Origin of the sequence: Mesorhizobium sp. M0496 (assembly GCF_040321205.1) — a bacterium.
In the GTDB taxonomy this organism is placed as follows: Bacteria; Pseudomonadota; Alphaproteobacteria; order Rhizobiales; family Rhizobiaceae; genus Mesorhizobium.
On the sequence record NZ_JAMYRC010000025.1, the window covers coordinates 56,806 to 97,382 of the forward strand.

General features: G+C 62.9%; 34 protein-coding genes and 1 tRNA gene (1 of these 35 running past the window's edge). 13 read left to right on the forward strand and 22 right to left on the reverse strand.

Going from position 1 to position 40,577, the window contains the following annotated elements; genetic code table 11:
* The 6 genes from NKI73_RS20605 to NKI73_RS20630 form a co-directional block, all read left to right on the forward strand.
* Positions 1-285, forward strand: the end of a protein-coding gene (locus tag NKI73_RS20605) for an ABC transporter permease (RefSeq protein WP_502905614.1). The gene continues 630 nt to the left of window position 1, outside the view; the window shows 285 of its 915 coding nt (coding positions 631-915); the start codon falls outside the window, past its left edge; its stop codon occupies positions 283-285.
* Positions 282-1,073: an ABC transporter permease gene (locus tag NKI73_RS20610; protein WP_352632743.1), complete on the forward strand. Its 792-nt coding sequence runs from the start codon at positions 282-284 to the stop codon at positions 1,071-1,073. The genes NKI73_RS20605 and NKI73_RS20610 overlap by 4 nt, the downstream gene beginning before the upstream one ends.
* Positions 1,074-1,084: 11 nt before the next feature.
* Entirely contained in the window at positions 1,085-2,149 is a 1,065-nt protein-coding gene (locus tag NKI73_RS20615; protein ID WP_352632744.1) for an ABC transporter ATP-binding protein, read from the forward strand.
* Positions 2,150-2,435: 286 nt separating this feature from the next.
* The gene (locus tag NKI73_RS20620) at positions 2,436-3,986 is read left to right on the forward strand and encodes a cation:proton antiporter (RefSeq protein ID WP_352632745.1); all 1,551 of its coding nucleotides are present in this window, start codon (positions 2,436-2,438) and stop codon (positions 3,984-3,986) included.
* 192 nt (positions 3,987-4,178) lie between these two features.
* Entirely contained in the window at positions 4,179-5,081 is a 903-nt protein-coding gene (locus tag NKI73_RS20625; RefSeq protein ID WP_352632746.1) for an endonuclease/exonuclease/phosphatase family protein, read from the forward strand.
* Complete coding sequence (locus tag NKI73_RS20630) at positions 5,078-5,923, forward strand: EamA family transporter (protein WP_352632747.1); 846 nt, start codon at positions 5,078-5,080, stop codon at positions 5,921-5,923. Before NKI73_RS20625 ends, NKI73_RS20630 begins: the two co-directional genes overlap by 4 nt.
* Positions 5,924-6,026: 103 nt before the next feature.
* Here NKI73_RS20630 and NKI73_RS20635 read toward each other — a convergent pair whose 3' ends face one another.
* The 13 genes from NKI73_RS20635 to NKI73_RS20695 form a co-directional block, all read right to left on the reverse strand.
* Positions 6,027-6,341, reverse strand: a complete 315-nt coding sequence (locus NKI73_RS20635) for a Dabb family protein (RefSeq protein ID WP_352632748.1) — start codon at positions 6,339-6,341, stop codon at positions 6,027-6,029.
* A 9-nt stretch (positions 6,342-6,350) separates the two neighbouring features.
* On the reverse strand, positions 6,351-7,979 hold the full coding sequence (locus NKI73_RS20640) for a GMC family oxidoreductase (protein ID WP_352632749.1): 1,629 nt from the start codon (positions 7,977-7,979) through the stop codon (positions 6,351-6,353).
* A 12-nt stretch (positions 7,980-7,991) separates the two neighbouring features.
* Positions 7,992-8,753, reverse strand: a complete 762-nt coding sequence (locus NKI73_RS20645) for a 3-ketoacyl-ACP reductase (protein WP_352632750.1) — start codon at positions 8,751-8,753, stop codon at positions 7,992-7,994.
* Entirely contained in the window at positions 8,750-10,252 is a 1,503-nt protein-coding gene (locus NKI73_RS20650) for a GMC oxidoreductase (RefSeq protein ID WP_352632751.1), read from the reverse strand. Before NKI73_RS20650 ends, NKI73_RS20645 begins: the two co-directional genes overlap by 4 nt.
* A 5-nt stretch (positions 10,253-10,257) precedes the next feature.
* On the reverse strand, positions 10,258-11,373 hold the full coding sequence (locus tag NKI73_RS20655) for an ABC transporter ATP-binding protein (RefSeq protein WP_352632752.1): 1,116 nt from the start codon (positions 11,371-11,373) through the stop codon (positions 10,258-10,260).
* A 4-nt stretch (positions 11,374-11,377) separates the two neighbouring features.
* Positions 11,378-12,322: a carbohydrate ABC transporter permease gene (locus tag NKI73_RS20660; RefSeq protein WP_352632753.1), complete on the reverse strand. Its 945-nt coding sequence runs from the start codon at positions 12,320-12,322 to the stop codon at positions 11,378-11,380.
* Entirely contained in the window at positions 12,319-13,275 is a 957-nt protein-coding gene (locus NKI73_RS20665; RefSeq protein ID WP_352632754.1) for a carbohydrate ABC transporter permease, read from the reverse strand. Before NKI73_RS20665 ends, NKI73_RS20660 begins: the two co-directional genes overlap by 4 nt.
* 89 nt (positions 13,276-13,364) lie before the next feature.
* Positions 13,365-14,618, reverse strand: a complete 1,254-nt coding sequence (locus NKI73_RS20670; protein ID WP_352632755.1) for an ABC transporter substrate-binding protein — start codon at positions 14,616-14,618, stop codon at positions 13,365-13,367.
* A 58-nt stretch (positions 14,619-14,676) separates the two neighbouring features.
* Entirely contained in the window at positions 14,677-16,188 is a 1,512-nt protein-coding gene (locus NKI73_RS20675) for an aldehyde dehydrogenase family protein (RefSeq protein ID WP_352632756.1), read from the reverse strand.
* Positions 16,189-16,197: 9 nt separating this feature from the next.
* Positions 16,198-16,974: an enoyl-CoA hydratase/isomerase family protein gene (locus NKI73_RS20680; RefSeq protein WP_352632757.1), complete on the reverse strand. Its 777-nt coding sequence runs from the start codon at positions 16,972-16,974 to the stop codon at positions 16,198-16,200.
* Positions 16,967-18,568, reverse strand: coding sequence for an acyl CoA:acetate/3-ketoacid CoA transferase (locus NKI73_RS20685; RefSeq protein ID WP_352632758.1), 1,602 nt, complete (start codon positions 18,566-18,568; stop codon positions 16,967-16,969). Before NKI73_RS20685 ends, NKI73_RS20680 begins: the two co-directional genes overlap by 8 nt.
* On the reverse strand, positions 18,565-19,581 hold the full coding sequence (locus NKI73_RS20690) for a Gfo/Idh/MocA family protein (protein ID WP_352632759.1): 1,017 nt from the start codon (positions 19,579-19,581) through the stop codon (positions 18,565-18,567). The genes NKI73_RS20685 and NKI73_RS20690 overlap by 4 nt, the downstream gene beginning before the upstream one ends.
* Positions 19,578-20,636 (reverse strand): LacI family DNA-binding transcriptional regulator, encoded by a 1,059-nt coding sequence (locus NKI73_RS20695; RefSeq protein ID WP_352632760.1) that lies wholly within the window; start codon positions 20,634-20,636, stop codon positions 19,578-19,580. Before NKI73_RS20695 ends, NKI73_RS20690 begins: the two co-directional genes overlap by 4 nt.
* A gap of 241 nt (positions 20,637-20,877) precedes the next feature.
* Between NKI73_RS20695 and NKI73_RS20700 the strand changes: the two genes are divergently transcribed.
* Entirely contained in the window at positions 20,878-22,032 is a 1,155-nt protein-coding gene (locus NKI73_RS20700) for a dihydrodipicolinate synthase family protein (RefSeq protein ID WP_352632761.1), read from the forward strand.
* 339 nt (positions 22,033-22,371) lie between these two features.
* On the opposite strand, the gene NKI73_RS20705 is transcribed toward NKI73_RS20700, so the two are convergent.
* A tRNA-Val gene (locus NKI73_RS20705) sits at positions 22,372-22,446 on the reverse strand.
* Between the two features lie 116 nt (positions 22,447-22,562).
* A complete protein-coding gene (cpdR, locus tag NKI73_RS20710) occupies positions 22,563-22,925 on the reverse strand; it encodes a cell cycle two-component system response regulator CpdR (protein WP_006199474.1) in 363 nt (120 codons plus the stop codon).
* 164 nt (positions 22,926-23,089) lie between these two features.
* Between cpdR and NKI73_RS20715 the strand changes: the two genes are divergently transcribed.
* Both NKI73_RS20715 and hisN read left to right on the forward strand, forming a co-directional pair.
* A complete protein-coding gene (locus NKI73_RS20715) occupies positions 23,090-24,031 on the forward strand; it encodes an N-formylglutamate amidohydrolase (RefSeq protein WP_352632762.1) in 942 nt (313 codons plus the stop codon).
* Between the two features lie 394 nt (positions 24,032-24,425).
* A complete protein-coding gene (gene hisN, locus NKI73_RS20720) occupies positions 24,426-25,199 on the forward strand; it encodes a histidinol-phosphatase (protein WP_352632763.1) in 774 nt (257 codons plus the stop codon).
* Between the two features lie 27 nt (positions 25,200-25,226).
* Here hisN and NKI73_RS20725 read toward each other — a convergent pair whose 3' ends face one another.
* The 4 genes from NKI73_RS20725 to NKI73_RS20740 all read right to left on the reverse strand — a co-directional run bounded on the left by NKI73_RS20725 (position 25,227) and on the right by NKI73_RS20740 (position 27,910).
* Complete coding sequence (locus NKI73_RS20725) at positions 25,227-26,060, reverse strand: helix-turn-helix transcriptional regulator (protein ID WP_352632764.1); 834 nt, start codon at positions 26,058-26,060, stop codon at positions 25,227-25,229.
* A gap of 108 nt (positions 26,061-26,168) precedes the next feature.
* Positions 26,169-26,402: a YjiS-like domain-containing protein gene (locus tag NKI73_RS20730; protein ID WP_352632765.1), complete on the reverse strand. Its 234-nt coding sequence runs from the start codon at positions 26,400-26,402 to the stop codon at positions 26,169-26,171.
* A 3-nt stretch (positions 26,403-26,405) separates the two neighbouring features.
* Positions 26,406-26,561, reverse strand: coding sequence for a hypothetical protein (locus NKI73_RS20735; protein ID WP_352632766.1), 156 nt, complete (start codon positions 26,559-26,561; stop codon positions 26,406-26,408).
* A gap of 371 nt (positions 26,562-26,932) precedes the next feature.
* A complete protein-coding gene (locus tag NKI73_RS20740) occupies positions 26,933-27,910 on the reverse strand; it encodes an alpha/beta fold hydrolase (RefSeq protein WP_352632767.1) in 978 nt (325 codons plus the stop codon).
* Between the two features lie 478 nt (positions 27,911-28,388).
* Between NKI73_RS20740 and NKI73_RS20745 the strand changes: the two genes are divergently transcribed.
* A complete protein-coding gene (locus NKI73_RS20745) occupies positions 28,389-28,856 on the forward strand; it encodes an Hsp20 family protein (protein ID WP_109659260.1) in 468 nt (155 codons plus the stop codon).
* Positions 28,857-28,919: 63 nt separating this feature from the next.
* Here NKI73_RS20745 and NKI73_RS20750 read toward each other — a convergent pair whose 3' ends face one another.
* Positions 28,920-29,969: a threonine aldolase family protein gene (locus NKI73_RS20750; RefSeq protein ID WP_352632768.1), complete on the reverse strand. Its 1,050-nt coding sequence runs from the start codon at positions 29,967-29,969 to the stop codon at positions 28,920-28,922.
* Positions 29,970-30,469: 500 nt separating this feature from the next.
* Here NKI73_RS20750 and gltB point away from each other — a divergent pair, with 500 nt between their 5' ends.
* Positions 30,470-35,191: a glutamate synthase large subunit gene (gene gltB, locus NKI73_RS20755; RefSeq protein WP_352632769.1), complete on the forward strand. Its 4,722-nt coding sequence runs from the start codon at positions 30,470-30,472 to the stop codon at positions 35,189-35,191.
* Positions 35,192-35,331: 140 nt separating this feature from the next.
* Positions 35,332-36,786 carry a glutamate synthase subunit beta gene (locus tag NKI73_RS20760; protein ID WP_352632770.1) on the forward strand — a complete coding sequence of 485 codons (1,455 nt, stop codon included), beginning with the start codon at positions 35,332-35,334 and terminating at the stop codon, positions 36,784-36,786.
* 30 nt (positions 36,787-36,816) lie between these two features.
* On the opposite strand, the gene NKI73_RS20765 is transcribed toward NKI73_RS20760, so the two are convergent.
* Positions 36,817-38,031 (reverse strand): SGNH/GDSL hydrolase family protein, encoded by a 1,215-nt coding sequence (locus NKI73_RS20765; protein ID WP_352632771.1) that lies wholly within the window; start codon positions 38,029-38,031, stop codon positions 36,817-36,819.
* A 128-nt stretch (positions 38,032-38,159) separates the two neighbouring features.
* Complete coding sequence (locus NKI73_RS20770) at positions 38,160-39,380, reverse strand: lytic murein transglycosylase (RefSeq protein ID WP_352632772.1); 1,221 nt, start codon at positions 39,378-39,380, stop codon at positions 38,160-38,162.
* A gap of 208 nt (positions 39,381-39,588) precedes the next feature.
* Here NKI73_RS20770 and galU point away from each other — a divergent pair, with 208 nt between their 5' ends.
* Positions 39,589-40,491, forward strand: coding sequence for a UTP--glucose-1-phosphate uridylyltransferase GalU (gene galU, locus NKI73_RS20775; RefSeq protein ID WP_502899241.1), 903 nt, complete (start codon positions 39,589-39,591; stop codon positions 40,489-40,491).
* Positions 40,492-40,577: the final 86 nt, after the last annotated feature.

Sequence of the window (40,577 nt, forward strand, 5' to 3'; positions counted from 1 at the left end):
TCGCAGTACTGGCGCATGGTGGTCATTCCGGTGATCTGGCCGAGTTTCCTCGGCACCGTGATCCTGTTGTTCGCCAATGCCTTCGGCGCTATCGCCACCGCCTATGCATTGACCGGCTCGTCGCTCAACATCGTGCCGATCCTGCTCTATGCCCAGATCCGTGGAGATGTGCTGCACAATGCCCATCTCGGCTACGCCATAGCCTTCGGCATGATCGTCATCACCGGTCTTGCCAATGTTTTCTACATCTGGTTCCGCACCCGTTCCGAGAGGTGGCTCAAATGAAGGCTGGCAGGTTCTGGGCCTGGGTCGTCTTCGCGCTGGGCGCGGCCTATTTCTTCATTCCGCTGATCGCGACGGTGGAGTTCTCCATGCGCATGCGGCGTGGCGAGTACTCCTTCGACGCCTACAAGGTCGTGCTCGGCGATGCCCGCTTCCAGGCGACCTTCGGCTATTCGGTGCTCGCCGCCGTCTTTACCATCATTCTCGGCGTGCTCATCGTGGTGCCGGCTGCATACTGGATCCGGCTGCGCCTGCCGCAATTGCGGCCGATCGTCGAGTTCATCACGCTGCTGCCGCTGGTCATCCCGGCCATCGTCATCGTCTTCGGCTACATCAGAATGTACGGGTCGAATTCGCCGCTGCCGTTCCTGGCGACCGATACAGGCACCAATGCCTTGCTGGTCATCGGCTATGCGACACTGGCGTTGCCTTATATGTATCGCGCCGTCGACACAGGGCTTCGCACCATCGACGTGCGTACCCTCACGGAAGCGGCACAGATCCTTGGTGCCGGTTGGGGGACGATCATCACCCGCGTCATCCTGCCCAATGTGCTGATCGCGGTGCTCTCGGGCGCCTTCCTGACCTTCGCCATCGTCATTGGCGAGTTCACCATGGCGAGCCTGCTCAATCGGCCGGCTTTCGGCCCCTATCTGCAGAATATCGGCGCCAATCGCGCTTATGAGCCGGCAGCGCTCGCCATTATCGCCTTCGCCATTACCTGGGGCTGCATGTCGCTGATCCAAATCCTGTCCCGCTTCGCGCCGAGATCGGCGAGCCGTCCGAACTGAAAGTCAAAGCCATGGCCGACCCGTTCCTGTCCATCCAGCACGTTCGAAAATCCTTCGGCGCCACCACCGTGGTGGAGGATTTCAATCTCGACGTCGAACGCGGCGAATTCGTCTCTTTCCTCGGCCCGTCCGGCTGCGGCAAGACCACGGTGCTGCGGATGGTCGCGGGCTTCGAGGAGCCGAGCGCCGGCAAGATCGTCGTCGGTGGCAAGGACATTACGAGGCTGAAGCCCAACCAGCGCAATGTCGGCATGGTGTTTCAGGCCTATGCGCTGTTTCCGAACCTGACCGTGGCGCAGAATATCGGCTTCGGCCTCAAGGTCGCGGGCATGCCTAGGGCTGACATCGATGCCCGTGTCGCCGAGATGCTCGACATCATCAAGCTGCCGCAGATGGCGGATCGCTATCCCTACCAGCTCTCGGGTGGCCAGCAGCAGCGCATCGCGCTGGCTCGCGCCATCGCGCCGAAGCCGAAGCTGCTGCTGCTCGACGAGCCGCTGTCGGCGCTCGATGCCAAGGTGCGTGTGTCGCTGCGCGAGGAAATCCGCTCGATCCAGAAGAAGCTCGGCATCACCACCATCTTCGTGACGCACGACCAGGAAGAGGCGTTGTCGATCTCGGACCGCATCGCCGTCATGCATGGCGGCAAGGCCGAGCAGGTCGGCACGCCGTTCGAGATCTACAACCGCCCGGCAACCAAGTTCGTCGCCAACTTCGTCGGCACGCTGAACGTGCTGGAAGGCACCGTCACCGATGCCTCGGCAGGCACGGTGCGGGTCAACAGCGAAGAGGTCTCGCTCAAGGGCAAGCTCAACGGTTCCAAATCCGGTGACACGCTGTCGCTGGCGCTCCGCCCGGAAGCGATTTCGCTCGGCCGTCAGCCCGGCCGCGACTCCAGCCTTTCCGGCGAAATCTCCGAGGTGCATTTCCTCGGCTCCGTCATCCGGGTTCGCGTCGGCATCGGCGGCAGCACAGTCTCGCTCGACACGTTCAACAGCCCGGCAACGCCGCCCCCCGCGGTCGGTGAAAAGGCCGAGATCTCGTTCTCGTCGAGCGACATGCTGGTGCTGCACTAGGCCGTGCCGATATTCAGGTGAGGCCGGCCGCAAATGCAGGTTTCCTGCGCTCCCGGTGCCTCACCTATCCCAAATTAATTACGCTCCGGTTCCAGGAACCATCATTTTCGATCCGGTGTGACCTCAACCTCGACACATCCTGGATCCGTCCAAATAGAATGTTCTCGAGCCGGCGCGCTATCCATAGCTGCGACTCGCCTGAAGGCCGGCCGGCTCGCCGATCGAACATCCTGCGCTTGGCCGCTTTGCCACTGCCGCCAATTCCGCTTCACGGATATAACAAGCCATGGCTCTTTTCGAACTCACGCTTGTCCTGCTTTTGATCGCCGTCGCACTGACGGCGCTGTCGCGACGGCTGGAGATTCCTTATCCGTCCCTGCTGGCTTTGGCCGGGGTGGGCATCGCCTTCGTGCCAGGTGCGCCAATGATCGAGATCGATCCGGAACTGGCGCTTGCCCTGTTTATCGCGCCGGTGTTGCTCGATGCCGCCTATGACACGTCTTTGCGCGATCTCAACCGCTACAGGGTGCCGCTTGCGTTGCTGGCGCTCGGTGCCGTCCTTTTCACCACGGCGACCGTGGCTCTGGTCGGCTGGACGATGGCAGGCCTGCCGATCGCGGCGGCCATCGCTCTTGGCGCCATCGTGGCGCCACCCGATGCGGTTGCGGCTTCGGCTGTGCTTGGCCAGTTCAAGGTGCCGCACCGCATCACCGCCATCCTGCAGGGCGAGAGCCTGCTCAACGATGCCACGGCGCTGCTAATTTACCGGATTGCGGTTTCGGCGGCAGCAGGCTCGATTCTGTTGAGCAGCGCCGTTCCGATGATCCTGCTGTCCACCCTTGGCAGCCTGGCGGCCGGCTATCTGCTTGGCCGACTGTCTCTGATGACGCTGGGCCGCATCGAGGACCCGGCGAGTGGCACGGTGGTGCAGTTTGCCGGCACATTCGGGGTCTGGATCCTGGCCGACAGGCTGGGCCTTTCCGCCATCATCACCATCGTGGTCTATGCCATGACCATCGCCCGCACCGCGCCGCGCCGCATGCCGGCCAGAAACCGCATCAGCTCCTATTCAGTTTGGGAAACGGCAGTCTTTGTCCTCAATGTATTGGCTTTCGTGCTGATGGGCCTGCAGGCGCGCACGATTGTTGGCAGGCTTGCCGGCGCGGGGCAGACCGATGCGTTCGTCCTGGCCGGTATCGTGCTTGCCATCGTCATCGTTTCACGTCTGATCTGGGTGCTGGGCTGCGGCGCGATCATCAGGTGGTTTGCCCGTTTCGGCAGCGCGGATCGTCAGCGGGACGCGCCATCGCTTCGCGGCGGCATGCTCATCGGCTGGTGCGGGATGCGCGGTCTGGTGACGCTTGCGGCGGCATTCGCCTTGCCGGCTGAGTTCCCCGCCCGCGACCCGATCGTGCTCGCTGCCTTCACGGTCGTGCTCGGCACGCTGGTGTTGCAAGGCATGAGCCTGAAGCCGCTGCTGCGCCTGCTGAACCTCGACCCGGACGAAACCGTTGATCGCGAGGTTGCGCAGGCACGCGTTGTGGTGATGCAGGCCGCCCTCGACATATTGAGCGGCAAGACATCGGACGCGGCGGCTGCGGTGCGCGAGCAATATGCCGCTCAACGCAAGATCGCCAAAAATCCTGACGATGCCCAGGCGGCCACCGAATATGACCGCTTGCGCCTCTATGCCATCAAGAGCCAGCGCGACGTGCTGGAGGAACTGCGCCGCAACGGCACGATCGGTGACGAAGCCTATCACCGCCTCGAGGAAGAGATCGATTGGACCGAACTGGCGGCGTCGCCACCCGGCCGGTTCCAGCCGCTGACGACATAGAGCCTGCTCCATCCCGATGGAATCAAGATGAAGCAGGCTCTGATTCCTGTTTGAGCATGATCTATTCCGAAAAATCGGGTTCCACTTTTCGAGATCATACTTTGGCCGCTGGCCCAGCCCCGTCGCTCGCCCGGCACATTGCAACCAATCTGCCGAACCGCTACTGCCATTCAACATTGAGCCGGATAAGCAATGAAGCTGGTCAGCTACAACATCCAGTACGGGTTCGGCGGCGACGGGCGCTACGATCTTTCGCGCGCAGCGCGCCTCGTTGCCGGTGCCGACATCATCGCCTTGCAGGAGGTCGAGCGGCACTGGCAGCGCAGCAATTTCGACGACCAGCCGGAACTGCTTTCGCGCCTGCTGCCGGACTATCACTGGGTTTACGGCCCAGCTTTCGACATGGATGCCAGCGAGCGGCGCGACGGCCGTCTGGTCAACCGGCGCCGGCAGTTCGGCACCATGGTGCTGTCGAAGCTGCCGATCGTCTGGTCGCGACTGCATGCGCTGCCGATGCGCCGTACGCTGCGGCCGCTCAACACGCGCAATGCGGCACTCGAGTGCATGATCCGCACGCCAGCGGGCCCGGTGCGGGTGTTATCGCTGCATCTCGCCCACATCGCGGTCGAGGAGCGCTTGGAGCAGATCGACTATCTCATGGCCGAGCACCGGCTGGCACCGTCGGCTGGCGGGCCGTGGAGCGGCGTCGACGACGAGCCCGTACGCAATTGGACTAGCGGCGAAGCTGAGCCAGAAAATCCACTGGCGGCGATCTGGATGGGCGATTTCAACATGGAGCCGGACAGTGCCGAATATCGCCGCATCGTCGGCAGCACGCCCTACCATCGCGGGGCCGCTTACCTTGACGGTTTCGTCGATGCCGCTGCCGTGGCCGGCGAGCCGGCTCAGGATTTCCACACCCATGTAAAGACGATCGACGGCAGGGTGGCAAAGCGGCGGCTCGACCATTGTTTCGTCGGCGGCATGTTTACCGGGCGCGTGCGCTCGGTTGGCGCCGACATCGGCGAAGTTGCGTCGGATCATTTCCCGCTCCGGATCGACATCGACCTGGAAACACCCGGCATCGCCCCATGACACTTTTCGTCTTCTTCGCAGTGCTTGCGGCCGCCGCCATGCATGCGATCTGGAACGCGCTGGTCAAGGTCCATCTCGACCGCTTCCTGTCGATCACGCTGATGACCCTCGGTATGGGCGCCGCGGCCCTCCTGGTGCTGCCCTTCGTCGAAATGCCGAAGGCGCAAGTGTGGCCCTACATCGTCGCCTCCGTGTTTTTCCACATGGGCTACCGGACTTTCCTGATCGGCGCCTACAAGGCCGGCGACTTCGCCCAGACTTATCCGTTGGCGCGCGGCACCGCACCGCTGCTGGCGGCGCTTGGCGGCATGTTCGTCGTCGCCGAGGTTCCGGCCCCGCTTGCCATTCTGGGTATCTTTCTGTTGTCGGCCGGCACGCTGGTGATGTCGTTTCGCGGCGGCGCGCATCTGGAGAGGCTCAACTTGCGCGCGGTCGGCTTTGCGCTGGCCACCTCGATCTTCATTGCCAGCTACACACTGTCGGACGGCAGCGGCGCGAGGCTGGCCGCCACGGCGCAGAGCTATGCCGCCTGGCTGTTCATCTGCGATGCTTTTGGCGCCTTGGTGCTATGCCTCATCTTCCGTGGGCCGAAGGCGCTGCCGGTGCTGGCGCGCGACTGGAAGGCAGGGCTGTTCACCGGAGTGCTCAGCGGTGCGGCCTACTGGATCGTGATGTGGGCGATGACCAAGGCGCCGATCGCCTCGGTGGCGTCGCTGCGCGAAACCTCGATCCTGTTCGCCATGATGATCTCGGTGTTCGCGCTCGGCGAGAAGATGACAGGCTGGCGCGGTGCCGCCGCGCTGAGCATCGTCGCCGGTGTCGTTGCGCTCAGGCTCGGTTAGTCCAGGTGTCGTCTCGCGATCACCCATTTCACCAATGGGGCGACGAAACCAAGCACATCTACAAATGTGCCCCAATTTTTCGATTGAACGTGAGCATCTTGTCCTAAGGAGCAATCCTCAGGTCGAAGACCATCAGTCCGTCGGTGCCGCCTTCGAGCGCCGCGACCAGTCTTGCGCCGGCGCGCTGATGCGCCTCATGCACCAGATAGGCATCGCGCGCGGCCGCATCGCGGAAATCGATGGTGAAGCCGTCGGTGAAGCCGCGCACGAACGGCTCCGGGCTGACATTGGCGCTGAAATTTACCGCGTCCATGCCGTCGATAACCTGTCGCAGCGCCTCGAGGTCGGCATGGATCGCCATGCGCTCGGCGACGGGAACATCGTTGCGGAATCTAGCGAACACACAGTGCCTGATCATTTTTTGTCCCTAAGCCGCTCGATTTCCAGAAAACACGGCCGGCGGCAGCGGCTCGCGGCCGAGGATCAGGTCGGCGCCCTTTTCGCCGACCATGATGGTCGGCGCGTTGGTGTTGGAGGAGGGCACACGCGGCATCACCGAGGCGTCGCAGACGCGCAGGCCTTCGATGCCGCGCAGCCGCAGATCCGGTGTCACCACAGCCATCTCGTCATGGCCCATGCGGCAGGTGCCGACGGGATGATGGTCGGTCTTGGAACTGCGGCAGGCATAATCGAACAGCTCGTCGTCGCTGGCGAGAGACGGGCCGGGGAGCACTTCGCGCATCACATAGGGGGCGAGCGCCTTCTGTCGCATGATCTCACGCGCCAGTCTCAGCCCCTTGATCGACATGGCGCGGTCATAGGGATCGGACCAGTAGTTCGGATCGATCAGCGGGTGGTCGGCGGGATCTGCACTCTTCAGCCGCACCGTGCCGCGCGAGCGCGGGCGCAGGAAGGCCGAGTTCAAAGTGACGCCCGGATTTTTCAGCTTCTCGACGCCGGCCTCGATGCCGGAGCCCAAACCGAGATGGAACTGAATATCGGGCGACGCGGCAGTCGGGTCGGCGTACCAGAAGCCGCCGGTCTCGAACAGGCTGGAGGCCACCGGCCCCTTCTTCAGCAGCAGGTATTGCAGGCCGGCCCAGGCCGTGCGGTGCAGCTTGGCGTAGTTGTCGTAGGTGTGGTCGCCGGTGCATTCGGCGATGACGAACAAATCGAGATGGTCCTGCATGTTGGAGCCGACGCCGGGCAAATCATGAACCGGCGTCACGCCGACCGATTTCAGATGATCGGCCGGACCGATGCCCGACTGCATCAAGAGTTTCGGCGAGCCTATGGCGCCGGACGAGACGATCACCTCGCGCTCGGCGCGCAGGATTTCCTTCTCGCCGCCTGGCTTGTCGACGATTTCGACGCCTATAGCACGGCCCTTCTCGACGACGATGCGGGTCACCAGCACCTCGGTCCTGACGGTCAGGTTCTTGCGGGAGCGGATCGGTCTGAGATAGGCGACAGAAGCGGAGGAGCGGCGGGCATCCTTCTGAGTCAACTGGTAATAGCCGACCCCTTCCTGGCTGGCGCCGTTGAAATCCGGATTGAAGGGGATGCCCATCTCCTGGCCGGCACGGAAATAGGCCTCGCAGATCGGCAGCGGCGAAATCGGGTTCGACACGCCGAGCGGGCCTTGGTCGCCGTGAAAGTCGTTGGCGTAGCGCTGGTTGTTCTCGGCGCGTTTGAAGTAAGGCAGCACATCGCGATAGCCCCAGCCGGCGAGACCCTCTTCCTTCTCCCAAGTATCATAGTCGCGGGCGTTGCCGCGCGTGTAGATCTGGGCGTTGATGGACGAGCCGCCGCCGACGACCTTGGCCTGCGTGTACCAGAAGACGCGATCCTTCATGTGCCTCTGCGGCACCGTCGACCAGCCCCAGGAGGCAATGCCCTTGGTCATCTTGGCAAAGCCCGCCGGCATGTGGATATAGGGATGCCAGTCCTTGCCGCCGGCCTCCAGCAGCAGGACCGAATTTGCCGGATCCTCGCTCAATCGGTTGGCCAGAACACAGCCGGCCGGACCGGCGCCCACGATGATGTAATCGGTCATGACACTGTCCACTTACAGCCGCGGCACGGAGAGCGCGCCGTCGACATTGATGATCGAGCCGGTCGAAAAGCCGAATCTGCCGCCGGCGAGCGCCGCCACCACTGCGCCGATGTCTGAGGCTTCGCCCCAGCGCTTGGCCGGCACCAGCCCGCTATCGATGAGCGCGTCGTATTTGGCGGTCACGCCGGATGTCATGTCGGTGCGGATGATGCCGGGCCGCACCTCGAACACGCCGATGTTTTCGGGCGCAAGCCGAAGCGCCAGGTTCTTCACCCACATCGAAAGCCCGGCCTTGGAGATGCAGTAGTCCGGTCGTTCCGGTGATGCCATTTCGGCGCTGACCGACGTGATGGTGATGATCGATTTTGTGTGGTCGCCCGGTGTAGCCAGCATTGCCTTGGCGACAGCCTGGCTGAGGAACACGGTGCCGCGCAGATTGATGCCCAGCGTGCGGTCGAAATTCTCCGGTTTGAGGTCCAGCAGGTCACCGCGCACGGCAGCGCCGACGCCGGCATTGTTGACCAGGCAGTCGATGCGGCCGAAGGCGCGCGTCGCGGCATCGACAAGCGTGGTGTGGCTGGCGAGATCGGCGATGTCGCAAGGGACATAAGCGAATTTCGCGCCTCGGCCGGCAATATCAGTAGCAAGACCATCCGGCGCTTGTTCGGCCAGATCGGCGACCAGGATGTCGAAGCCGGCATCCGCGAGCGCCTCGGCGCAAGCAAGCCCGATGCCGCGCGCGCCGCCGGTGACGATGGCCGCCGGGCGGGTCATACGGCGAGGTCCATCTTGCGGATATGATCGGCGACGCGCAGCGCTTGTGCCGCGATCGACAGGGCCGGGTTCACGGCGGCCGAGTTGGGCAGGAAACTGGCATCGACGACGAACAGGTTCCGATGGTCGAAGGACCGGCAGAAGGGGTCGAGCGGTGCGGTCGCCGGATCGTCGCCCATCTTCACCGTGCCGCACTGGTGCGAAGGGGTGCGCTTGTCGAAAGGCCGCGACAGAACAATCGGATAGCCGCAAGCGCGGAAGTTTTCGCGCATCACCTTGGTCAACCCGTCAAGTGACTGCATGTTGGAACGCCGCCACTGCATGACGATGTCCTTGCCGTCGACCATGATGCGGCTTTCGGGATCGGGCAGGTCTTCGCACATCAGGTACCAGTCGACGGCGTGGCCGGCCATGAAATCGAGCGCGAATTTCGGCGCGAACTTTACATTGGCCCTCAGCATGTTGCCGTCGATCTTGCCGAGAAGCTGGACATTGCCGAGCGGCTTGCCACCCTTGCCGTCTGACAAATAATAGTCGTTCAGCATCAGCGTCTTCTGGTAGACGGCATCGTTGCGGCGGCGCGGGTCGATCGCCAGCATGGCGCTCGAATTGTGGTTCATGAAATTGCGGCCGACCTGGTCGGAGCGGTTGGCGACGCCTTTGCCGTCTGGCGAGGGCGAGCGAAGCAGGATGACGGCGGAATTGACCGCGCCGGCAGAGAGGATGACCAGCTTCGGTGATACTTTCTTCGCCTCGCCGTCCTGCTGATAGTGGATAGTGGCGATGCTTTTGCCGTCGGGCGACGCTTCCAGGTACTCGACATGGCAGCTGGTCTCAAGCCGGATGTTGCTGTCGTTGAGTGCCGCCGTCAGTGGTCCCGTCTGAGCGTCGACCTTGCCCTGGCCGGTGTTGGGGAAAGCATCCCAGCCGGTCTTGCCCTCTTTCAGCCACGTGTCGATGTCGACGCCGAGCGGCAGCGAGGCCGGATGTAGGCCGAGGCTTTTCAGCTCGGCACGGGCGCGGGCGATGGGGGCCTCGTCGGGCACTGGCTTGTAGGCATACGGGAGCGAATGGAACGGCTCGGTCGGGTCCTCGCCCAGTGCACCGCGCACGCGAAACAGCTGTTCGGCTTTCGAATACCAGGGCTCGAACTCCTCATAGGAAAACGGCCAGGCCGGCGAGACGCCGCCGAAATGCTCCATGGCGGCAAAGTCTTCCTTGCGGTAGCGGATCAGCACAGCGCCATAGAATTTTGAATTGCCGCCGACATAGTAGTAGTTGCCGGGATTGAAGGCAGCCCCTCCCGCTTCGCGCCACATCTCCTTCGGCCGGTAGTGGCCGTTGATGAAAATCGAACGCGTGTCACGCGCGTGCGGCGTCGCCGGCAACGGCACACCGCGTTCCAGCATCAGGATGTTCGCGCCGCTGCCGGCAAGGCCGGAGGCGATCGTTGCGCCGCCGATGCCGGAGCCGATGATGACGATGTCCGGATTTGTCATGGCCGTCAGCGAATGCGGCTCTCGGTCGCCGGATCGAAGAACACAGCCTTTGTCAGGTTGAAGGCGAGCGGCGTGTTGGTGCCCGGCTGGATGTTGGCGTCGGCACGCAGCCGCGCCACCACGCCCTTGCCGCCGAGATTGGTGACGGCGAAGGTGTCGGAGCCTGCAGGTTCGACGACCTCGATATGACAGTCGGCGGTGGCGATGTTCGAGGCGTTGCGTTCGGCGCCTTCCGGGTCGGTCAGCGCTTCAGGACGGACGCCGAAGATGATCGGCTTGCCCTGGAATGCCGATAGGCCGGTCGGTGCATTGGCCATCGGCAGGTTGATCGGCTCGCGCGCCTCGCGCTGGAGCACGACGGACAGCGCGTTGCCATTGGCGCCGATCGTTGCCGGGATCAGGTTCATCGCCGGCGAGCCCATGAAATCGGCGACGAACAGATTGGTCGGGTTGTTGTAGATTTCGGCCGGAGTGCCGAACTGCTGTACCTCGCCGTCGCGCATGACAGCAATCTTGGTCGCCAGCGTCATCGCCTCGATCTGGTCGTGGGTGACGTAGACGATGGTGGTGCCGGTGGTGGCGTGCAGGCGCTTGATCTCGATGCGCATATCGACGCGCAGCTTGGCGTCGAGGTTGGAGAGCGGCTCGTCGAACAGGAACAGTTTGGGGTCGCGCACCAGCGCCCGGCCCATAGCGACGCGCTGTCGTTGACCGCCGGAAAGCTGGCTCGGCTTGCGCTGCAGCAGGTGGCCGATCTGCAAGACCTTCGCCACCTTGTCGATCGCCTTCTGGCGCTCCGCCGCCGGCACGCCGCGCATCTCCATGCCGAAGGAGATGTTTCCGGCCACCGTCATGTTCGGGTAGAGCGCATAGCTTTGGAACACCATGGCGATGTCGCGCTTCGAGGGATGCAGATCATTGATGGTGCGGCCATCGACACGAATTTCGCCCGAAGTGATTGTTTCCAGTCCGGCGATGGTGTTGAGAAGCGTGGACTTGCCGCAGCCGGACGGGCCGACCAGCACTAGGAAGCCGCCTTTCTCAAGCTCGACATCGATCCCCTTGAGGATCTCCACCTGGCCGAAGCGCTTTCTCAGACCATCAATTTCCAGAAAAGCCATCAGATTATCCTTTGACGGCGCCAGCCATGAGACCGCGCACGAAGTAGCGGCCGGCGAGCACATAGACGAGAAGGGTGGGCAGTGCCGCGATCATCGCGGCGGCCATGTTGACGTTGTATTCGACGACGCCGGTCGACGTGTTGACGACGTTGTTGAGCGCCACCGTCATCGGCATCACGTCGCCGGAGCCGGCATAGGCGGAGGCAAACAGGAAGTCGTTCCAGATGTTGGTGAACTGGTAAATCACCGTCACCACGATGATCGGCAGTGAGTTGGGCAGCATGATGCGCCGGAAGATCTGGAAGAAGCTTGCCCCGTCGACCTGCGCCGCCTTGACCAGTTCGGTTGGGAACGCCTCGTAGTAGTTGCGGAAGAACAGCGTGGTGAAGCCGATGCCGTAGACAACGTGGACGAAGACCAGGTTGACTGTCGAATTACCGAGGCCGAAGCTCGTTCCGATCGCATTCTGCAAAGTCACGCCGAAACGGCCGATGCTGCCAAGGATGGTCGCCATCGGCAACAGCACCGACTGGAACGGGATGAAGCAGGCAAACAGCATCAGCCCGAACACCAGCGTCGCCCCGCGAAAGCGCCATTTTGTCAGCACATAGCCGTTGAGCGCGCCGAGCAGGGTCGAGATGATGACTGCCGGAACCACCATCTTGATCGAGTTCCAGAAATAGCCCTTCATGCCGACGCAGGTCAGGCCCGAGCAAACTTCGCTCCACGCCTTTATCCATGGGTCGAAGGTCGGCGCTTGCGGCAGCGCCAGCATGTTGCCGTTCTGGATCTCTTCCATGGTCTTGAAGGAGGTCACCAGCATGACGAACAGCGGCATCAGGTAGAACAGCGCAAACAGCGCCAAGAGCCCGTAGATGACGATGCGGTTGATGAGCTTGACGTTGACGCCGCCTGAGGCCTGACGGGCGGGAGTGGTGACGGCGCTCATCGCGGCTTCTCCCTGAGTTCCGAATAGAGATAGGGCACGATGATGGCGACGATGGTCATCAGCATGATCACGGCGCTGGCCGAGCCGACGGCCATCTCGTTGCGCTTGAAGGTGTACTCGTACATGAAATTAGAGGGCAGCCAGGCCGAGCCGCCGGGGCCGCCGCTGGTCAGCGCCACGACAAGGTCATACGACTTGATGGCGAGGTGCGCGAGCACGATGAAGGCCGACAGGAAGATCGGCCGCAGCAGCGGGATGACGATGCGGCGGTAGAGCTGGAAGGTGGTGGCGCCATCGATCTGCGCCGCCTTCATGATCTCGCCGTCGATGCCGCGCAGACCGGCCAGGAACATCGCCATGATGAAGCCCGAGGCCTGCCAGACACCGGCGATGACCACCGTGTAGATGACGAAATCCTTGTTCTTGATCCAGTCGAAATGGAAGCTCGTCCAACCCCATTGATGCAAGGTCTGCTCGAGGCCGAGGCCGGGATCGAGGAACCATTTCCAGGCAACCCCGGTGACGATGAAGGACAGCGCCATCGGATAGAGATAGATCGGCCGCAGCACGCCTTCGCCGCGGATCTTCTGGTCGAGCAGGATGGCCAGGAACAGGCCGAGCGCCAGGCAGATGAAGATGTAGAGAAAACCGAAAATGCCCACGTTGGTGATCGACGTGTACCAGCTTGATGGCGGGTCGGTGTCGAAGGTCCAGCCCCACAGCCGCTGATAAGCACGCGAGCCGGTGATGGCATAGGACGGGAAGGTCTTGGAATTGGTGAAGGACAGATAGATCGTCCACAGGATGAAACCGTAGACGAAGACGATGGTGATGGCAAAGCTCGGTGCCAGCACGATCTTGGGCAAGGCGTCCTGCAGGCGCGAGCGCACCGAGGCGCCCGGGCGTGCGTGCTCCGGCGTCAGCTTGATCTGGCTTGTCGCTACCGTGCTCATGAGGCTCCTCCCGTCGACGCGCGACCAACCGGCTTCGCGGATCGGAGCCTTCCCCACCGGGGCGGGGAAGGCGTTTTCTTGTGTGGCGCTTACTTGGCGTCGTCGATGGCCTTGACCAGTTCGGTCACGGCCTCGTCCGAGGTCTTGATCTGACCATGGACGAACTTGGAGACGACATCCTTGTAGGCATTGGCGACCGCCGGAGGCGCGCCATAGCCCTGGGCCAGCGAGCCGAACAGCGTGCCGCCTTCGTTGGCTGCCTTCAGGTCGGCGATGCCCTTCTTGCCGCAAGCGTCGAAGTCCGTGTCCGGAACGTCGGTACGGGCGGGAACCGAACCCTTGACGACGTTGAAAGCCGACTGGAAGCTCTTCGACAGGGTGGCGGTGGCCAATGCGACCTGGGCGGCCTTGCGGTCGTCCGGAACGTTGAACATGCCGAACATGTCGGAGTTGTAGACTACCGAACCTTCGGTGCCCGGGAAGCGATAGCACAGGAAGTCCGTGCCAGGCGTTTTCTTAGCGGCGTTAAACTCGCCCTTGGCCCAGTCGCCCATGACCTGCACAAGGGCATCGCCCTTGATGACCATGGCGGTTGCAAGGTTCCAGTCGCGGCCCGAGAAGTTCGGGTCGACATAGGTGACGAGCTTGGCGAGGTTGTCGAACGACTTCTTCATCGTGTCGGACTTGAGAGACTCGTCGTCAAGGTCGTTGAAGGCCTTCTTGTAGAATTCAGGTCCGCCGGTCGACAGCACGACGGAGTCGAACATGGTGGCTTCCTGCCAGTTCTGGCCGCCGAGAGCGAGCGGGATCACGCCTGCCGCCTTGGCCTTGTCGAGCAGGGCAACGAAGTCGTCGAAGGTCTTCGGCTCGGTGCCGCCGATCTTGTCCATGACGGCCTTGTTGATCCACAGCCAGTTGACCGAGTGGACGTTGACCGGAGCCGCGACCCATTTGCCTTCATAGACCGAGAACTTCTGCAGGGCGGCCGGAACGGACTTGTCCCAGCCTTCCTTCTTCGCCGTCTCGGTCAGGTCGCCCATGACGCCGGCAGCGGCATAGTCGAGCACGGTGTAGCCGAGCATCTGCGAGGCGGTCGGGTAATTGCCGGCCGCGACCATTGCCTTCAGCGCCGTCATGGCAGCGTCGCCGCCACCGCCGGCCACCGGCACGTCTTTCCAGGCGTAACCTTCCTTGGCCAGGTCACCCTTGAGGACGTTGAGAGCAGCCGCTTCGCCGCCCGATGTCCACCAATGCAGCATCTGGACTTCCTTGACGTCCTCGGCATGAGCCGCGAAAGCCAGACCGGATGCGAGAGCCGTTCCGATAAGCAGTTTGCGCAACATGTACTTCCTCCCTTGTTGCATTACACGACCGGTGGAAGCCCACCGGGTTCTTCTCAACTCAGCCGACCCACCATCCGGTGCGTTGGCCGCGGTGAAACTGGATTGTCTTTTCTTCGGTATAGTCCTCGACGGCGCGTTTGCCGAGTTCGCGTCCGATACCGGACTGCTTGTAACCCCCAAAGGGAAGCTCGGGATAACCTTCCATGAATGTGTTCACCCAGACGGTCCCCGAACGCACGCCACGCGCCACCAACATGCAAGTGTCGATGCTGGCGCTCCACACGCCCGCCGACAAACCATAGGGCGTGTTGTTGGCGATGTGCAACGCCCTTTCAATCGATTCAAAGGTCAGCACCGAGAGCACCGGGCCGAAAACTTCCTCGCGCGCTATGGCCATCTCTTCGGTGACATCGCGGATGATGGTGGGATCGAGGTATTGGCCGGCATTGGAGGCCAGCTGCTTGCCGCCGCTGTAGACGCTGCTGCCTTCGGTTGCGGCTGCCGCAACGTAACCTGCCACCTTGGCCAGGTGATCGGATGAGATCATCGCGCCGACCTTGGTCTGGTCATCGAGCGGATCGCCGATCGTCACCCTGGCGGTGAGCGCCTTGACGGCATCGAGAAAATCATCGGCGATCGCCTCATGCACGATCAACCTGCTGCCGGCATTGCAGCATTCGCCGGCATTGAAGAAGCCGCCGAACACCGCCGCGTCGGCGGCAGCCTTGAGGTCGGCGTCGGGGAAGACGATCTGGCCGTTCTTGCCACCGAGTTCCATCGAGACTTTCTTCAGCGACTGCGCTGCCGAGGCCATCGTCATCTTGCCGACGCGGGTGGAGCCGGTGAACGACACCATCTCAACCAGGGGATGACTGACCATCGGGGCGCGGCGGGCGGCGCCGAGACCTGCAAGGATGTTGACGACACCGGCGGGCAGCCCGGCCTGCATCAGGATATCGCCGAGCACGAAGGTCGAGGCCGAGGTCATCTCGCTCGGCTTGACCACCGCCGTGCAGCCGGCGGCGAGCGCGAAGGGCAGCTTCTGGCTGACGATCAGGAAGGGAAAATTCCACGGCGTGATGATCGAAACGACGCCGATCGGTTCGCGCAGCACGACGCCCAGCATGTCATCGCCGAGATTGGCGTAGGATTCGCCGTGCAGCGTGCGGGCGAGCGAGGCGGCATAGCGCCAGATGTCGACGGCACCGCCAATCTCGCCGCGCGCCTGGGCGATCGGCTTGCCGGACTCCAGCGCGTCGAGCCGGGCGATCTCCTCCAGCCGCGTCTCGATCAGGTCAGCCGCCTTGAGCAAGATCGCGGCCCGTTCGGCCGCTTTCATGCGCGGCCACGGGCCGGTTTCGAACGCCTTATGAGCAGCCTGCACCGCAGCTTCCACTTCGGCCTCGCCGGCCTGGGCATAGTGCGAGACGGTGAAGCCGTGGCCGGGGCTCTGGCGCGCAATCGTGCGGCCGTCACGGGCATCGACATGCTTGCCGTCGATCAGCAGCTTGTACGCCTTCGGCGCTGCGGACGCCTCGGCCGGCATGGAAATCTTGAGGGGTGCGTTCATGGGTTTCCTCTAGGATCTCGAAAAGGCCGGCTTCTGCTTGGTCTTGAAAGCGCCGACACCGGCCTTGAGGTCGCTCGTCAAGGCGATGAAGCCGCTGGCCAGCGCTTCCGTGGCAGCGGCACTTTCCTCGCCTTCAGCGACCGCGATCATCAATTTGGCGGCTTCCGTCGCCAGTGGTCCGCGCTCAGCGATCTTTTCTCCCCATGCCTTGGCTTCGTCGTGTGCCTTGCCGGTTTCGACCACCCGGTCGACCAAACCCAGGGCCAGTGCTTCGGGCGCGAGAAAGATTTCGCCGCCCAACGCCATGCGACGCACTGTCTGCGCACCGAAGCGGCGCACGGCGCGCTGCGTGCCGGACCAGCCCGGAACGACGCCGATCGAGGTTTCGGGGAAGCCCAATTTCACCTGTGTTTCCGCGACGCGGAAATCGCAAGCCACGGCCAGTTCCAGCCCGCCGCCCAGCGCATGGCCGGACAGTACGGCGATGGTCGGCTGCCGCAGCCGCGCCAGCCGGTCGAAGACACGGTGGCCGTAGCGCACCCATTGCACCTGGAAATCGGCCGCACTCATCTGCGCCCATGCCTCGACATCGCCGCCGGCGCAAAAGCCCTTGCCTTCGCCGCGCAGCAGCACGACACGCACGCCGTCCTCGTCCTCAGCCGCGTCGAGCGCCGTCTCCAGCGCGCGCAGCATCGGGATGTCGAGTGCGTTGAATTTCTCCGGCCGGCGCAGCGTGACGATGCCGATGGCGCCATCCTGCTCGAAGGTGACGAGAGGTTCAGCCATGCGCGCCTCCAAGCGAGGCGCCGCCATCCAGCGACAGGCCGATCGGCTGGTCGCGATAGAGCGCTTCCGGGGTCGTCTTGAGATCCTTGGCGAAGCCCAACGGAATTTCCGATTGCGCCATTACATCGCGCTGTAGATCGATGCCGGGTGCGAGTTCAGTTACCACCAGACCTTCCGGCGTCAGCTTCATCACGCAGCGCTCGGTGACATAGGTGATGTCTTGCCCCTGCGCGACCGCCCGCTTGCCCGAAAACGAGATGTGCTCGACCTCCGCGACCACCTTCTTGACCTTGCCCTCGTGGTCGATGCGGATGCCGCCATCGGCCAATGAGAGCTTGGCGCCGGCGTTGAAGAAGCCGGAGAAGACGATCTTCTTCGCCCGCGCGGTGATGTCGACAAAGCCGCCTGCGCCAGCCGTCACATGCGGCCGCGCCGAAAGCTTCGAGACATTGACTGAGCCATGGCGGTCGATCTGCAGGAAGGACAGCAGTGACGCATCGAAGCCGCCGGCCTGGAAATAGATGAACTGGTGCGGCGAGGGCATGAAGGCGTCGGCATTCGACGAGCAGCCGAACTTGAAGTCGAGCAGCGGCACGCCGCCGACCGCGCCCTGTTCGATGACCCAGGTGACCTTGCCGTGCTGGCCTTCCTCGAGCAGGATGCGCGGCACATTGGCGGAAATGCCGAAGCCGATGTTGACGGCCATGCCGTCGCGCAGTTCCATGGCGACGCGGCGCGCGATCACCTTCTGGACATTCATCTCGGCATTGCGGAAACTCGACAGCGGCCGGAAGATCTCGCCCGAGATTGCCGGATCGTAAGGCGTCAGCGTGGTCTGCAACTGGTCGGGCGCAACGACGACATGGTCGACCAGCACGCCGGGCACGCGTACGTCATGCGGCTTCAGCGTGCCGTTCTCGACGACGCGCTTGACCTGCGCGATGACGACGCCGCCATTGTTGCGGGCAGCCAGCGCCTGTTCGAGGCCGCCGAGATAGGCGCCCTCATGCTCGTATGTGAGGTTGCCGCGCTCGTCCGCCGTGGTGGCGCGGATGATCGAAACATCAGGCACGATCGAGCGGAAATAGAGCCATTCCTCGCCGTCGAACTGCTGCACCGATACGATCGGCTCGCTGGCGGCGGCGTTCATGGCGCAGCCCTGGTGGCGGGGGTCGGCGAAGGTGTCGAGACCGACCTTGGTCAGCACGCCCGGCCGCTTGGCGGCTGCCTCGCGGTGCATGTCGAACAGGATGCCGGATGGCACGTTGTACGCGGCGACCGAATTGTCGCCGATCATCTTCCAGATCTGCGGCGGTTCGGAAGAGGAGGGGCCGGACGGATAGGAGCCGCACAAAGTGCGCTTCAGCAGGCCGGGCTTGGCCAGATGGTCAATGCCCTTGATGCCATACATGTCGCCGGCGGCGATCGGGTGCAGCGTAGTGATGTTCTTCGGATGGCCTTCGCTATCGAAGCGCTCGCCGATGGCTGCCAGCACGGCGTCCGGGCAGCCGAGGCCGCTTGACGAGGACACCGACACGACCATGCCGTCCTTGATCAGGATTGCGGCTTCAGATGCGGAAACGACCTTGTTCAATTCATGCTCCCGAGTTTCGGGTCGATCTTGACGGCCCTGCCGGAGCTGGCCGATTGCAATGCCGCTTCAGCCGAAGCCAGCGACCAGATGCCGTCCTCGCCGGTGGCGGCTGGCTGGCCCTCGCCATGGATCGCAGCATGGAACTGGCGCACGGAGCGCGCATAAAGATCCTCGCGGTCGAAGCTCAATTCCTCTTCGCCTGCTGCCGTGCGCAGCAGCACCAAGCCGATCGGCTTCTGAGTCATCACATTGCTGGCGATCAGCGAGCCTTCCGAGCCGTGCACCTCGAAGCCGGTGCCGGCGAATTTGGTGGTGAAGCCCTCATGCGACTGCGCAATGACACCCGATTTGAAATGCCAGATGCACATGGCGCCATCCTCCAGCCCGCTGCCGGCCATGCCGGCCGACTGCGTGAAGCAGGAAACCTCGACCGGATCGTCGCCGAGCACGAAACGCAGCGTGTCAGCGTCATGCACGGTGATATCGAGCACCACGCCGCCGCCTGCTTCGGGTTTGGCAATGCGCCAGCCCTGCAGATTCTCAGGCAGATAGACGGCATGGAAGACGCGCGCGGCGATCGGCTTGCCGATGCGGCCGGCGGCGATCGCCTCGCGCATGGTGCGGTGCGCGCCGGCATTGCGCAGATGATGGTTGGTGCCGAGCACGATGCCGGCAGCCCTGGCGGCAGCGACCATCGTGCGCGCATCGGCGCTGCTTAGCGCCAGCGGCTTTTCGCACAGTACGTGCTTTCCCGCCTTGATGGCGGCGAGCGCCTGTTCGAGATGCAATTCGTTGGTGGTCGAGATGTAGACGGCGTCGATGTCGGCGCCGAGTAGGGCATCAAGCGTCGAGACAGCAAGCGGAATGTTGTTTTCCCCGGCATAGGCGGTGGCGCGCTCGGGGCTGGAACTCATCACCGCCGCGATCTCACCATCGCCTTGCGCACGGATGGCGTCGATCATGAACTGTCTGGCGATCGTGCTGGCGCCGATCAAGCCCCATTTGACGCTCATGCCGCGTCCCCCGAACCCGCGGGCCTGTTTCGAGCGCGGCGATCCGGGCCGCAGCTTTCCCTGACCACGAGATTGACCGCGCCGATATGGTCTTCGGCGCGGGTGGTGCGCGACTGGATCATTTTCAGCATGACATGGGCGGCGCGTTCGCCGAGGCCCGCCGAGTCCACCGCGACGCTGGTCAGAGCCGGCATATAGTGCTCGGCCTCGGCCACGTCGTCGAAGCCGACGACGGCGAAATCCGCGCCCGGCTCAAGTCCGCGCTTGCGCAGCGCCAGCATGGCGCCAAAGGCGACGGCGTCGTTGAAGCAGAGTGCCGCGGTCGGCGGCTCAGCCATCGCGAGAGCGGTCTCCAGGCACGCGATACCACCTCTGCGGCTGGTCTCGCCTTCGACGACAAGTGCGTCGCGGGCGGCGATGCCCTGCGTCTCACAGGCTTCGCGAAATCCGCCAAGCCGCTCGTGATAGACCACCAGATCGGACGAGCCGCCGAAGAAGACCAGCCGGCGATGTCCCTTGCCGATCAGATGAGCGGTGGCGAGATAAGCCCCGCGATGATTGTCGGGTGCGATCACGGGAATGCGGCTTTCCGGTAGCCGGCGCATGGCGAAGACCACCGGCAGGCCCGCCGTCTCGATCCTGCGGAAGGCGCCCGGCGTCGTGCCGCGGGCCGGCGACACGATGAGGCCGGCGACGCCTTGCTCCATCAGCGATTTCAGAACTTCTTCCTGGCGCACCGGATTTTCCGCCGTGTTGGCGATGAACGGCACGATGCCGGCCGACTGGAAGACGCGCTCCATGCCGACCGCCAGTTCTGCGAAGAAAGGATTGGTGAGATCGTTGATGACCATGCCGATGACGTTGGAGTGAGCCTTGCGCAGATTGGCGGCGCCGCGGTTGTAGACGTAACCGACATCCTCGATCGCCTTGCGCACCTTGCTTGCGGTCTCAGGCCGGATCAGCCCGCTGCCCTGGAGCACGAGCGATACCGTCGATTTGGACACGCCTGCTTCACGGGCGATGTCGAATATCGTCGCCTTGGCCCGGCTGGCCATCGAGATGCACCCTCCCAACTTTGTGATCAAGTTTTATTGGAACGTTCTAATCATCGGTTCGATCCCGAGTCAATCCAGATTTCTTCTCAGCCGAAAAAATCAATTGTGCGTACTCAAATGGCATAGCCTGCAAGGCTTTCCGTGCTGCGATGCAGCATTTGCCTGTGAATGAACTCTGAATTTTAAAGGTTCTTGATTTATTGGAACGTTCCATTTATAGGCGCGGCAAAGGGAGAGCTCGATGGACATTTCCTTGCCTGGTGAGAATGGCCGCAGCGCCCGCTATACGCTTGCCGGCCAGCCGGTGCAGCCGGTGATCGGCGCGCGGTTTTCGCGCATTGCCTATGCCGCCGCGCACGTCGTTGCCGATCCGCTTGCGATGACCGATCCGTGGTCCGGGCCGGTGGTCGACTGGGACAGGACGATGGCGTTCCGGCACCATCTGTGGCGGCTCGGCTTCCGCATCGCCGAGGCGATGGACACGTCGCAGCGTGGCATGGGTTTCGACTGGACAAATGCGCAGGAATTGATCCGCCGCTCGATCGCCGAGGCGCGTACCGTCGATGGCGCCGACCTAGCCTCGGGCGCTGGCACCGACCATCTGGCGCCGGCCGCTGCCAGGACGCTTGATGACGTGATCACCGCCTATGAGCAGCAGTTCGCTTTCATCGAAGGGCTGGGCGGCAAGGCGATCATGATGGCCAGCCGGGCGCTCGCGGCGACAGCCAAGGGCCCGGATGACTATGTGCATGTTTACGACCGCATCCTCGGCCAGGCCTCCGGCAAAGTCATCCTGCATTGGCTGGGCGACATGTTCGATCCGGCGCTCGAGGGCTACTGGGGCAGCAGCGATTTCGAGGCCGCGCTCGACACCGTCGTCGCCATCATCGAACGCCACTCCGACAAGGTGGAAGGGATAAAAATCTCGCTGCTCGATGCCGGCAAGGAGGTCGCGCTCAGAAATCGCCTGCCGGATGGCGTCGTCATGTTCACCGGTGACGACTTCAACTACCCCGAACTGATCGCCGGCGACGGGCAAAGGTATTCGCATGCGCTGCTCGGCATTTTCGACGCCATCGCACCGGTCGCCAATGCAGCACTGGCGAAACTGGCGGATGGGGACTGCGCCGGCTATGACGCCTTGATGGCGCCGACCGTGCCGCTATCGCGAAAAATCTTCGAGGCGCCGACCGAATATTACAAGGCCGGCATCGTCTTCATGGCCTGGCTGAACGGCCATCAGGATCATTTTGCGATGGTCGGAGGCATGCAGTCGGCGCGCGGCATCCGTCACTATGCCGATGTATTCCGCCTTGCCGACCAGGCAGGGTTGCTGGCCGATCCGGACCTGGCGGTTGCCAGGATGAAGAATCTTTGCGCCGTGGCGGGCGTCTAGGTCCGCGACGAGGCTGGCCCTCGAAGCAGCCGGTCGTATGGGACTTGCTGTCACGCGAACGCCGAGCCTGTCTCAAATGATGGCTTGCGCGCATAGAGGTCTCATCAGCCCTTCCGTCGTCGCGCGAGCACGGAATAATTTGCGGGTAGGCAATTTCTTTTGACCCAATTTCTCCCGAGGCGCGAATGATCTGATCGACCGTGGCCCGTACCGGTCACCGCCCGGACGGGCGCGTTGCGCTCGAAAAGCTCACCGCCAGCTTCCCTTGGAGCGAACGACATTGTCCAACTCTGGCGAGCCGGCCGGGACGTCGATCTAAGTCCGATTGTCTGGGTTGGATGGTGGGCGTGACAGGGATTGAACCTGTGACCCCTGCAATGTCAATGCAGTGCTCTCCCGCTGAGCTACACGCCCATCCGAAGCCGCGCATACACCATTTTTGATCCAGCGCGTCAATAGCAGGAAAAAGGAAAGAAGGCGTCGTCTCGCCGCAGCGGCGAAGAGGTGCGGCGCCTCGCTTGGAAAGCGGCTCAGGCTGCCTGAAGCATCTTCTCGACCTCGTTGACGAGATCGCGCAGATGGAACGGCTTCGACAGCACCTTGGCGTCTTTCGGCGCCTTGGAATCCGGGTTCAGCGCAACGGCGGCGAATCCGGTGATGAACATGACTTTCAAATCAGGATCGATCTCGGTGGCGCGGCGTGCCAGCTCAATGCCGTCCATCTCCGGCATGACGATGTCGGTCAATAGCAGCGAGAACGGCTCCTCGCGCAGCCGCTCATAGGCGCTGGCGCCATTGTCGAAATCGCTGACCTGGTAACCGGCGCGCTCAAGCGCCTTGACGAGGAACCGACGCATATCGTCGTCGTCTTCCGCCAGAAGAATGCGTGCCATGATATCCCGTCCGAATCACCCGCTCGAGATTGCCGTTGGGCAAGCCCGTTAACCATCCTGTATATGAGGAGGTGAGGGTAAACATCAAGTGAACGAGGTGGGCGATGATCCATATTTGCCCGGCGGCGCGCGGCCGCTGAAATGCTGGACACGCGGCCAGCAAGGTGGCACCTTCACATCATGATGCACTGGTGTTTTCGGGTTCGTTCAAATTGAAGACGGCAGCCGATGATTTTTCGGTCTTTCCACCCTTCGAAATCCGGTCGGGCGCCGAGCAGCGCGTTCCCTTCCTCTTCAACTCACCGCATAGCGGCCGTTACTATCCCGAACGCTTCCTTGCCATGGCAAGGCTGGACCGCAACGCCATCCGTCGGTCGGAAGACTGTTACGTCGATGAGCTGTTCGGCGGCGCCGTCGCACTCGGCGCACCGATGCTGGCGGCGAATTTTCCGCGCGCCTATCTCGACGTCAACCGCGAGCCGTGGGAGCTCGATCCGCGCATGTTCGCCGAGCCAGTGCCGTCCTTCTGCAACATCCGCTCGGCGCGGGTTGCCGGCGGACTTGGCACGGTGCCGAAGCTGGTCGGCGAGGGGCTCGACATCTATCCCGGCCGCTTGCCGCTGGCCGAAGCCGTTGCCCGCATCGAAGCCGTCTACAAGCCCTATCATGAGACGCTGAAGCGGCTTTTGACCAGAACCCATGCGCGCTTCGGCTTCGCCGTGCTGATCGATTGCCATTCGATGCCGGCGAGCATCCGTGTCGGCGACAACGGCCTGCGGCCCGACTTCATCATCGGCGATCGTTTCGGCATCTCGGCCACCGCAGCCCTGACCGAGACCGCGATCGGCCTGCTCACCGCCATGGGCTATACGGTCGCCCACAACAAACCCTACGCCGGCGGCTTCATCACCGAACACTACGGCCGCCCGGCGCGTCATCTGCATGCGCTGCAGATCGAGGTCAATCGCGGGCTCTACATGAACGAGCGGACATTCGAGAAGGCAGCCGGCTTCGATGCGCTGGCCGACGATTTGACGCGATTTTCAGCCGACCTGATGTCGATGCCCGACCATCATTTCATCGACCTGCCACTGGCCGCGGAGTGAAATCCGCCTTGTTTTCATGCGTGTCGTTGCACCAAACCGCTGCGCACCCTCGGGGCAGGCCCGTAGGCATGCTTTTGGGTGACATGCATTGGAAATCGCGGCGTAAAAAAAGACCGCATCGTTTGCACGATACGGTCGAAGTCTAGGGAGGAAACGCCCAAGGAGGGCATGGACAGGAGAACCTGTCCGAGGCTAAGGTTATTGTGCGCTGCACAAATGTCAAGCGACCTTCAGGCTTTTTTAATTCACTCTGATGTGGAAATTGCGTTTCGACGACGCTTGTGTGACATCTGGGCAACAGATGTCGTCACGGAAAAATCGTTGAATACCCTTGTTTTGGCATAAAATCGGCGGCAGAGCACGGCTCGGGCATGCTGCAATGCGGGAGAATCAGTTGGACATCAGCATCGATTTCATGCGCCGCATCGCGCAGGCGGCGGCGGCGGAGACCTTGCCGCGCTTTCGCAGCCAGGGTGCTGTGGCCAACAAGGAAAAGGGCAGTTTCGACCCGGTCACCGAGGCCGATCACGAGGCCGAGCGCGCCATCCGCGCGCTGATCTCAGCGCAGTATCCCGACCATGGTATTCTGGGTGAGGAACACGGCAGCGAGAACATTTCGAGCCGGCATGTCTGGGTGATCGACCCGATCGACGGCACGCGCGCCTTCATTTCCGGCCTGCCGGTGTGGGGGACGCTGGTCGGGCTGACGGTCGACGGCGACGCCGTTGCCGGAATGATGTCTCAACCCTTCACCGGCGAACTCTTCTACGCCAACGCCTCGGGCTCCCACTATGAGGGGCCGGGTGGGCCGCGAAAACTGACAACCCGCAAGACGACGAAACTCGCCGAGGCGACGCTGTTCACCACCACGCCGGCATTGTTCAAGGGCGAGGCGCGCAATCGCTACGACCAGTTCGAAAAGCAGATCCAGCTCGCCCGCTACGGCGCCGATTGCTATGCCTTTGCCATGATCGCTTCGGGAAGCGTCGACATTGTCGCCGATCCCGGATTGAAGCCCTACGACATCGTCGCGCTGATCCCGATCATCGAGAAGGCCGGTGGCGTCGTCACCACATTCGATGGCGGGCCGGCGGAAAATGGCGGCGATGTGCTAGCAGCGGCGACGCCAGAGCTTCATGCGGCCGCGATGGCAGCGCTACGCGGCTGACCGCTTCACACTTCTCTCGGAATTGCGTCAGCGCGACCTGATCGAGCGCTGGAACTCGGCCGGCGTGCGCCCGTAAACCTGTCTGAAGGCGGAACTGAAATGGCTGTGGCTGGAGAAGCCAAGGTCCATACCCAGTGTCGTGAGATTGTCGTAGCGGCCAAGCAGGTCGAGTGCACTCGCCAGCCGCAGGCGCAGATGATAGCGATAGAGCGGCATGGCCTCGACCTGCTGGAAGACCTGCGTCAGATAGACCGGCGAGACGCCGACCTCGGCGGCAATTTCCGCCAGTGTCCAGCGTCGTGACAGATCCGAGGACAGCACAAGCTTGGCGCGGTCGACCAGCTTCTGCCGTCCAGCGCTGGCGCCGGCGACATGCGAGGTGCGCTCGCCAAGAGAGCGCCGAACCAGCGTCAGTGCCAGGGTTTCGGCCTCGAGTGTTTCGGCGATTTTGCGGCTCAGGCTGTGGCGCAGCAACGCCACCAAAGCCTGTGCTCGCGGGTCGATGCGCCGGCGCTGGCGGCGAAACGCTGGAGCGGCACCGCCGATGCGCAACTGTTCCTTCGGCGCCAGTTCAAGCAACTGCGCCTCCTCGATGACGAGATCGAGGCAGGAATCGCCGCCCTCCACGGGATGGCTGATTTGATAGGCTTCGGCCTCGTTGAAGAACAGCAGTTGATTGGCTTCGGCCACGGCGTCGTTGCGGCCGACATGGCGCACGAAGACGCCGCGGTAGGGAAACACCAGGTGCGTGGCCGACGTGCACTCCTCTTCGCCCCTGTGCCGGCATTCGCCGCTGCAGACGACGTCGCGCACCCTGACAGTGCCGGTGTCCATAAGCGCTTGCACGGTGAATTGTGACATGGCCGTTGAGCTCTTTCCTTGCGCCGAAACATGGTTCCGGCCTTGCGAGGGCACTCTACGCAATCGACCCGTCCGTTCCTGTCAGGAGACTTCCAGACAGGCCGCTCCTCAATCCCACAGCCGGCGCAGAGAATCAGAGTAGGCTTCGCCGCGCGACAGACCGATGTCCTTGAGCTGGTCGTCGGTCATTTCGAGCAAAGCGCGACGGCTTCGGCGTCTCTCCATCTGGCGGTTGATCCAGCCGGCCGCCGCAATGAATTGTACACTCAGGAAATGCCGCATGGTTGCGGTGTGGATCGTCGGCGCCCGTGCCGGAATTGCTGCTGTATGGTCCGAACGCATCGCTCAATCCTCACTAGTGCCGGCCGCGGAGGCGCCGGCTTCGTTTAGCGCCAGTGCGCACTCCTCGCAGCAGACTTCGACGGTCTTGCCGCCGACCTTGACGCGGATCGGGTTGGCGTCCAACTGGCAATCGCAGGCAGCGCAGGTTTTCTCGGTCATGATCTCATCTCCATGGCGTTCAGTTCGACGCGGGCAGATTGAGCATTCCGGAACGACGCGGCTGTCAGAATCTTTAGCACTTTGCGTGCCGCGGCCGCTGGCTGGCTCACGCAACTGACAACGCGGTGTCAGTAGGCGCCGTCTATGGAAGGGGCAATGCAGAGGGGGAACCAGATGCGCGGAGCGTTCGTCGACGGCACGTTCCTGTGCGAGGATGTCTTCGACGGGCGCCCGATCCGGTTCCTGTGGTCAGGCATCACAGAGCAGTCCGTGCGCCGGGAGCAGGCCTTTTCAGCGGATGGCGGCGCCGCTTGGGAACCAACTGGATCATGGGGTTTGCCCGTCGGGCGTAAGCCGGTAATCGGCGTCCGTCAGGCCGTCGGATCGTCAGAGCCTGGGATGAAGGCGTCGAAAGCGGCGAGCAATTGCTCGCGGTAGATGTCGGCTTCCTGCAGGATTTCGTGACGGGAGCCGTCGATCATCAGCAGCGAACCGAGCCGCAGACGCCTGGCGTAGGCCTCCACGGCCTTGGTCGAGACGACCTGGTCGGCGCCGGCGGCGATTATCAGCAAGGGAACCTGTATCCGAGCCATGAAGTCGGGATCACTGACGGCTTCGGATGCCTCGGCGGCCGCCTTAAGCCAGCGGATCGTGGGGCCGCCAAGTGCCAGTTGCGGGTACTCTTCGTAAATTCGTGTGTTGCGCCGATAGCGCTCCGGGTCCGACGTCAGCTTGTTGGTCTCGAAGGGGGCCGTTGCCTTCGGCCGCGGACCCCACGCGGCGTATAGGCGGCCGAGGCCGACAGCGCAAAATAGCGAACAGACGCGGCGAACCGTCGATATCGAGACCGGCAGATCGGGCAGCGTCAGGAAGGGCGCGATCAGCACCATGCGCCGCACACGGTTCACCATCGAGGGTACGGCAAGGAGGGTTATCAATGCGCCCGCCGAATGCGCCAGGATGTAGTACGGCCCACGGCAATCGGGCAGCACGATCTCCTCGAAGAACTGTTCGAGGTCCGCCGTATAGTCGCGGAAGCTCCGGACATAGCCGCGCTGGCGATCACGGATCAGCCGGTCGGAATCGCCCTGGCCGCGCCAGTCGAGGGTAGCAACGCCAAAGCCGCGATCGGCAAGGTTGCGGATGGTTTCGAAATATTTCTCGATGCACTCGTTGCGGCCGGTGAGGAGGACCACGGTGCCCCTCATCGGGCGAGCGACCGCGCCGAACAGGCCGTAGCGGATATTCTTGCGGTCACGCGTAGTGAAGAAGCCACCGGTGGCGTTTTCCGGCCGCGGATTGCCTTCAATTTCGTGAAAAAGGGAGTTCTCGGTGAAAAGATCCGTCATTCGGCGCTTCGTGCTCGGCGTCTCGCATGCCCGCCTGCGCTGGCCGGCTCCGCCAAGGTGATAGACGCCCAAGCGCAAAAAGCCAAGGAATTCCCGGTGACGGGAGGCTGCAACGGGGAAGGCCGGAAGCCGCTTGAAAGCGTGCTTCCGGCCTCTGTCGATCCGGGAGGAAGGGACGTTAACACCCGGTCGGCCTCGTTGCGGTGCCTATTGTACAATCGGCGCCGCCAGTCCTTGATCCTGGAGTGCACTTTAGCGCCGGCTGTCTGAACGCGCGCCGAAGCGTCGGTTCATCTGCCGTTCATCAAGAACCAGCCGCACGGCTTTTGCCGCTGGGCGAAATCTTGAAATGCTTTCGAGCGCTCCCCAAATGTCTAATGCGGCCGCCAATGTCGGGGCCGCTGGTCCATCCGAAACGCCGCTCAAGGGTTTCGCGCCGGCCATACGCAAACCATGTTGCTCAACAGGAGAACACCTCATGCGTCACGTTGATTTTTCCCCGCTCTATCGTTCGACCGTCGGCTTCGACCGTCTCTTCACCATGCTCGATTCGCTTGCGCAGCCGGATGGCGCGCAGACCTATCCGCCCTACAACATCGAGCGCACCGGCGAGGATTCCTATCGCATCTCGATGGCGGTTGCCGGCTTCTCGGACGAGGAAATCTCGATCGAAGCCCATCGCAATGTGTTGACCGTGAAAGGTGAGCGCAAGGACGAAGGCACCGGCGAAGGCTCCGAACTGCTTTACCGTGGCATTGCCTCGAGGGCTTTCGAGCGCCGCTTCCAGCTTGCCGACCACGTCGAAGTCGTCGGTGCTTCGCTGAAGAACGGCCTGCTCTTCGTCGACCTCAAGCGAAACATCCCCGAAGAGCTGAAGCCGCGCAAGATAGCCATTACGGCGTCTTCGGCCAAGGCCAAGCAGATCGAGGCAAAGACCGCCAACTAAACCAATAGCCTCCCAAGGCAAAGGCGGCGCTGAAAGGCGCCGCCTTTTTTGTTGTCCGGGACATCAAGCGATCAACTGGCCGAACCGATCGACCTCGTCGGCCGTCGTCGCGAAGCTGGTGACGAAGCGATAGAGCAACTCGTCCTCACCGATGTGGCCGTCAAAGCCATACGGCTTGTGCCAGTCGTAGAAGGCAGCCCCCGCCGCCTGCAGCTTTTCGGCTTCGTCCTTCTTCATCACCGCGAACACCTCATTCGCCTGCGGCAGCCATGCCAGCTTGGCCGTGGCCGAATCCTCGATCGCCGCGGCAAGGCGCGCGGCCATGGCGTTGGCGTGGCGGGCGGTGTCCAGCCACAAGCCGTCCCTGAAATAGGCCTCGAACTGCGCCGCGACGAAGCGCGATTTCGAAAACAGCTGGGCGGCACGCTTGCGCAGGAAGGCCAGTTCCCTGGCGCGGTCGAGATCGAACAGCACGATCGCCTCGGCGCACCAGCAGCCATTCTTGGTGCCGCCGAAGGAGAGGATGTCGACGCCGCGTTTCCAGGTCATTTCGGCTGGCGTCGTCTCGAGCGCGACCAGCGCGTTGGCGAAGCGGGCGCCATCCATGTGCAGGGGCACCGAATGTCGTTTGGCGATCGCCGAGATCGTCTCGATCTCATTCAGCCCGTAGATGGTGCCGACCTCGGTCGACTGGGTGATCGAAACAGCCATTGGACGTCCCCAATGGACGATTTCGGACGCGAAACGGCCAATGGTCCTTTCCAGATTGTGCGGGTCGATCTTGCCCAGCGCGCCATCGATCTCATGCAGGCGCGAGCCGCCGGAAAAATATACCGGCGCGCCGCATTCGTCCTCGATGACATGCGATTCGCGGTGGGCGAAGGAAATGCCGCCTGGCTTGTTGTAAGCGGTCAGCGCCAGCGAGTTGGCGGCCGTGCCGGTGGCGACGAAGAACACCGCGACCTCGCGTTCGAAAATCTCGCTGAAGCGCTGATAGACCACCTGGTCGAGCGCACCGTCGCCATAGGCGGTGGAAAAGCCGCCGGCCACGGCCGACAGGCCGGCAACGATATTGGGATGGGCGCCTGCCCAATTGTCGGAAGCGAAGAACATGCATCTGCCTATGTCTTGGGAATCGGGTTTTGGGGAAATCGGGTTTTGGGGAAATCAGCCTGAAGTTGACCGGTTTCGCGCGCTGATCGCAAGGGGCCAGACGTCGGAAAATCGGTAAAGCCAGTCAGCTGGCAAGGCAGCAGCCCGCGACTGAACCTTACGTTTTTCCTCAACTTCACGTAATTTTCTGTCGCGAACGGTCCAAGTTTTTTGTGAATCGGTCTTGTGTGCGTCCGTGATTTCTGTCATAAAAATTTAGGACAGTAGTGCTGTCTTATTTTGTCGCACAAAACGAGCTGGATTGGCGTATCATTTGGGCCTCTCCGGCTGTTGCTGCGAGCGACAGGTGGACGGCCTCAATCTGGCCTGTACGAATACGAACCATGCGGAAAGCCGCTTGGTTCGGCAAGGATTTCGCAAGACGTGCCACAAGGATCAGGGTGAGCCAAGCGCTTGCCGAGGCAAACCAGCGCCCGAAGGGCTGGAATGGAGGACAGGAGATGACGGACATGACGCACTCTGCGACGAACGGCCAGGCCGCGCAGACGAAAGCGGCAACCGTCAAAAATATGCTCCGATCCAACACCGGTTTTTCGGCTCAAGGCCTCTACGATCCGCGCAACGAGCATGACGCCTGCGGCGTCGGTTTCATCGTCAACATGAAGGGCGTGAAGTCGCATCAGATCGTCAAGGACGGGCTGGCCGTGCTCGAAAACCTGACGCATCGCGGCGCCGTCGGCGCCGATCCGCTGGTCGGCGATGGCGCCGGCGTGCTGGTGCAGCTTCCAGACCGTTTCTTCCGCGAGGAAATGGCGGCCCAGGGCATCGACCTGCCGCCGGCGGGTCAATACGGCGTCGGACACTGGTTCATGCCGCAGGACGCGGCACTTCGCGCCCATATCGAGGACATCATTGCCGAATCGGCGCAATCCGAGGGGCTTCCGCTCATCGGTTTCCGTGACGTGCCCGTCGACAATTCGTCGCTGTCGAAGGCGCCTGAGATAGTGGCGTCCGAGCCGTTTCATCGGCAGATCTTCATCGGCCGCACGCCAGACATTACCGACGACGAGGAGTACGAGGCCAGGCTCTATCTGCTGCGCAAGGTCATATCGGGCCGCATGTATGCCGAGAACGACAACAAGGACATCGGCGCCTATTGCGTGTCGCTGTCGGCGCGCACCGTCGTCTACAAGGGCATGTTCCTGGCCTATCAGGTCGGTGCCTATTACAAGGATTTGGTCGATCCGCGCTTCGAAACCGCGCTGATCCTCGTCCACCAGCGCTTCTCGACCAACACCTTCCCGTCGTGGAAGCTGGCGCATCCCTATCGCATGGTCGCCCACAATGGCGAGATCAACACCGTGCGCGGCAACAACAACTGGATGGCGGCGCGGCAGGCTTCGGTCGATTCCGAACTGTTCGGCAACAACATCTCGAAGCTTTGGCCAATCTCCTACGATGGCCAATCCGATACCGCCTGCTTCGACAACGCGCTCGAGTTCCTGTTCCAGGGCGGGTACAGCCTCAGCCACGCCATGATGATGCTGATCCCGGAAGCCTGGGCCGGCAACAAGCTGATGGATGCCGATCGCAAGGCCTTCTACGAATACCATGCGGCACTTATGGAGCCGTGGGACGGACCGGCGGCGGTGGTTTTCACCGATGGCCGCCAGATCGGCGCCACGCTCGACCGCAACGGACTGCGCCCGGCGCGCTACATCGTCACCGACGACGACCGCGTCATCATGGCCTCGGAAGCCGGCGTGCTGCCGGTGCCGGAGGAGAAGATCGTCAAGAAGTGGCGTCTGCAACCCGGCCGCATGCTTCTGATCGACCTGGAGAAGGGGCGCATCGTCTCCGACGAGGAACTCAAGTCGGAGATCGCGGCCAAGCATCCCTACAAGACCTGGCTCGCCAACACGCAGCTCATCCTGGAAGATCTGAAGCCGGTCGAGCCGCGCGAATTGCGCAGGGACGTCAGCCTGCTCGATCGCCAGCAGGCGTTCGGCTACAGCCAGGAAGATACCAAGCTATTGATGTCGCCGATGGCGACGACAGGCCAGGAAGCGGTGGGCTCGATGGGTACCGACACGCCGATCTCGGCGATGTCGGACAAGTCGAAGCTGCTCTACACCTATTTCAAGCAGAACTTCGCCCAGGTCACCAACCCGCCGATCGATCCGATCCGCGAGGAACTGGTGATGAGCCTGGTGTCCTTCATCGGACCGCGGCCGAACATCTTCGACCTGGTCGGCAATTCGCGCCGCAAGCGGCTCGAGGTGCGCCAGCCGATCCTGACCAATGGCGATCTCGAAAAGATCCGCTCCATCGGCCACACCGAGGACCGCTTCGACACCAAGACGATCGACATCACCTATGGCTCCGCCGAAGGGGCCGCGGGCATGCAGGGCGCCATCGACCGATTGTGCGAGCGGGCGGAGGCGGCGGTCGCCGGCGGCTACAACATCATCATCCTGTCCGACCGCCAGGTCGGGCCGGACCGCATCGCCATACCGGCGCTTCTGGCGACGGCCGCGGTCCATCATCACCTGATCCGCAAGGGGCTGCGCACCTCGGTCGGCCTCGTCGTCGAATCCGGCGAGCCACGCGAGGTGCATCACTTCTGCTGCCTTGCCGGCTATGGCGCCGAGGCGATCAACCCGTACCTAGCCTTCGATACGCTGCTCGACATGCACAAGCGTGGCGAGCTGCCGAAGGAAGTGGACGCCTACGAAGTCGTCTCGCGCTACATCAAGTCGATCGGCAAGGGCGTCCTCAAGGTGATGTCCAAGATGGGCATCTCGACCTACCAGTCCTACTGTGGTGCGCAGATTTTCGACGCGATCGGGCTGAAGACCGATTTCGTGCAGCAATACTTCACCGGCACCGCTACGCTGATCGAAGGCGTTGGGCTGGACGAGATCGCGACCGAGACGCTCAGCCGCCACAATGACGGTTTCGGCAACGACCCGGTGCTGCGCAACAGCCTCGAGGTCGGCGGCGAATACATGTTCCGCATGCGCGGCGAGGCGCATATGTGGTCGCCCGACGCGGTCGCCACCTTGCAGCACGCCGTTCGCCAGGGATCATGGGAGACGTTCAAGGACTATTCCGCCCAGATCGACAGCGAGACGGCCCGCGCCCAGACCATTCGGGGCCTGTTCAGGCTCAAGCTGGCGCAGGAGACCGGCCGCAAGAAGGTCGCGCTCGACGATGTCATGCCGGCGGCCGACATCGTCAAGCGGTTCTCGACCGGAGCGATGTCGTTCGGCTCGATCTCGCGCGAGGCGCACACCACGCTGGCGCGCGCCATGAACCAGATTGGCGGCAAGTCGAACACCGGCGAGGGCGGCGAAGAGGCCGACCGCTATCTGCCGTTGCCTGGCGGCGGCAAGAACCCCGAACGCTCGGCGATCAAGCAGATCGCCTCGGGTCGTTTCGGCGTCACGGCCGAATACCTCGTCAATTCCGACATGATGCAGATCAAGGTTGCGCAAGGTGCCAAGCCCGGCGAGGGCGGCCAGCTGCCCGGCCACAAGGTCGACGCCACCATCGCCAAGGTCAGGCATTCGACGCCGGGCGTCGGGCTGATCTCGCCGCCGCCGCATCACGACATCTATTCGATCGAGGATCTGGCGCAGCTGATCTACGATCTGAAGAACGTCAATCCGGCGGCCGACGTGTCGGTCAAGCTGGTCTCGGAAGTCGGCGTCGGCACGGTTGCGGCGGGCGTCGCCAAGGCGCGCGCCGACCACATCACCATCTCCGGCTATGATGGCGGTACCGGCGCCTCGCCGCTGACCTCGCTCAAGCATGCCGGCAGTCCGTGGGAAATGGGCCTTGCAGAGACGCATCAGACGCTGGTGCTGAACGGCTTGCGGTCGCGTGTGGCGCTGCAAGTCGATGGCGGTCTGCGCACCGGCCGCGACGTCATCATCGGCGCGCTGCTTGGCGCCGACGAGTTCGGCTTCTCGACCGCGCCGCTTATCGCGGCCGGCTGCATCATGATGCGCAAGTGCCATCTCAACACCTGTCCGGTCGGCGTCGCGACGCAGGATCCGGTGCTGCGCAAGCGCTTCAAGGGTACGCCCGAGCATGTCATCAACTTCTTCTTCTACGTGGCGGAAGAGGTTCGCGGTCTGCTTGCCGAGATGGGCTACACCCATATTGACCAGATCATCGGCGACACCGACCTTCTGGAAAAGCGTGACCTGATCGTACACTGGAAGGCGCGTGGACTCGATTTCTCGAAGATGTTCTTCAAGCCGGATGCCCCGCATGAGGCATCGCACTGGACCGAGCGGCAGAAGCACCCGATCGACGACGTGCTCGACCGCAAGCTGATCGAACTGGCGAAGCCCGCGCTCGAAAGCAAGCAGCCGGTCAAGATCGAGGTCGACATCCGCAATGTCGACCGCTCCACGGGTGCCATGTTGTCGGGCGAAGTGGCCAAACGCTTCAGGCACAAGGGCCTGCGCGAGGACACGATCTCGGTGAAGCTCACCGGTACCGCCGGCCAGTCCTTCGGCGCGTTCCTGGCGCGCGGCATCTCGTTCGAGCTTGTCGGCGCCGGCAACGACTATGTCGGCAAGGGCCTGTCGGGCGGGCGCATCGTCATCCGGCCGCCGGAAGAGGCCAAGATCGTCGCGGCGGACTCCATCATCGTCGGCAACACGGTGCTCTATGGCGCGACCGAGGGCGAGGCCTATTTCGCCGGTGTCGCCGGCGAGCGTTTCGCGGTGCGCAATTCGGGCGTGGCGGCAGTCGTCGAAGGCGTCGGCGACCATGGTTGCGAGTACATGACCGGCGGCATCGTCGTCGTCATCGGCCAGACCGGCCGCAACTTCGCCGCCGGCATGTCGGGCGGCGTCGCCTATGTGCTCGACGAGGCAGGCGATTTCGCCGAGCGTTGCAACATGGCGATGGTCGAGCTGGAGCCGGTTCCGGAAGAAGACGACCTGATGGAAAGGTTGCTGCACCATGGCGGCGACCTTGATCACAAGGGTCGCGTCGACGTGTCCGGCGACATGACCAGCCATGACGAGGAGCGGCTCTACCAGCTGATCTCGAACCATGTGCACTACACCGGTTCGGTGCGCGGTCGCGAGATCCTCGACGACTGGACGACATTCCGGCCGAAATTCCGCAAGATCATGCCGGTCGAATACCGCCGCGCGCTGATCGAGATGGAGCGCATGCGCATGGGCGTGGCGGCGGAATAGATTTGGAATTGCCGGGAGGCCCAGGTTTCCCGGCCCGTCTTCATCGATAGTTTGACCTCGTGCGAAAGGTTGCCATGGCTGCCTCAAGAGGTTAACGGGTGCGGCGAAAACCGCACCATCTGGACAGCAGGAACTGGACTATGGGCAAGGTAACGGGCTTTCTCGAAATCGACCGGCAGGTGCACAAGTACCAGCCGGCCTCCGACCGCATCCGGCATTTCCGTGAATTCACGCTGCCGATGTCGGACAAGGAGGTCGAGAAACAGGCCGCGCGCTGCATGGATTGCGGCATTCCGTTCTGCCACGGACCGACGGGCTGCCCGATCCACAACCAGATCCCCGACTGGAACGACCTCGTCTACAATGGCGACTGGGACAACGCGATCCGCAACCTGCATTCGACCAACAATTTCCCGGAGTTCACCGGCCGCATCTGCCCGGCGCCCTGCGAGGAAGCCTGCACGCTGAACCTCGAGGACATTCCCGTCGCCATCAAGACGGTTGAGCAGGCGATCGCCGACAAGGCCTATGAAACCGGCCACATCAGGCCCTATCCGCCGGAGAAGAAGACCGGCAAGCGTGTCGCCGTCATCGGCTCCGGCCCAGCCGGCATGGCGGCTGCCCAGCAGCTCGGCCGCGCCGGCCACGACGTCCATGTCTATGAGCGCGAAAGCCGGCCCGGCGGGCTGATGCGCTACGGCATTCCCGATTTCAAGATCGAGAAGCACTATATCGACCGGCGCATCGAGCAGATGCAGGGCGAGGGCGTGACCTTCCATTGCGGCGTCAATGTCGGTGTCGACAAGCCGGTTGCGGAGCTGCTCGCCGAACATGATGCCGTGCTCTATTGCGGCGGGTCCGAAACGCCGCGCGCGGCCGGCATTCCCGGCGACGATCTCGGCGGCGTGCACGACGCGATGCCGTATCTGGTGCAGCAGAACAGGCGGGTCGGCGGCGAACCGATCCAGTCGGTGGCGTGGCCGTCGCACCCGATCATCGCCGGCGGCCAGCATGTCGTCGTCGTCGGCGGCGGCGATACCGCGTCCGACTGCGTCGGCACGGCTTTCCGCCAGGGTGCGGTGCGCGTCACCCAGCTCGACATCCGTCCGCAACCGCCTGAGAAGGAAGACAAGCTTTCGGTCTGGCCCTATTGGGCGACCAAGATGCGCACTTCGTCCTCGCAGGCCGAAGGCGCGGAGCGTGAATTCCAGGTGGCGACACTCGAATTCATCGGCGAGGAAGGCCAGCTGACCGGCGTCAAGTGCTGCGAGGTCGACGACAAGCGCAAGCCGATCGCCGGCAGCGAATTCGTCATCCGCGCCGATCTCGCCTTCATTGCCATCGGTTTTGCCGGACCGGCGAAGGCCGGTGTGGCGACAGAGCTGGACGGTGAGATGAAGATCGTCACCGACAACCGCCGCTCGAGGAATGTCGAGGCCAATGACCGTGACTATCGCACCAGCGTCGACAGGCTCTATGCGGCCGGCGACGTGCGCCGCGGCCAGTCGCTGGTCGTCTGGGCGATCCGTGAAGGCCGCCAGGCGGCACGCTCGATCGACGAGGCATTGATGGGATCGAGCGTTCTCCCGCGCTGAGCCAAACGGCCTCAGAGCCGCTCTGCGATACTAACGATTGATCGCGGTCGTGGTGTCGGTCGCGGCTGCAGCCTTCGGCGGCCAGGAGAAATCGTCGGCGCGGCCGGGGGAAGCCGCCGGGGCCTTGCCTTCGACCACGAGCTTTTCACCCGGCAGGTCAGGGTTGGCCTTAGGCGGCGGTGCCGCGCCGAGCAGCTCGGAGCCGCCATCGAGTGCCGGATCGCTGAGCAGCATCGGCGCGGTGCGGTCGATGACGATGGGGGCCGCGGCCGGTGCCGGCGCCTCCACGGGAGCGCCCGCCGGAGCGGAAGCCGTGACCACGCTTCCCGGCGCGGTCAGGCCGAGAATCTTCAACAACGGTTTTTCGGTATAGAAGGCGAGCTTGCGCTTGCCTGCCTTCGAGACGTTGATGCCGTCATCGGCGCGCAGTCGCACCGGCTGGCCGTTGATGTCGGGACCGCTGGTGACGAAGGCACCGTTCTCGTCGACGAAGCCGTCCCAGATATCGACGAATTCGCCGCCGTGGCTATCGGCTGCCTGGTGGTAGATGTCGTTGAAGGCAAGCATGTCTGAGGTCATCTTCGGTACCCGGAACGCCGGCATGCCGACCCACAGGAAAGGCACCTTGGTCGCGGCGATGGCTCTGCCGAACGCGTCGGTGCGACGGTCATATTCCTTGGTCCAGGTCTCGGAACGTGGTTGTTCGCGCACGTCGCCGACTTTCATCTGTTGGCGGTCGTTGGAGCCCAGCATGACGATCACGGCGGCGGGTTTTTCGGTCTCGATCAGCGACTTGATCTGTTCGGGCCAGTTGTAGAAGTCGTCGCGCACGAAGCCGGACGAACCATTGCTGCGAACGACGATCCTGACGCCCGCATTCCCGGCAAAGGCGGTGTCGAGGCCTTCGGCGAGGCCCGCCGCCATGAAGTCACCGACCACAAGGACGGTTCGGGCGTCCGGCGCCTTCTCGACCACCGGGGTTTCCGGTTCCGCGGGCGGGCGCGGCGCCCGGGGTTTTTTCGCCTTTGGCCTGGGCCTTGCCCTCTGGATATCCAGCGGCGGCTCGAACCGCTCGCTGCGGCGCGGAAACAGGAGGTCGCGCAACGACCAGCCGTGGTTTTGCTGCTCCTGCGCCATGGCCGGCGCATGAAAGGCGCCAGCCACGCCGACGGCGAGCACGACGATGGCCAGAATGAGCACCGGCATGCGACGGACAAGTCCTGCGATGCGCGGAGCCGAAGCCAATCGTTTCCTCCATCCCTTGGCGCAGTCCTGCCGAAAAATCGCATCGATTTTTCGGGAAATGCCGCGCCAACCAGATTGCTACAGTGTCCTTTGCGCGCCCGAAAGGCCGCGCGGCACCGCAGGCGGCTCTATTTCTGCCGGAGCCACTTCAGCACTTCCATGCTCGGATAGCCATCCTGGGCCAGGCCGGCGCTGGCCTGGAAGGCCATGATGGCTGACTTCGAGCCGTCGCCGATCTTGCCGTCGAACTTGCCATCGTAAAGGCCATGCTGGGAAAGCCGCTTCTGCAGCTCCTGCCTTTCCTCGAAAGTGAGCTTGGTGAAAGGCCGCTTCCAGTCCTGCACGAGACCGCTGGAGCCGGCGATCTCGTCGGCAAGAAGACCGACGGCAAGCGCATATTTGTCGGCATTGTTGTAGGCTTTGATGACCGAGAAATTCTTGATCATCAGGAAGGCTGGCCCGCTGCGGCCGTCGGGCACCTTCAGCGTCGCCTTGTCGGAGCCGTTCTTGAACGGCTTGCCGTTGGCCCTGACCACGCCGAGAGCCTGCCATTGCGACAGCGTCTTGGAGCCGCCGGGAAGTTTGCCGGCAGGCACGGCAACCTCGTAGCCCCAGGTCTTGCCGGCCTGCCAGCCATTCTTCTTCAACAGGTTGGCGGCCGTCGCCAGCGCATCGGGGATAGAATTCCAGATGTCGCGCTTGCCGTTGCCGTCCATGTCGACGGCATAGTGCAGATAGCTGGTCGGGATGAACTGGGTGTGGCCCATGGCGCCGGCCCAGGATCCGCTCAGATGGCTTTCGTCGATATCGCCGGTCTGCAGGATTTTAAGCGCGGCGATCAGCTGGGTGCGGGCGAATTTCGCCCGCTTCGGATCGGCATAGGCCAAGGTCGCCAGCGAGCGCACGACATTGCGCATGATGTCGTCGCGCTTGAGGATCTCGCCATAGTTCGATTCCATCGACCAGATGGCCAGCAGGATGTAGCGGTCGACGCCGAACCTTGACTCGATCCTGTCCAGCCACGGCTTCCATTTCCTGGCCATCTGCTGGCCGACGGAGACCGATTGGTCGTGGACGCGGTTGTCGAAATAGTCCCAGGCAGGGGCCGTGAATTCAGGCTGCGTGCGCGCCTTTTCCAGCACCACCGGGTCAATATCCCTGATGTCCCTGAAGGCCTGGTCGTAAAGGGCACCGGAAACGCCGCTCTGCACGGCGGTGGCGCGGAAGCCGGCAACCCACTGCCGGAAGCCGGCATCGGCGAAAGCGGGGCCGGGCATCAGCAGGGCGAGCGAGAGGCTGGCTGCCGCTATGACGCTGGTAAAACGTTTTGCGGCATTGCGAACGGACATCTTTTCCTCCTTCTCTGTCTCAGGAAAGACCATTCATCGCCGAACCAGGTTAGGAATTAGTTTACCATAGGTGCCGCCGGGAAGGAAAAGACGCCTCGAAGCTTTACTGGTAACGTTCCCCCCTATCACCCAGTAATCCTCAATTCCGGCGTGAAAATGTCTTGAAACGGGGATTGCGGAGCTGGCCATCAAACGGATAATTGACAGCATGAAGAGAGTTCGCAAGGCAGTGTTCCCGGTCGCCGGTCTCGGCACACGGTTTCTCCCGGCCACCAAGGCTGTCCCCAAGGAAATGCTGACCGTCGTCGACCGACCAGTCATCCAGTATGTGGTGGATGAAGCGCGCGAGGCCGGCATCGAGCATTTCATCTTCGTCACCGGCCGCAACAAGGCCGTCATCGAGGATCATTTCGACATCCAGTTCGAGCTCTATGACACGCTGGCCCAGCGCGGCAAGGACGATCAGCTCGCCCGCCTGCAACGGCTGCAGCCGGCGCCGGGGCAGACCAGCTTCACACGCCAGCAGGTGCCGATGGGGCTCGGCCACGCCGTCTGGTGCGCCCGCGAGCTCGTCGGCGACGAGCCCTTCGCGCTTTTGTTGCCCGACATGATCATGCAGTCGGAGAAGAGCTGCATGAAAGCAATGGTCGAGCTCTACGAGGAAACCGGCAACAACATCATCGCCGTGCAGGAATGCGATCCCGCCGAAGCCCACAAATACGGTATCGTCGGCCGTGGTGAGGATACGCATCACGGCTTCCGCATCACCGAGATGGTGGAAAAGCCAAAAACCGGCACCGCGCCGTCCAATCTCTACATCAACGGCCGCTACATCCTGCAGCCCGAGATCTTCAAGATCCTCGAAGGCCAGGAAAAGGGCGCCGGCAACGAGATCCAGCTCACCGACGCGATGCTGAAGCTGGAAAAGCAGCAAGCCTTCTATGGCTATCACTATCAAGGTCGCACGTTCGATTGTGGATCGCCGGAAGGCTTTGTCGAGGCCAATGTCGCCTTCGCGCTGTGGCGCAGCGACATGAACGGGAACATGGCCGGCGTAATCCGCACGCTTCTCGATGAGATAAGACCGTCGGAGAGGCGCGGCGCCGCCTAGGTGTGAGCTTTCAGAGGGTTGTCCATTCGGACCGGACCGAGGAGACTGGAGTTACCAAGCTGCAGCACTCACCGGAGGGTCCGAAT

Bases quoted from the DNA above. Each gene is read 5' to 3' on its own strand.
- NKI73_RS20610 (WP_352632743.1), top strand. From the start codon at position 282: ATGAAGGCTGGCAGGTTCTGGGCCTGGGTCGTCTTCGCGCTGGGCGCG.
- NKI73_RS20615 (WP_352632744.1), top strand. From the start codon at position 1,085: ATGGCCGACCCGTTCCTGTCCATCCAGCACGTTCGAAAATCCTTCGGC.
- NKI73_RS20620 (WP_352632745.1), top strand. From the start codon at position 2,436: ATGGCTCTTTTCGAACTCACGCTTGTCCTGCTTTTGATCGCCGTCGCA.
- NKI73_RS20625 (WP_352632746.1), top strand. From the start codon at position 4,179: ATGAAGCTGGTCAGCTACAACATCCAGTACGGGTTCGGCGGCGACGGG.
- NKI73_RS20630 (WP_352632747.1), top strand. From the start codon at position 5,078: ATGACACTTTTCGTCTTCTTCGCAGTGCTTGCGGCCGCCGCCATGCAT.
- NKI73_RS20635 (WP_352632748.1), bottom strand. From the start codon at position 6,341: ATGATCAGGCACTGTGTGTTCGCTAGATTCCGCAACGATGTTCCCGTC.
- NKI73_RS20640 (WP_352632749.1), bottom strand. From the start codon at position 7,979: ATGACCGATTACATCATCGTGGGCGCCGGTCCGGCCGGCTGTGTTCTG.
- NKI73_RS20645 (WP_352632750.1), bottom strand. From the start codon at position 8,753: ATGACCCGCCCGGCGGCCATCGTCACCGGCGGCGCGCGCGGCATCGGG.
- NKI73_RS20650 (WP_352632751.1), bottom strand. From the start codon at position 10,252: ATGACAAATCCGGACATCGTCATCATCGGCTCCGGCATCGGCGGCGCA.
- NKI73_RS20655 (WP_352632752.1), bottom strand. From the start codon at position 11,373: ATGGCTTTTCTGGAAATTGATGGTCTGAGAAAGCGCTTCGGCCAGGTG.
- NKI73_RS20660 (WP_352632753.1), bottom strand. From the start codon at position 12,322: ATGAGCGCCGTCACCACTCCCGCCCGTCAGGCCTCAGGCGGCGTCAAC.
- NKI73_RS20665 (WP_352632754.1), bottom strand. From the start codon at position 13,275: ATGAGCACGGTAGCGACAAGCCAGATCAAGCTGACGCCGGAGCACGCA.
- NKI73_RS20670 (WP_352632755.1), bottom strand. From the start codon at position 14,618: ATGTTGCGCAAACTGCTTATCGGAACGGCTCTCGCATCCGGTCTGGCT.
- NKI73_RS20675 (WP_352632756.1), bottom strand. From the start codon at position 16,188: ATGAACGCACCCCTCAAGATTTCCATGCCGGCCGAGGCGTCCGCAGCG.
- NKI73_RS20680 (WP_352632757.1), bottom strand. From the start codon at position 16,974: ATGGCTGAACCTCTCGTCACCTTCGAGCAGGATGGCGCCATCGGCATC.
- NKI73_RS20690 (WP_352632759.1), bottom strand. From the start codon at position 19,581: ATGAGCGTCAAATGGGGCTTGATCGGCGCCAGCACGATCGCCAGACAG.
- NKI73_RS20695 (WP_352632760.1), bottom strand. From the start codon at position 20,636: ATGGCCAGCCGGGCCAAGGCGACGATATTCGACATCGCCCGTGAAGCA.
- NKI73_RS20700 (WP_352632761.1), top strand. From the start codon at position 20,878: ATGGACATTTCCTTGCCTGGTGAGAATGGCCGCAGCGCCCGCTATACG.
- cpdR (WP_006199474.1), bottom strand. From the start codon at position 22,925: ATGGCACGCATTCTTCTGGCGGAAGACGACGACGATATGCGTCGGTTC.
- NKI73_RS20725 (WP_352632764.1), bottom strand. From the start codon at position 26,060: ATGTCACAATTCACCGTGCAAGCGCTTATGGACACCGGCACTGTCAGG.
- NKI73_RS20730 (WP_352632765.1), bottom strand. From the start codon at position 26,402: ATGCGTTCGGACCATACAGCAGCAATTCCGGCACGGGCGCCGACGATC.
- NKI73_RS20735 (WP_352632766.1), bottom strand. From the start codon at position 26,561: ATGACCGAGAAAACCTGCGCTGCCTGCGATTGCCAGTTGGACGCCAAC.
- NKI73_RS20740 (WP_352632767.1), bottom strand. From the start codon at position 27,910: ATGACGGATCTTTTCACCGAGAACTCCCTTTTTCACGAAATTGAAGGC.
- NKI73_RS20745 (WP_109659260.1), top strand. From the start codon at position 28,389: ATGCGTCACGTTGATTTTTCCCCGCTCTATCGTTCGACCGTCGGCTTC.
- NKI73_RS20750 (WP_352632768.1), bottom strand. From the start codon at position 29,969: ATGTTCTTCGCTTCCGACAATTGGGCAGGCGCCCATCCCAATATCGTT.
- gltB (WP_352632769.1), top strand. From the start codon at position 30,470: ATGACGGACATGACGCACTCTGCGACGAACGGCCAGGCCGCGCAGACG.
- NKI73_RS20760 (WP_352632770.1), top strand. From the start codon at position 35,332: ATGGGCAAGGTAACGGGCTTTCTCGAAATCGACCGGCAGGTGCACAAG.
- NKI73_RS20770 (WP_352632772.1), bottom strand. From the start codon at position 39,380: ATGTCCGTTCGCAATGCCGCAAAACGTTTTACCAGCGTCATAGCGGCA.
- galU (WP_502899241.1), top strand. From the start codon at position 39,589: ATGAAGAGAGTTCGCAAGGCAGTGTTCCCGGTCGCCGGTCTCGGCACA.